The following is a 57,671-nucleotide window of genomic DNA, read 5'->3' on the forward strand; positions in this document are numbered from 1 at the left end:
CATCAGGTCCGCTCGACTTGCATGTATTAGGCACGCCGCCAGCGTTCGTCCTGAGCCAGGATCAAACTCTCCATAAAAGAAGTTCGTTTGACTTGCTCATTACTTTAGCTAGCAAGAACTTGCTAGATTTGACGTAATCCATTTGTTCAGTTTTCAAGGAACTTACCGTCACGTTCTCGCCGTGACAAGTATTCATATTATCAGGTCGTCCTCATCATGTCAAGCGTTATTTCAACTTAATTGTTAAGTTCAGTTCCGCTCAACACTCTGTCTCAGAAGCGACAAGAAATAATGTACCACATGCAATATCAATTTACAACTTGTATTATTTGGAATCTAACAATCCCCTGCTCCTTATGATAAGGACAGGGGTCTGTTAGCCTTGCCATTCTCCTACTCCACAACGTTTCTCTCACTTTTCCAGATAAGCAAGCGATCAATCGGATAGGCGGACGAGATTACGATTGTCTGAGTAGCAGACTCTGCATGAATGTAAAGCATTCCTTCCACATTCACAATTTTCTCGGACATCGGAGAAATAATTTGCTGCTTTAGTTGCGTTTGCATTCCACTATCATTCTCCAATGGAGGAAACATTTTTTTAGCTATAGTTCCGGCAAGCATTCGCTCAAGTTTGTTTTAATGGCAGATGAACGGCGCGTTCACGACCTTTACCGCTTCGGAACACTTCCAATGAGCACGCATCAGAGTCGTGATTCAATCCTTGTCTTCGCAATTGTTGGAGAACGAGAAAATAAGTCTCGTCCATCTCGGCCCGACCAACTTCACCGGCATGATTGTACACTGCGTATTCGCGCGGGGGCAAAGCAATTTCCACCATGCCATGAGGAATCCTCCTGGGACGACTGGTCACTTCCACTCCGGCCACATAGCGGTAAATGCTGCTTCTGCCGAACGTAACGCCAATCCTATTTGTTCTATTTGCAACGTTCGCGATCTCGTCTATTCGGTCGTTGAATGTCTTTCATATACCTCGAATATGGACCTGAGCCATATAGAGCGCAGTGAACGGCGCTTTGAATTCCATCCCAACGACATATGTAGTAGGCTTAATCACTTTTGTCACTTGCTTCGCAGCGATCTTCGTTAGTAAATTATATCCGCCTCGCTTGCCCGTCTCCGAGTACAGAGGCACTCCCATACCGCTCAATTCCTGCAAGTAGCGAAGCATCGTGCGATAGGATACTTGAAATTCTTCGGCCAGCTCAGCTACTGTGAAGTTCTTTTTTCATATACACGCTGCATGACTTCATGCATACGGGATGTTTTAGTCAACTTTTTTCACCTGCCGCCGATTATTCTGACAGTAACTGTCACATTATCATTGTAAAATAAAAGGAGCATGTATACAAAAACCATCTGTCGGGAGGAAATGAACTGATGCAAAAAAATGAAGCTATGCTTGTCACGAAACAAGGTTTTCAGGCTGTCGGGCTAGTATGGTCGGGAACCTTAGCCGATGCTGAAGCAGGAGGGATACGGGCGGTCATTGCCACCATGCAGGAGCGATTACCGGAAATTGAGCATGTCTTGCACCCGGATAAGCTGCTCGGACTGTCTTATATGAACGTCGAGGGCGGGTTTACCCACTATGCCGTCGTCGAAGTCGAGCAAGTAGAGCGTATTCCCGCCGGAATGAGGATCGTCACGCTGCCGACCTTAACTTATGCCAAGTGCGAGCATAAGAAGGGACAACACATTGATACTTCTTACAGCAATATATTTGCCTGGATTGAAGAGCAGGGCTACAAGCTGCATAAAGGCGACGTCGACCATTTCGAGCAATATCCGATGCAGCAGGACCCTTACGATGCTGATCCTGAGTTTTTGATAATGATTCCTGTAGAGACACCGCCGGACGTATAGCGGCTTGCTACGGCTGTCCTGAAACTCAAAGAACAAAGGACTATTTACAATTTATTGGTCGAATGCAGGCACCAGACTCATGGTATGATAAAAAGAGAAGCATCCCCTATTCAGGAGATACTTCTCTTCTTTGCGCATTAAGTTATTCATTCACTGATTTTGCCGTCTATTCTACTCTATTCGCCCAACAGCTTCAACAGCTCCGCTTCGTCCTCGATGATGGTTATGCCGAGAGACTGGGCCTTAGTCAGCTTGCTGCCGGCCTTCTCGCCCGCAATGACGAAGTCGGTCTTCTTCGATACGCTTCCCGTAATTTTCGCACCGCATGCTTCCAGTCTTCGTGCCGCTTCATCTCGGGTTAGTGTCGGCAACGTCCCCGTCAATACAACGGTCTTGCCCGTGAACACGCTGTCCCGCTTCACTTCCGGCTGCTGCTCCGTCTCCGCCTTCACACCAGCCGCTCTCATTCGAGCGATGCTGTCTGCGATAACAGGATCCGCGAAGAAGCCCGCGATGCTCTCGGCCACAATGCCGCCGATATCCGGCAGCTCGATTAGCTCTTCCGGCGAAGCATTCATTACCGCATCCAGATCGCGGTAATGATCCGCCAGCATTCGCGTCGTCGCTTTGCCCGTATTGGGAATACCAAGCGCGAATAAGAATGCCCCCAACTCGCGATGCTTCGATTGCTCAATCGCATCCAGCAGCTTCTGCGCTTTCTTCTCGCCGAAGCGCTCCAGCACGATCAGGTTGTCGAACGTCAGCGCGTACAGATCCGCCGGATCTCTCACTTCGCAGTCTTCATATAATTGTTCCGCCGTCATGACACTGAACGATTCAATATCCATCGCGTCTCTGGAGGCGAAGTGCGTAATGCGTCCGATCATTTGCGGCCGGCAGCCAAGCTTATTGTTGCAGAACAGATGGGCTCCGCGCTGCTCTAGCTCCATGCCGCATGAAGGACACACCGCTGGAAATATAATTTCACGACCCGGCGTGTCTTCCGCTTTGCCCAGAATTTCCGGTATGACGTCATTGGAACGCCGTATGAATACAGTCGTGCCGAGTGCATGCTTCAAGTTTTTTCGCTCGATATCACCAATATTATTCAAAGTACAGTTCTGTACCGTCACGCCGGCAAGCTCGACGGCCTCCACTCGAGCGACCGGCGTAATCTTGCCTGTGCGGCCTACTTCCCATGAGACTGACTCCAGCACTGTCGTCGCTTCCTCCGCCTCGAACTTAAAGGCCACTGCCCAGCGCGGGAACTTGTCTGTATAGCCAAGCGCTTCCCGAGTCCGCATATCCGTCAGCTTCACAACCGCACCGTCAATCAGGAAGTCGAACGTAGCCCGCTTAGCCGCTACGTCCGCCAGCTCACGCTGCACTTCTTCGATCGTATTCACATATCTCACATACGGATTTACTTTGAACTTATTGTCTCGCAGAAACTGCTGCATCTCGCGGTGATCATCGAATATCACGCCATCAGCGAAGCCCACATTGTAGAAGAAGGCATCCAGCTTGCGTTCCGCCGTCGTCTTCGGATTCAGATTTCGGAGCGCCCCTGCTGCAGCATTTCGCGCATTTTTGAGCGGCTCGGCAGCCGTCTCGTTGTACTTCGCAAGCACGGACAAGCCCATAATACCCTCGCCTTGCACCTCGATGATACCATTCTTGAACGGGATCGACAGCGGTACGGAACGAATCGTCCGCACCTGCGGCAATATGCCCTCGCCGACCGTGCCGTTGCCCCGTGTTGCCGCCTGAACAAGCTTCCCGTTCTCGTAAGTCAGATTCAACGTTAAGCCGTCGAACTTAAGCTCAATAACATAGCTCGGCTCCGGCAGGGGCTCTTCATCGGGATGCTTGGCATTATAATCTGCAATTACCCTCTGAACGCGGGCGTGCCAAGCAAGCAAATCTTCGTTGTCCTGCGCTTTGTCGAGACTCCACAACCGGGCTCGATGGCGATGCTGCTCGAAGCCCATGAGCAGCTCGCCGCCGACCCGAAGCGTTGGCGAATCCGGCTGGATCACACCGGTCGACGCTTCCAGCGTTATCAGCTCACCGTACAGCTTGTCGTAATCGGCATCGCTGATGCGGGGCTGGTCCAGCGTGTAATAATAATAATTGTGCTCGTTAATGAGCGTAATTAACTCCTTCATCCGGTCCAACTGATTGTCCACGTGCAGAGCCTCCCTTATCTATCCTCAATACCGCTCCCAAGCGCCTATAGCTTGGTGATCGGCGCAAAGCCTGCAAGCAGCCGCTTGATGCCCGTCGGCGCAGGGAACGCGATCTGTAGCTCTGTGTCGTTACCTATTCCCTTCACGGCGACGACGACGCCCTCACCCCACTTCGCGTGCGACACACGGTCACCGGAAGCGAAGCTTCCGGGCGCAGCGGACGACGACGCTCCCGCGCCTGCCGCCCGGGCGGCATCCATCGGCGTGCTGACACGCACGCCGCTTCCGCCGCCGCTCCCCGCAGGGCCAGGGGAGCGGAAGCTCTGTCGCGGCGCCGGAGCGCTGCCGGCGCCGCGCCCTGTTGCCCGCGGCACCCCGCCGCCGGGCGACACTGCGCTCTTCACGCTCTCTGGAATCTCCTCCAGGAAGCGTGAAGGCATGTTCATCCCGGTGCGGCCGAACAGCGTCCGCATCCGGGCGCAGGTCAAGTACAGCCGCTTCTCCGCACGGGTGATGCCGACATAAGCGAGACGGCGCTCCTCTTCCAGCTCCTCGTTGTCATTCATGGCACGCATATGCGGGAATACCGTCTCCTCCATGCCAATAATGAACACGAGAGGGAACTCAAGCCCCTTCGCGCTGTGCATCGTCATCAGCACGACAGCATCGTCCGATGCCGACGTATCCTCTTCATCCTTGTCCATGGAGTCGATATCGGCGATTAACGCCAGATCCGTCAGGAACGAGACAAGCGAGCGATCCTCGTTGCGCGCCTCGAAGTCCATCGTCACGGACAGGAACTCGTCGATATTCTCGATGCGGGCCTTGGACTCCAGCGTATTCTCCCGCTGCAGCTCCATCCGATACTCCGACATCTCAAGCACCTTCTCCGTCAATTCCGTCACGGTCAGATAATCCACCATGGCGGCCAGCGTCGCAATCATCGTATGGAATTGCTTCAGCTGTCCCCGAGCACGGCTGCTCACATCTACCATGTCCAGATCGCTCAGCACACGATAGATGGAGATGCCGCGACGAGCCGCCTCTTCAGCCAACTTGCCGACGGTCGTATCCCCAATCCCACGCTTCGGCACATTAATAATGCGCGTCAGGCTAATATCGTCGTCGGGGTTAGAGATAAGTCGCAGATACGCCAGCACATCCTTGATCTCCTTGCGATCGTAGAACTTAATTCCGCCTACAATCTGGTACGGAATATCCGACTTGATCAGTATTTCCTCGATGACTCGAGACTGTGCATTCGTCCGGTACAGAATAGCATGATCAGAGTAACGTCGCCCGGTCTGCACATTCTTGCGAATCTCACCTGTCACATAGTAACCTTCATCATGCTCGGAATCTGCGTAGTAGAGGGAGATAGGGTCCCCCGCTCCCTGCTCCGTCCATAGCTTCTTTGGCTTACGCCCCGTATTCAGATCGATAACCGCGTTCGCAGCGTTGAGAATATTAGCCGTCGAACGGTAATTCTGCTCCAGCATAATCGTGCGCGCCTCGGGGTAATCCTTCTCAAAGTTCAAGATATTCGTAATGTCCGCCCCGCGCCAACGGTATATGGACTGGTCGCTGTCCCCAACGACACACAGGTTGTGATGCTTGTCCGCCAGCATGCGAGTCAGCATGTACTGCGCCCGGTTCGTATCCTGATATTCGTCGACATGAATGAAGCGGAACTTGTTCTGATAGAATTCCAGCACCTCCGGCACATCCTTGAACAGCTTAATCGTCTGCATGATCAGATCATCGAAGTCGAGGGAGTTGTTGCTCTTCAGCCGCTTCTGGTACATGGTATACACTTTTGCCACAATCCCCTCGAAATAATCGCCAGCCTTCTCTTCATAGTGCTGTGGGGAGACAAGCTCATTCTTTGCTCCGCTTATCGCGGCTTGCACAGCCTTCGGCTCCACCTTCTTCGTGTCGATGTTCAGTTCCTTCATACAGTTCCGGATGACAGACAATGTATCCGAAGAGTCCAAGATCGAGAAGTTAGACGAATAGCCGATCCGGTCGATATCCTTGCGCAGAATACGTACGCACATGGAATGGAAGGTAGATACCCAGATATCTCTGCCCGAAGGACCTACTAGCGCGCCGACTCTCTCCTGCATTTCTCTAGCCGCTTTATTGGTAAAGGTAATCGCCAGGATGCTCCATGGCGCAACCCGTTTCTTCTCAATTAAATATGCGATGCGGTGCGTCAGCACGCGTGTCTTGCCGCTGCCTGCGCCCGCCATGATGAGCAGCGGTCCGTCGGTCGCCATAACCGCTTCCCGCTGCGGCGGATTCAGCCTTTGCACCGCCTCATCTATATTGATCTGATTAAACATGCTCAAGCTCCTTTGTTCGCCATTTGTTCGCCTATTCCCAGTTTAGACAACGGCATGCCTGCATGTCAATTGAAAACGGCGGAGCATGGCTGCATCGCCGATGCTTAACGCACAAATTGCGCTAACCCGATCGTTTGTCCCTTTCCTCCTCTCCTTATTTTACATTAACTAACATTAGAAAAGGAGGTGAAAGGAAATGGCCAATTTAATCTTGCCCCGTTCCTTATCCGTCGCGGTTGACTATCAGATTTACAACTATTTCATGACCGCTCCACTGCTTGGCATCGTTCTTCCTGCCGCTACCGCTACTGATATCGGTCCCACACAGGAAACGTGGGAAGACGATACCGGAACAACGATTACCGAGTTCGCCGTAGACATCAGCAATCCGCCTGCCGGCACCACCTACGCTTATCAGCTCATCATCGAAGGACAAGTGCAGCAGGAAGGATTGATTACGGATGCAACCAACACCGTGCTGGAGCTAACTTCTGCTTCGGCAGGCACCATTCCGGGATTGGCGCGTGTCGTATTCTCCATCTATCAAGTAGATACCACAACCAGCTACTCTTAACTCCTCTTAGACGAGACAACACCCTCGCAGTCTCTGCAGGGTGTTGTCTCATCCATATATCGCTATAAACTGCGCAATTATTCGTGCGCCGTCAGGAGGGGATTCTTCCGAGATGAATGACAGCTTTCCAGGCTTCAGGACATAGGTGTTCGGTGCTTGCAGCAAACCATCAACGAATACACTGGCAAGCGACAACCTGCTCGGGTCGGGGAGCCTGCTGTTGTAGCCCGGTATGGCGTCACTCATTGCAAACTGCTTTTTGCAGCCGTCGCCAAGTGCATAGTAGTAATACACTTTCGTACGCACCAGCCTTCTGCATCGCTTGCTGCTATACTGTCGCCGTTTCCTTCCCTTGCCTGTTTTCCCTCGTTTGCCCCTCCTGCATGCTGTAATTCCCGCTTCCATCCACTCACTCCCGCTCATGAATGCCTTTTACTCTACTATAATCATGAGGTTGCCGGATGGCGCCGGTCATATATCCCTAACTTTTCGCTACAGCTAGCTGCTATCTACCGTGCCTTTACCGCTCGAACGGTCGATAACGCCGCGTTCAGATCCGTATAGATGACATTTCCCACCACAATAACATGGGCAAACTCGGCGGCTTGAGCGGCTTTCTCCGCACTGTCTATTCCCCCGCCATAGAATAACTGAGCGTCTCGCACATGGCGGGACGCCGCCCGCAGCATATCCATATTGCCGAACGTTCCGCTATATTCGATGTAGACAGCAGGAAGACGCAGCAAGCGGTCAGCCAACTGGATGTGAGCCACAAGCTCGGACTCCGTCAGATCCGCATTGGCTCCGGTCAGCTTGGCAGCCGTCGCATCGCCGTTCAATATGATATACCCTTGCGCAGCCGTCTCCTCCCAGGGGACGAATGTGCCGTATTCCATCAGCCCTTGCAACTGCCTGCCCACAATCCATTCCGAACGCTCCGTATTCAGTACGAGAGGCACAAAGTAGCCGTCGAAGCCCGGCACTGCCCCTTCTAGTGTGGATACCTCGAGCGCACAGTCCACTTCATACCGCCGTATCCGCGCCATTAAGTCGATCGTATTCTCGTAAGTGACGCCGCTGGATCCCCCTACGATTATGCCGTCAGTACCGGACATACAGATCGCTTCGAGCGCTTCGTCGCCAATCGATTTGTCCGGGTCCAGCTTGAATGCGTGTCGCCAATGCGAATGCCAAGTCCCGTTCATGTAATGCTCCTCGCTTCTTCTAATAAAGATTTGCTTTCTCTATGCTAAGCCAGGGCAGGAGGGCTGTCAATTGGCCGGCTGGAAGTGACGTCGCGTTAACGCACTCCAGCTTTCCTCCCCTGCTTTTCCCACTCTGCCTCCTGCATCCACGCTTGCAGCTCAGCAAGAATAGCTGCATTGTACACCTCCTGCCCTCCCTCTAGTTGAAGATGAGCGTCATCATAACTCCACTTCGCCGAAGACACACTGACTTCGAGCCGCGAGCCTGGCAGAGGCACTTCTTCCGTAAATACAAGTCGTGTTGGAAGGAATCGGTACCAGACCGCAGGATGCGGCGGCCGTGGACGCCCGTTCCACTGTTCAATGACCAGTTCGTCCGCAGCTGCTTCGGGACGGTAAGCCAGTCCGTAGCCACCCTCTATTCGGCAGCCCCGACCGTAACGTTCCTCACCGTCTACCTTCACCGACCAGTTCCGCATCTGATAGCCGATCGTTTCTTGAATATCTCTGCCGTTCTCGCCAAGCAGACAGTAGACGACTTCACCGGCAGCACTCCATCCACTGTCAGGACATACCTGTACAGGAAGGTCGCATGGCCTGCTGTACTGCCAGCGCATCAACTCCTCATAGACAGGCACATGGCGCAGACCCTCCTGCTTCGCTAATCGCCCGATCGCATCCGGATAGCCGGTAAGCAGCCGCGTATGGAAGTTGCTAAGGCCTGTCTCCGTCAAGGCAATTACGACACCGGGCAGCTCGCTCCGAATCGTATTGATCATCTTGCCCAATTGACTCAGGAAGCCGTCCATTCTCTTCACCCTGATTGCCTGCCCGGCAAATGCGGAAATATCAGTCGTTATCGGCGTGGCCGCTAGCGGCTTGTCGAACCAGGCAGTACGCGAAGCAGAATCCCAGCGCTCGACACACCGGAACAGCACGTTGCGATTGTCGCCGTAGTAATCGCCTATCACAAGCGTATCTCCAGCCCGAACGTCGGCGAGGTCAGCATCCTTCCCATCGATAGTCACACTTCGATCCGTTACTTGCTCTATGAGAAGATCAGCCGTCTCCAGCAGGTAGCTCCCGTCCGATTGCCGCCTGCAGCTTCTCATCAGCAGCGTCGGCATGTCACGCACCTGCGCCTCCGATAAGCCGATCAACGCTCTCGAGGCCGTGAAGCCGTTGCCCTCTCCCCAATCGTCATTCGTCCCCAAGCCGATAAATACGATGTCCGGATGCCATTCCGTTACCCGCTTCACATGACGCAAGCCTCGGTCCTCATTGAACAGCTTGGCCGTCCATCCCCCGATTCCAGCATTCATGATGTGATGGGCGCTGTCTGACACGGCATTCACGAATAAGCCAGGCTCTCCCTGCATGCCTCCGCGAGAATCAAAGCCCTTGATACGAAACGTAATCTCACGAATGCCTTCTCCGGGTATCATCCATTCCAGCATCGCCCGTTCATCCGACTGGCGGAAATCCAGCCCGCTGCTGATCGGTGCAGGATGAGCGGGATCATGCGCGACGTCCCCTTCGCCGAAGCTGCTCTCCAGCGCGCTGTTCAGTTCTCCGGTCAGCTCGCCGATCGTCGTGCGGGCATACATTATGCTCTCCCCGTGCCGGAAGCTGGCCTCCAGCCTCAATCCCGCCGCCGGCATATCCCGGAACCAGACGAAGTGGCGCACCTCCCACTTCCCGCTGTCCGCATCCCTAACCGACTTGCGCACGATTTTATAATCATGCCCTTCCGGCATGGCCCCCGCATAACCCGCCAGATTAAGCTCTCCCTTCAGAGGCACGCCATCCAGCAGCACTTGATGGTCATAAGTGAACGCGCAGCCAAGATCATACTTGTCCTGCTGCCCGTCGGTTGTATGCACAACCTGCCCGCTTCCGCCAGCAGACTCGTTCCATGTGGAGAACGTATCAAGCCGCTCTCCGTCCACATACAATTCGACCATGGCAGCCCTGTCATTATGGCGCTCCTTCGCAAGGATGAGCACCAGACGGTTGTGCGGCCACTTGAAGGAAACCTCCGCGCCAGCCCCGGACAGCAGACGGCATTGCTCACGGTAACATTTCCGATTGCTAATGACGCGCGTGTCGCCCTGATAGGCCAGCTCATCATGAAATAAAGTGTGTGCCGCGTGTTCCCGCACATATCGATCAGCTGCACCCACAAAGCCATCCGCCAGAAAGCCGTCTCCCCATGTTATGCTGTCCCCTGCAAAGGCGATTCGCAACGGCGGCTTTATCGCCTCTTGATACAATGACGTCACTTCTTCCACCTGCCTATATATAGTAGTCGCGAGAAATCATTTTCACTATTAATAGTTCGGCCCGTGAAAGATCAAACCCTTCTATTCCTTCAGCTTCTGATGCAACTCATCCATCCAGAGCGCGATCTCTTCGCTCGGATTGGCGATCCGTCTCAAATAATAAAGCGCCAGCTGCGAATCTTCACGTTCTCCTCCCCATTCTTGCGGATTGCTATCCTCTACAGCGCCTCTGAACGTTCCCTGCCGGATAAAGCCTTCCTCCGCCATTGTAGCAAGCGCCCTCAGCGCGTAGAAGCTATCGCCTTCCTCATGGTAAGCTTTTATCGCTTCTTCGTAATTGCCCTCCAGCACATACGCATCCCCTCTTAGCATGCCATCCTCGGAGATTCGAAACATTGGAATTGCGGGAGCAGGGTCCAGCATGTAGCCCTCTGAGCTGGATAGGAGCAGCCCATTCCTGTCATATGCCTGAACGGACCAGAGGAATTCGCCGCCGGGATATACGACGCCTAGCAAGCCGGTTGCACCAATGACAACTTCAGCTTTCTCCTGCCCGTAAGACATCCACCTTCCGCCCAATCGGTCTCTTAGCTCACCAATGGAGAATACCGCCTCCGTGTCCCGATGCTGCAGCTTCAGCTCCCTGCTTAGCGGATAAGTCGAAGACGACTTCCCGGTACCAGATCGCGTTAGCGATTCTGTCGTAATCGATAGTTCATAATAATCAGCGTCATCATATGGCTCCCAGCGGAATGACAACTCATCGCCTGTGATGATCTGTCCGTCGATAGGAGTCGTCGCTTTCACTCGGGGAACGAATTGGTAGCTTAGCTCCGCCGACTCGTTTTGCCCCTCCGCAATACGTACCGTCTTCCATTCATTTTCCTTCATATAGTAACCGGATAGTTGATGCGGACGCGCGCCGACGCCCACTTCATATTCGTCAGAAGCGATGTCGTAGAACCGATACTCACCGTTGTGATCAGTGATGGCGATCGGATATCGCCCGAACGGCGGGGAGTGCCACCCCATTGTCTGATCTGCCCGCTGCAGCACGACGAATGCGTCTGCAAGCGGCTCCTCGCCAAGCATGATGCGGCCCGTCAAGACTGGCAGCTCACCGTCCCTCTTATGAAGACTGTCGAGCATAGCCAAGTAATCGCTCACTTCGGCTTCATGCAGAAATGCCCCTTCCGTGTGCCGCTTTATATCTTGAAGCAGCTTCTCTGCCTGTTCCCATTCCCCATCCCAAAAGTAATACTTGGCAAGGTGGAGCTGAACACTGCTCTTATCCACCTCGCTGTCCTCGTAGGTCGCCAGGAGCTCCTCCAGCTTTGCGCGCGCCTTCGCTCGCTGCTCCGGCGTTCCGCCGCTGCCGCTGATACTGTTGCCGGACGGCCGGATAAAAACATACTCCCCCCGTCCGTCTCCACCCACCATGTCGTAAGCTTCCGAAGCATACGCATAGAGGGCCATCCCTGCCTGGCTATGCTGCGGGAACCGCTTGATCAGCATGTCATAATCCCCCTGATTGTACAGGTACCATGGCAAGTGACGATAGCCTGCCCAGCCCGCGATGAATAGCAGTACGGCAAGCGTTGAGAGTACAAGCGTCTTGACCGATACGCGAATCATGACACACTCCCCTTCCTCTTGGTAAGCTCGCTTTCATAGAACGTGTAGCCGCCGATAGTCACAAGCTTATTCCGCTCATTCCCTATTGCATTCTCATCGCGCTTCGATATGCCACCCGTATCGTTCTTATGGATATGCTCCAGCGTCTGGTAAGTGCTGCTCTGCCAATAGACGCCCCACAGTACGGCTCCCGCCAAAACGCCGATAACCAGCAGTGCTGCCGGAACGGGAATGACAATCTGCTTGTTCCAGAAGCTGTTCTTCCTGGTGGCTTTCTTCAAGACCGCGCTCCTCATATTCTGATCAAACGAAAGCCCGCTCTGCTCCAACTCTTCCTCAAGCCTCCTCCGCACTTCCTGCCGTTCTTCCCGTTCCATACTCATCACTCCAGCCTCCTTCTTCCAGCTGCACCTTCAGCGCTTGGCGCGCCCGGTGCAGCCTACTCTTCACATTCGGTTCCGACAGCTGCAGCACGTCCGCAATCTCCTTCACCGACAATTCATCGTAATAATAAAGCACGACAACCTCCCGGTAAGCAAGCTCCAGCTTCCCGATCTCTTGGCGTAGCGACAATTCTCTGATCTGCCGCGGTGATCCCGGCTCCAGTGCGGCTTGACTGTCCGATAAGCCGTTCCCGCTCTCCACTGCTTCATCCGGCTTGCGTTCATCCGTGAAGCTGCGGAACAGCAGACGCTTCCAGGAAGCGCGGCGCATGCGGCCTCGGCATTGGTTGACGGTAATTTGCAACAGCCAGGCACGCAGGGAGCCTTCTCCACGGTATTGGCCAATCCGTTCATACGCCTTGAGGAATACTTCCTGGCTGACATCCTGCGCAAGGTGGCCATCCTTCAACAATAGCGCCGCTGTACGCATCACGGCGTTTCCGTACTGCTTCATCAGCGCTTGCAGGGCGGATTCGCTTCCCTTTTTCAATTCATCCACCATGTGACGTTCCCCATCCACTACGTATCACCTTCTTCTGCTCCCATACCGCCTTATAAGCGCCTCTACTTATATGGATGCCTTCAGCCTCGCAATTGGTTTCACAATCTAGAATATATCTCTTGCCTGCATAACAAAAACCGCCATCCCATACTCTGGAGCCACGTCCATTCATGAGATAGCGGTTCATTGCTACATCTTCGCTTCTTACCTATTCACTCCATTACTTCACTAACTGGCCGCGCGTAACACCCAGCTGATTCGTCGCTTTCAGACTGCGCCATACTTGCGTGCCGCTAATGCGCCCGTCCAGCGCATCCCGGTACAGAGACAGCACTTCTTGCACCTGATCTCCCGACTCTTCCAGAAATTCCACACGGTAATGCGACACGCCCAGCTCGATAAAGTTGCGGATATATTCTGCTCCGGACTGTTCAATCGCATTGTATACCGTGTTGCGGCAGCCCTCGTCCACGCGCACGGGATGCGACATGCCAATCCGATCGCCCAGCGAAGCGCGGTGCTCCTCGCAAGGACGGCCGCAATTCGTATAATCGGTGCCCTCACTCATGAAAGTGCAGTACACGCAATGCTCCGTATGGAACATCGGAAGATGCTGATGAATGACCACTTCCAACTTCGATGTGTCGCTCTTCTCCAGCATATCCACCATCTGCTGAATGTTCAGATCGTACGATGGCGTAATCAGCTCCAGATCCATCTCGGCGAATAGTTTAACAGCTTTATGATTCGCCACGTTAAGGGAAAAATCTCCGATCAGCTTCGGGAAAGGCCGATCCGGATTTTCCGTGCGCGCTCTCAAGTAATAATAGAGCGCGCCTGTATTGCGCACGAGCACCGCATCCGGCTGAAGCTTCAGGATGTTGGCGTGATAGCCGTTCTCCCGCGGCATATGAATACGCGGCGTTGCCAGCGCGATCGGCTTGCCGGCACGACGCGCAGCCTCCACGGCGGCGGGAAACTGCTTGATGAACTCAAAGTCCGCGTATATATAGGACGCATCCGTCGCCAGCGCAGCCTCCACCTGCTCCAGACTGCGGCACAGCGCGGCCAGCTTGGCATCCTTGCCGCTGCTCAGCGGCCTGCGGTTGCCGGCGTTGTCGAACGCATCATCGAACGCGCTGATCTGATGCTTGATATATATCGGAGGCTTCGGCCTCTCGCCTGCCAGCCGCTCCACCGCTTCGCGCCGCATTCGATTCAATTCGCGAATCGGCACGATCAGATCGCCGTCCAGCTCCGCCTCCAGCTGCTCCAGCTGGTAGACCGTTCCGCCCAGCCGCCCCAGCTGCTCCTCCAGTAAAGCCTGATCCATCGGACGCTTCTGAGCCGCCTCCAGCTCCAGTTCGGAGCTTACCTCTACTGTCGTCCCCTTGTCCACATCGGTCCAGAGGGACCGAAGCGGCTCGCCAAGCTTGCCCGTCACCCGCACATGCAGCGGGAATACCCGATACGGCTTCTCCGTCTCGAAGGTGGCGCGAAGGCGCTTGTCCAGCGCAGGATCGTTCGTCTTCCATACCCGATCGCCAATGTGAACCTTGCGCAGATCCACATCATTGCGTCCCGGCACCAGCTCGATCATGATGCCTTCCGGCGCTTCGCCCTCCAGCTTGACGCCTTGGCGGCGAATATCGTACACTCTGCCGCCTTCTTCCTTCTGTGTAGGGTCTCCCGCATCGAATACGATGCCGTCGCCTCGCTTCAGCGGCGCTTCCAGTCTGACCGTCACCGCATCGCGCATGATCCGCTCTACCTTGCCCAGATAGACACCGCGACTCTTCGGGAACGTCCCTTCCACCAGCTGCTTGTTGTTCGTGCCCTGCAAGAAGCCGTGCGTGAAGCCGCGAGAGAAGCTCTGCTGCAGCTCTCGCACTTCTACCTTGGAAGGCCCCGAGGAGTCGCCGTCGAAGTAGCGGTCGATAGCGGCTCTGTACTTGCTTACGACATTAGCGACATACTCCGGCGTCTTCAGCCTTCCTTCTATTTTGAAGGAGGTGACGCCCGCCTCGATCAGCTCCGGCACCAACTCAATCGCCGCCAGATCCTTCGGCGACAGCAGATATGCGACATCGCCCATCGGCTTCGTCTCGCCGTCTACGATCAGGTCGTAAGGCAGACGGCAAGCCTGCGCGCATTCGCCGCGATTAGCGGAACGCCCGCCCCACATCTCCGATGTGAGACATTGTCCGGAATAAGACACGCACAGCGCGCCATGTACGAACACTTCCATCGGCAGCTTCGCTTGTTCTCCGATTGTTTGAATCTGCTTCAGGTTGTTCTCTCTGCCTAATACGACGCGCTCCATATGGAACGGCTTCGTGAATTCTACCGCTTCGGGAGATGTAATCGTCATCTGCGTCGAGCCGTGAATCGGGAAGTCGGGAGATATTTCCCGGATCAGCTTCACAAGCCCCAGATCCTGTACGATGACCGCGTCTACCCCGGCATCTATGCACATTTCAATTAACGTCTGCGCGTCGCGCAGCTCGTCTTCGAATACGAGAATGTTGAAGGTCAGGAACCCCTTCACTCCGTACGTATGGAGGAATGCCATAATTTCCGGTAATTCCTCGCTGCGGAAGTTGTTCGCCCGAGCCCGAGCATTGAATTTCTCTACGCCAAAAAATATCGCATCGGCGCCGTTCGCCACAGCTGCCCGCATACAATCCCAGTCGCCGGCCGGCGCCAGCAATTCTATATCCGATCGTGTGATTTCTGTCTTTTGCATCATTCGCAATTCCTCTCGTTCCCGGCGCCAGCCTCACCTGTACGCGCCTTTTGCTCTACCTAGTTTATCAAAGAGGCGACTGCGATTCCAGCATACATTGCTGCCAACGAGCCGGGTACTCATTCTTTTTGCTCAATACTTATGCAATTTTGTGATCTTGCGATTCCGCCATCTCTTCTTCGGCAGCAATAGTGATATAATAAGCTCGTCTGCATTATCGTTACATCTCAACTATAATTGGGAGGTTTTTTGATTATGAAATTAGGCGTATTCAGTGTTTTGTTCGCACAGAAGTCATTGGAAGAAACGCTCGACTACATTGCGGAGAAGGGACTTCAGGCCATTGAGATCGGAACGGGCGGCTATCCCGGCAACGCTCATTGCGATCCAGATACATTGCTCGCCGACAGCGGCAAGCTGAAAGCGTTCAAGGATGCGGTTGAATCACGCGGCCTGATCATCAGTGCACTAAGCTGCCACGGCAATCCGCTGCATCCGCAGAAGGCGATCTCCGCCGACCACGATGCCGTATTGCGCAAGACGATCGAGCTGGCCAACCGCTTGGAGGTTGGTGTCGTCAACACCTTCTCCGGCTGCCCAGGCGACCATGAGGATGCGAAATATCCCAACTGGCCGGTAGCTCCGTGGCCGAACGACTATCAAGAGATTTTGACTTGGCAATGGGAGCAAAAGGTCATTCCTTATTGGAGCGAGATCGCCAAGCTGTCCACGGACGCCGGCGTGAAGATCGGCCTCGAGCTGCACGGCGGCTTCTCCGTTCATAGCCCGGCCACCATGCTTCGGCTGCGCGAGGCGGCAGGCGATGCCATCGGCGCCAATCTGGACCCGAGCCATATGTGGTGGCAAGGCATCGATCCTGTTCAAGCGGTTCATATTCTCGGTCGCGCCGGCGCTATCCATCACTTCCACGCGAAGGATACGACGGTCGATCCCGTTAACGTGAACCGCCACGGCGTGACGGATATGCAATCCTACGCCTTGATGCTTGATCGCGCGTGGCAGTTCCGCACCGTAGGCTTCGGACATGACATGAAGGTATGGGCGGACATCATTAGCGCGCTTCGTCTCGTCGGCTACGACTACGTCGTCAGCATCGAGCATGAAGACGGCTTGATGTCGGTGGATGAAGGCTTCACCAAAGCAGTGCAGAATCTGCAGCAAGTGCTGATCCGCGAGCCGCTCGGCGAAATGTGGTGGGTGTAAAAATACAAAAAAGCTCCGGCGAATGAAAATCGCCGGAGCTTTTTTTTGCTGATGCGGTTCGCGTTACCAAAACTTCGTGATCATAACGAAGTCGATAAACAGGAACAAAGCGAGCGCTACTGCCGCAAAGCCGATCGCGAAGTAATTTTTCCTCGGACGCGCCGTAATCAGACGAACAAATCCGATTAAAATAATGACGGTAAACGCAAGCATGAACCAGTCGAACGGATCAATTCCGCCAGCTTTGGCTGCTTCTTCAGCTAAAAACATGAAGGGACCTCCTCTTAATCACACGTAGCCTATTATTCATCTATGGTAGCTTGATTACGCATTCAATGCAAGACAGAAGTGGCTATCGTAACAACTTTGTCACCGGTTGTTCACATTTTCATGCTATTACTTTGTCCAACTGTTCCCAATCTTATGAGCCCGATAAGCGGGAGCGAGCTACTAATGCTCCGTTCCGGCCGCAACGCTCTCCCTTCCGGCATACCGCTTCTCCGTCCGCTCGCGATCGCGCTCCAATATCGGCTTCAAATACCGGCCAGTGTAGGAACCTTCCACCTCTGCCACCTGCTCCGGCAATCCCGTCGCGACGATTGTGCCGCCGCCGCTGCCGCCTTCCGGTCCCAAGTCGATCAGATAATCAGCTGTCTTGATCACATCCAGATTATGCTCGATGACCAGTACAGACTCTCCGGAATCCACCAATCGATGCAGCACCGTCAGTAACCTGTCAATATCGTCGACATGCAAGCCTGTCGTAGGCTCATCCAATATATACAACGTCTTGCCAGTGCTGCGCCGATATAGCTCCGAAGCCAGCTTCACACGCTGCGCCTCGCCGCCCGACAGTGTCGTAGCGGATTGCCCCAGCCGCATATAGCCGAGACCGACATCCAGCAAAGTTTTAATTTTGCGGTGAATGCGGGGGATATTCTCGAAGAAGGAGCATCCGTCCTCAATCGTCATCTCCAACACTTCGGCAATATTTTTGCCCTTATACCTTACTTCCAGCGTCTCGCGATTGTAACGCTTGCCCTTGCATATCTCGCATGGCACATATACATCCGGCAGGAAGTGCATCTCGATCTTGATAATGCCGTCGCCGCGACAAGCTTCGCATCGGCCACCCTTCACATTGAAGCTGAATCTGCCCTTCTTGTAGCCTCTTACCTTCGCTTCGTTCGTACTGGCATACAGATCACGGATATCGTCGAAGACGCCGGTATAGGTAGCCGGATTGGAGCGCGGCGTGCGTCCGATCGGAGACTGGTCGATATCGACCACCTTCTCCAGATGCTCCAGCCCGCGCAGCTCGCGGTATTGTCCCGGGCGGGTCTTCGCCTTGTTCAAGTCGCGAGCCAGCGTCTTGTACAGAATCTCATTGACGAATGTAGACTTGCCGGAGCCCGATACGCCTGTTACCGCTGAGAAGACGCCCAGCGGAATCTTCACGTTAATGTTCCGCAGATTATTCTCCTTGGCGCCGCGCACCTCCAGCCATTTGTCGCCTGTCGCACGACGCTGCAACGGCACCTCGATGAACTTCCGTCCTGACAGATATTGCCCCGTTAAGGATGCTTCATCGTTCATCACTTGCTGAGGTGAGCCTTGCGCGATCACTTGACCGCCATGAATGCCTGCCCCAGGTCCTATATCAATAATGTAATCCGCTGCCAGCATCGTATCTTCGTCATGCTCCACGACGATCAGCGTATTGCCCAGATCGCGCATATGCTCCAACGTCTGGATCAGTCGGTCGTTGTCCCGCTGATGAAGGCCGATGCTGGGCTCATCCAGAATGTACAGCACGCCCATCAGACTGGAGCCGATCTGCGTCGCCAGTCGGATACGCTGCGCTTCCCCGCCTGACAAGGTGCCTGCAGCCCGGTTCAGCGTCAGATACTCCAAGCCGACATTGACAAGAAATCCGAGCCGGCTGTTAATCTCCTTCAAGATTAAGTGGGCAATCGTCTCTTCCTTCTTCGTCAGCTGCAAGCCGTCGAAGAAGCGGCTGGCATCTCCTATCGACAACGAAGTCACATAGGCGATATTGCTGGAGCCCACCATGACGGCAAGACTCTCCTTGCGGAGCCGATCTCCCTTGCAGGAAGCGCATGGCTTGGAGCTCATATAACCTTCAATATGCTCTCTCATCATCTCCGACGCCGTATCCCGGTATCGCCTCTCCAAGTTGTTGATGATGCCTTCGAACGGAACGTACGCCTCCTTACGGAGTCCGAAATCATTCTCATAGAGGAAGCGTACTCTCTCACCGCCGGTGCCCTGCAGCAGCTTCTTCATCTGCTCTGGCGACAATTCCGATACAGGAACGTCCTCCGATATGCCGTAATGCTTGCAGACCGCGCTAAGGAATTGCGGGTAGTAATTAGATGTGCTTCCGGCCCAGGCCAGGAACGCTCCTTCTTTAATCGACTTGCTCATATCTGGCACGAGCAAGTCTGGATCGACAATCATGCGCGCGCCAAGCCCGTCACAATCGGGACAGGCGCCATAAGGGCTGTTGAAAGAGAACATGCGGGGAGCCAGCTCTTCCATGCTGAAGCCGCATTCCGGACAAGCCAGATTGGAGCTGAATAGCAACTCCTCCTCCCCCATCACATCGACGAGCACACGACCGTCCGCGAGATTAAGCGCCGTCTCCAGCGAATCCGCGAGCCGCGCATGAATGTCCGGCTTGACGACGAGGCGGTCAACGACCACTTCAATACTGTGCTTCTTATTCTTCTCCAGCTCTATCTTCTCGCTGAGCTCCCGAAGCTCGCCGTTCACACGCACACGCACGAAGCCCTGCTTACCAATGTCCGTCAGCAGCTTCGTATGCTCCCCCTTGCGACCCGACACGACGGGAGCCATAATCTGCAGCTTCGTGCGCTCCGGATACTCCATAATGCGGTCCACCATCTGCTGCACCGTCTGCGACGAGATCTGAATGCCGTGCTGAGGGCAGTGAGGCCTTCCTACTCGGGCGAACAGCAGCCGCAAGTAATCGTATATTTCCGTTACCGTACCGACGGTAGAGCGGGGATTGCGGCTCGTCGTCTTCTGATCGATCGAGATCGCCGGGGACAAGCCGTCGATGGAATCCACATCCGGCTTCTCCATCTGCCCCAGGAACTGCCGCGCATATGCGCTGAGCGACTCAACGTACCTGCGCTGGCCTTCCGCATAGATGGTATCGAACGCCAGGGAAGACTTGCCCGACCCGCTTAGCCCCGTCAGCACGACGAACTTGTCGCGGGGAATAGTTACGTCAATATTTTTCAAATTGTGGGCTCTTGCACCCTTTACTACAATCTTGTCACTACCCAAAGCCTTCTCCTCCTACTTTCACAACTCTGCACGAAGCTCCAACAGCGCGTCACGCAGCTCAGCAGCGCGTTCAAACTGCAAGCTCTTCGCCGCTTCCTTCATCTCTGCCTCCAGCCGCCCGATCAACGTCAGGCGATCCTTCTTCGACATCTTGCCGGTGTCTGAGCCTGCAAGATAATCCGCCTTCTGCTCCGCTACCTTGGTGGCTTCAATAACAGCGTGCACTTGCTTGCGAATCGTCTGAGGCGTAATGCCGTGCTTCTCATTGAATTCGATCTGCATGCCGCGACGGCGCTCTGTCTCCTTGATGGCACGATCCATGGAATCTGTAATACGGTCAGCGTACATAATCACTCTGCCCTGGCTATTGCGTGCAGCCCTGCCAATCGTCTGGATAAGCGAGCGATCAGAGCGCAGGAAGCCCTCCTTGTCCGCATCCAGAATGGCGACGAGCGACACCTCCGGCAAGTCCAATCCTTCTCGCAGCAGATTGATGCCGATGAGCACGTGGAATACGCCAAGACGCAAATCGCGCAATATCGCAAGTCGTTCCAGCGTCTTGATATCGGAATGTAAATACCGAACCTTGATACCGATCTCCTTGAAATAGTCTGTCAAGTCCTCCGCCATCTTCTTCGTCAGCGTCGTAATCAGCACCCGCTCATCCTTGTCGATTCGGTCTCTTATCTCAACAAGCAGATCGTCGATCTGACCCTTCGTGGGGCGAACGTCGATAACAGGGTCCAGCAGACCCGTCGGACGAATAATCTGCTCCACCATGATCGGACAATGCTCCAGCTCATAGGGGCCCGGTGTAGCCGATACATAGACCAACTGCTTCGTCTTTCCTTCGAATTCTTCGAAGCGCAGCGGCCGATTGTCCATCGCCGACGGCAGCCGGAAGCCGTGATTGACGAGCACTTCCTTGCGCGCCTTGTCTCCGTTGAACATCGCGCGGATCTGAGGCAAGGTAACATGCGACTCATCGATAACGACCAGCATATCCTCCGGAAAGTAATCCAGCAGCGTATACGGCGTTGCCCCCCGTTCCCGGAAAGTAAGCGGACCGGAGTAGTTCTCGATGCCGGAGCAGAAGCCCATCTCCGCCATCATCTCCAGATCGTAACGTGTGCGCTGCTCCAGACGCTGCGCTTCCAGCAGCTTGTTCTCTTCGCGCAGCTCCGCCAACCGCTCCTCCAGCTCACGCTCAATATTAACGATGGCCCTCTTCATCGTCTCCTCCTGCGTGACGAAGTGGGAAGCCGGGAAGATCGCAATATGCTCGCGCTCCCCCAGTATCTCTCCGGTCAGAACGTCGATCTCCGAGATACGTTCGATCTCGTCGCCGAACAACTCCACTCTGACCGCTCGCTCATTATTGGAGACGGGGAATATCTCCACAATGTCCCCCCGCACGCGGAACGTCCCTCGTGTGAAGCTGATGTCATTGCGCTGATATTGGATATCCACGAGCTTATGAAGAATATCGTCCCGCGACTTCTCCATCCCCGTTCGCAACGATAGCACCAGGCTGCCGTACTCCATCGGCGAGCCTAAGCCGTATATGCACGATACGCTGGCTACGATAATGACGTCGCGACGCTCGAACAGTGCGCTCGTCGCGGAATGCCGCAGCTTGTCGATCTCATCGTTGATGCTGCTATCCTTCTCGATGAACGTATCTGTGGAAGGGATGTACGCTTCCGGCTGATAATAATCGTAGTAGCTGACGAAGTACTCTACCGCATTGTCCGGGAAGAACGACTTGAATTCGCTGCATAGCTGCGCCGCCAGCGTCTTGTTATGGGCAATGACAAGCGTCGGCCTATTCAGCCTCGCGATCGTATTGGCAATCGTATACGTCTTGCCCGTTCCGGTCGCTCCCAGCAACGTCTGGTGTCGCTTCCCTTCCGTCACGCCTTCAACGAGCTTCTCGATCGCTCCAGGCTGGTCGCCTTGCGGCTTGTACTCCGACTTCAGTTGGAACAGTCTGGCATCACGTTCCATTCCCCTCACTGCATATCCCCCTCCGCTTCGTTGTGCCTGACTTTCAGCATTCCTCTATATAGCTTCAGTATAGTCATTGTTCAGTCCGCTCAAGCACATCCTTATAAATAAGAATGTCTGTTCCCATGAGACTTATTATAACGTTATCCCTCCGGCCATGCAATGGTTGTTCCGTCGTAGAAAATTGAAAAACTGCCAGACAAGTCCATTCCGCTTGCGTGGCAGTTGCTAGAGCATAATCTACATATTTCGGTCTTTCGAATTGCGCTGAGTAGTCGCCAGTTGCTCCGGGTCCGCACCACTCTTCCTATCTCCCCCCGCATTCAACACTGCTCGCTTGTTGGCAGTCCGCTTCCTTCGCAGCAGCTCCAGCAAGGAAGAAGGACCTCTCTCCATATAATAGTCCGCCCGTTCATCCGGCGCAAGAATGACGCCAAGCTGGTGATGCTCTCCTGCATAACGAGCACGTTGAAGGAATTTGAGCTCGCCTTCCAGATTGTATGCCTCCAGCTTGCAGAAAGCAGAATTCTGGACAAGCGCCGCATACAATTGTTCCCTCGTGCTTACTGTCGTTCCGTTCACTTTATGAATAATCTCGCCAGCGGCTAATCCCATCTCATCTGCAGGAGTACCCGGCACGATCCCCAGTATACAAAGGCCGCGCGTGTCATGAACGAACTTGGGCGGCAGCTTCGCCTCTGCGGACGCACTGCGCCAGACGAGCGCCTCATGCAGAACAATGGACAGTAGGGCAGCCAGTGGAAGCAGAGCAGGCAGCCAAAAGGCAGCGAGTGCCGCACTTCCCAGTAGCACACTATACACAAGCAGTCCTCCCGCCGCATGCTTCGCCTTCTGCTGCGGAAGCTGCGCACGCGTCATCTCCGTGAAACCGATGACCAACGGCAGCGCAGCGATCGTCCATCCATGGGACCAGTCAGCGCCGAACAGTGTACCCCATGGCAGAGGCTGTGCAGAATAGCCTGCCGCTTCACCCGCGCTTCCCGACAGCGGAACCAGCAGGAACAGCGGAACCGGCCAGAATCCTTGCAGCATGTATCCGCCCACAAGCTTACCTCTCTTCCCCTCTAGGAACAGCGGACTGGCCAGCTTGTCACCTTGCCATCTTACCAGGAACGCTTCCGCCATATGAAGCAGTGCCACGAGCAAGAGCAGCCCCGCGGCGTCAATGTCCGCCAATGTGGCGAGCATCGAACCTGTCAGCCCGTCTCTCTCCGCCCAATCCGTGAAGCCCAGTGCCCACTGCAGCAGCGTTATGATCCCGGCACTATAGGCGAAGCATAAGTAACGAATGCGAAATAACACCAATACAAGCGCAACCGACCACAGCCATACTACCGCGTAGCTAGTAATCGATGCGCCGATAAATGCGCCCGCTGCCGAGACCGCAACACCTACGGCAAGACCGGCTGCAAGCGCCTTAAACGCAAGCAGCTTCCAATCGCGCAGCTTCACAGCGAATAACTTCCGCTCCATCGTCATTTGACGAGTATATTGCAAAATGATGAAAAGCACGGCAATATAATAAAAGGGCTGCATCAGGAGTCCCGCAACAGCTCTTCCGAACATATTCAGCATCGCAGACGCTATCTCCAATGGAAACACTCCCTTCAGGCATGTCACGCTTGAAAACCATAGGAAAAGAAAACAGAAAAGGTTGGCTTTGCTGAACAAAGCCAACCTTTTATATGTTCGACGCATTTCCGTCATTTCCTGCTTACCGCTTCAATCGCTTTCTGCAGCTGAACGTCATTGTCCTTGTCACGAAGCCAATCGACAACCGCCTTCTCCAACGCCTGCGCAGTATGCTCGTCAATCTCCCCGGTTACCGCCAATTTTCGCTCCGATTGGAACTTCCGTACGGCTTCTTCCGTGTCGGAGCTAAAGTAGCCGTCATCCCGATTGGGCTTGTAGCCAAGTCCCTCCAGCATAATTTGGGCGCTGCGGATCGATTCGTTCAGCTGGTCGCGCTTCAGCGCAGCCTCCCTTGACATTCTCGCCACATTGTATATCTCTGGGGGAGCGACTGTAATATCCGGCTGAACGCCTTTCTCATGGATCCAGTTGCCGTTCGGCGTCAACCATTTGGCAATCGTCATTTTGATCAGACTGCCGTCTCCAAGCGCCTTATTATAGCTTACTTGGACCGTCCCCTTGCCGAACGAACGCTCGCCGACAACCTTCGCTCCAGCTGCTTCCTGCAAGGAGCTGGCCAGTATCTCTGATGCGCTGGCGCTTCCTTTATTGATCAGTACGGCTATCGGATAGGACTTCTTCTCTCCACCTTTGGCCAGCGTGCCGTTGCGTTCTCCATCGCGTCCTTCCACCTGCACAACCGTAGCGTCTTCCTTCATCATCATCTGAGCGATCTCGACGACGACTGGCAATACACCGCCAGGATTGTTGCGCACATCAAGCACGAGTCCGGTCATCCCTTCTCGCTCCAGCCTCTTCAACTCTTCTTTGAATCGCTTGGCCGTATTGAGCGAGAACTGGCGTATCTCGATTACGCCGACGCCATCCTCCTTCAGAGTAGCATATACCGTCTCAATCGCGATATCATCTCGAATGACCGCGATTTGCAACGGTTCGCTGAAGCCGCCCCGCTGTACCTCGAGCTTCACCTTTGTTCCCTTGGGCCCACGGATTTTCATAACGGCTTCCTGCAAGCTAAGCCCTTCCATGCTTTCTCCGTTCACAGACATAAGAATATCTTTGGCGTGCAAGCCCGCTTGCTCCGCAGGAGATCCCTTAATCGGCGATACGATTACGATTCTTCCGTTCTCGATTGTCACTTCGGCGCCGATCCCGGAGAAGGAGCCTTCAATGGATTCCGAGAAGTGCGTCGCCGTCTCCTCCTCCATATAGACGGAGTAAGGATCTTTCAAGGCGCTCATTATCCCTTCCACCGCGCCGTCAATGAGCTCTTCCCGATCCACTTCCTCATAATACTTGGTCTCAATCAGCTCCATGACGGCATTCAGCTTGGCCAGCTCTTGCTTCTTCAATACATATTGTCCGCCGTTGTCAGCTGCTGCTACTACTGATCCGCTTGAGGCCTGCTTCATCTCGCCGTCCCATTGATCCGCCACGGATAATGTAATCAGGACAGATCCCATCATCGTCAATAGCACTATGGCTAGCACTGTACGTCCCTTGAAGTTCACCTTGCCCACCACCTTATCTCATTCCGACTGACACATCCAACACAACACCGCATTAGTATATGACAGTAGACAGACATTTATTAGAAAGTTACCTGTTACCGCTTACCACAAAACCAATGCCGGTTCTCTTGAAGCTTCCTGTAGAACAAGGGCAGCCAACGGTCTGCTGGCTGCCTGAAAATCACTTATTTCAAATACCCGCCCGGATTGACTGGCACTTGATCCTTACGTACTTCAAAGTGGAGATGGGGGCCGGTAGAGTTGCCCGTATTGCCTACCTCCGCAATCTGATCGCCCCGCTTGACGGCATCGCCTTCATCGACCAGCAATCCGCCGTGACGGATGTGTGCATACAACGTCCATAGTCCGTTGCCATGATCAATGATAATGACATTGCCAAAGCCGTCCATGAACTTGGAGACGAGTACGATTCCGTCTTCAGCCGCGTAGATAGGGGTGCCTGACGGCGCTCCGAAGTCCGTACCGTTATGCTGCTTTTTCTTGCCGGTAATGGGATGAATCCGCATGCCAAAGCTGGAGGTGACGCGATAATTACTGCCGATCGGCATGCCCAGCTTGCCTCCGGAGTATGGATTTTGAATGCGGTTTTTCTCTGCGATCAGCTTCGATTTTTTACCTGCGAGATCCAACAGCATCTTTTCTTGTTCCTCGCTGATCTGCTCCAGCTCTTCTAGCGTCTCGCCCAGCTTCATCAAGTTCTCGTTGTAGCTGGCCATCATCACTTCTTTGTCTTTTTCTTTGTTATGAAGATCTGCTTCCTGCAGCTCCAGCTCATAGACAAGCTCTTGCAGTTCGGCGTATTGATTCTCCTGTTCCGCCTTCTTCTCCTCTACTAGCTTCTGGTCGCGTTTATGTTCGTCCAGAATTCTGCGATCGGAGCTCAGTATCGTCTGCAGCGCGTCGAATCGATCCAGGAAGTCTGTGAAGCTCTTCGAACTAAGGAGCACTTCCAGATAAGAGACAGCCCCGTTCGTATACATAATTTTCATGCGCTTTTGCAGCATCGCATCCCGTTCTTCCACTCGAAGAATGGCCTCATCCAGCTCAACAGCGGTCTGATCGATCTCTCCCTGCTTGGCGGCTTTCTTCCCCTCTGTATCTACCTTCTTGGCTACGACAGAATTGATTTCTGCCATCAGCTGCTTGATTTCCTTCTCCAGCTTGTTCGTTCTGGACCGAAGCTCATTCATTTCCTTTTCGGTCAGCTTGATTTGCTGACTCGTATGGGCAGCCTCATGCTCTGCATTTCTTATTTCACTATCTACTTTATTGATATCTTTATTGATTTCCGATAGAGAGGCCGCTTCACTTCCAGCGGGATGAAGCGTGAAGACCGTAAACATAGCGGCAGCTAAGACGATTGCGTTCAGTTTCTTCATGTGACCCTCCTACACCTTCAAGTATTTTCGTACGGAGATGGTACTGCCCCAAATGCCGATCAGTGTGCCGATAATCATAATCAAGCCCGCCGTCAGCGGCCACGCTTCAGATAGCGGAACCATCTGGATGAGCATGAGCGACAAATCCAACTGGGCGTACTGGATCAATTGTCCGTAGCCCACAAGCACTGCGGCGGCCGTTAATGCGGAGCTGATCACCCCGATCAAGGCTCCCTCGATGAAAAACGGCCACCGGATAAACGCGTTCGTCGCGCCTACCAGCTTCATGATGCTAATCTCTCTGCTTCTATTAATAATGGTCATTTTGATCGTGTTCGATATAAGCAGCATCGCGGTTACGCCAAGTCCGATGACGATGACGAACCCGACATTGCGCACTGCATTTGTAATTTTGAACAGCGTCTCCACCGTTCCTTGCCCGTATTTGATCCGGAAGATCGGCGCTGTGCCGTCCGCATCGTTAATCTCCTGAATCCGCTTCGCAACCGTCTCTACCGTCTGCGGGTCGTAGACTTCTACGGTGAAGGATACCGGCAACGGATTGTTCTCTTCGGTGTAGCCCTCCAACCAGTCCTTGTTTTCTTCGCCCATGGAATCGCGGAGCATCTGCAGTCCTTCTTGCTTGGAGACGTAGGTGACTTTACTCACTTCCGTGATGTTGCCGATCTTATTCTGCAGTTCCTGCTCCTTCGCCGCATCCACATTGGATTCCAGATAGACCCGAATCTGCACCCTGCTCTCAATCTGGTCGGCCATATAGTTGACATTCATCGCCATCAGCACGAATATGCCTAATATCAACAGCGAAATGAATATAGAGCTCATGGAGGCGAATGTCATCCAGCCGTTGCGAATCGTACTCTTGGCACCTTCACGTATATGACGGAGGATCGTACTAAGCTTCATAACCGTACTCCCCTCTTGCTTCGTCGCGCACGATATTGCCGTTCTCGATCGCGATGACCCGCTTGCGCATCGAATTGACGATTTCCTTGTTGTGTGTAGCCATGACGATGGTCGTGCCTCGGAAATTGATCTCCTCCAGCAGATTCATGATATCGAGCGAAGTGTCGGGGTCCAGATTCCCTGTCGGCTCATCCGCTACAATAACCGACGGATTATTCACTATTGCCCGGGCAATCGACACGCGCTGCTGCTCACCGCCGGACAGCTGCGACGGCAGACTGCTATGCTTGTGCTTCAATCCGACAAGGTCCAGCACCTCCATCACCCGCTTCTTCATAATGCGGCGCGGCGCTTCAATTACCTCCATCGCGAAAGCGACATTATCATACACCGTGAGCTTCGGCAGAAGACGAAAGTCCTGGAATATGACTCCGATGTTTCTTCGGACGTATGGAATTTTGCGTGCCTTCAGCTTGCCTATATTAAAGCCGTTCACCGAGATTTGCCCCTTCGTAGGCACTTCCTCCCGATATATAAGCTTCATAAACGTTGATTTCCCTGCGCCGGACGGACCGACGAGATAAACGAATTCATTGCGATCTATACAAACTGAAACACCGCGAAGCGCATGCGTTCCGTCTGCGTAAGTCTTCCATATGTCTTGCATCTCGATCACGCGATATCACATCCTGTATGAAGTTGAAGCTGTACGTATGTATAGCCAGTTTTACTATTTCGACAGCGTCTTGCTAATTCCTTCAACAAGAGCATTGTTTCATCTTTTTTCACAATTCTAATGTTTCAGCACTTTGTCGAATTTTCTTCGGCATTCCGCCATTCTCGTCGCTCTGTACGGATTGGAAAGGTAGCGATGCGATCTGCATATATATGTAAAATTGAACACTGAAAGGATGTTGTTATCGGAAATGAAAATATGGCGCATCACGATTATCGCTGTGCTGTCGCTGCTGCTGCTGGCTGCTGCTATCGGCTGGGCGCTGCTGTGGCAGTATGCCAGGCAGGACACTGTGCCTCCGGGCGTACTGGCCGGCCATATCCCCATCGGCGGATTAGAAATTGACGCAGCTATTCAACTCGCCGAAGACTACGAGGACGCCCTAATGGCACGTACAATCGACATACAGGGCACGGGACCAGCAAGCGATCGGTATATAAAGCTGGCATCGGAGCTGGGATACAGAGCGCAATTCCTGGAGCTGAAGGCGGCCTTGTTAAGGCTGAGAGAGGGGGATCTTCTGGAGCGCGCAAAGTATCGCTACCGATTCCCAAGCACATTCGAGTTGTCGCAGTCTTGGAAGCAGGAGTTGTTCGAGAATGCACTGCGCAAGCAGTGGGGCTGGATCGAGGAGAGCGAGCCTGCGAATGCGGCACGCTTCATCACGGAAGAAGATGAAGTACGCTATGAGATTCATCGCAATGCTTTCAGACTGGAGACGGCGGAATTGGTTCGCGCTGTGAGCGGGTGGATGATCGAGAAGGAGCAAGGTGGCGTGGCGCATGTGGAGCGGAAGGTGTTCCGGGCCGAGCTGCCCGTCGCGGTCGTTGAACCGGAGACGACGCTGGAGAAGCTGCAGGATGAAGGCGTCGCTCGCAAAATCATATCCTTCACGACAAGCTTCGCTACAAGCAGCGAAGGAAGGGCGCATAACATTACAGTGACTGCGGAGACGCTGCACGACTGGCATCTGGCTCCTGACGAGATATTCTCCTATAGCGAGCTGATTCACTTGACGGAGGAGCACCATCAATACCAAGAAGCCCCCGTCATCTTGAACGGGCGCCTGGTGCCGGGCATCGGCGGCGGTATCTGCCAGGTATCAAGCACCTTGTATCAGGCGGTGCTGAGAGCAGGACTTGACATCGTCGAGCGTCGCAACCACTCGCTGCCCGTCGCTTACTTACCGCTAGGTCACGACGCCACCTATGCGACGGACGCCATCGACTTCAAATTCCGCAATTCCACGGGCAAGCATCTGATTATCCGCACGGAAGTAAAGGATCGCCAGCTCACCGTCAAGCTGTTCGGCACGATGCCTGAGAATGAACGCTACGAGATCGACTCGAAGACCGTGCGTACGATCGCACCGGAAGTGAAGCAATTCGTTAACGAGACGCTGACTCCCGGGAGCAGGGTTGTGAAGGAACAAGGCAAGCAAGGCTATGTGGTGGATACCTACCGCACGTTGCTCCGGGACGAAGAGGTGATATCTCGTGAGCGCATCTCCCGAGACACGTATCGAGCGCAGTCCGCTATTGTGGAAGTGGGACCAGCTGTAATCAGCACCAACGATTAATGTTTTTATCCGCAGTGTCTGCGACAGGAGCATTGGGATGAGCGAAGCAAGTTGAAGATGCGTAATCAGCTTGGCTGCAAGTTAGTCTTTCATAATCCGTATCTCAAAAAATGAGATAGTCCGCCATTCAGCCCGGCTCTAATTCCGGTAGCTATCTACTAGTGTGTGTTGAAAACGGGGGGGGTACGGGGGGAGAAATGCAATCTCTGCAGTCTAAGTCTTCTACTAATGCTAGCTACTAACCCTGCTACTAAAACTGCTACTAAGTTTTCCACTACACCTTCTACACGACTGCTACTCAGTTTTCTTCGATGCCTGCTACTGCGCCTGCCAATAAGTTTTCTACAATATCTGCTACTAACTGGATTTTCTGTACTTATTGAAGTTGAAATCAAAGCTTACGCTCTCTCTAAATGGAAAACGTACAGTTACATCAGCTCAAAACAGACAATAGCTCATCGGTCGATTTTATAGCATCAAATCCAGTCATTATAAGTATTAGGTGCAATTCACTAAAAATAACGGCATAAAATCCAGTTGAATGTTCATGAGAAAAACACCTAGCGGCCTCCTACTCTCTTGCTGTGAATGCTCCTTTTCGACGCTCCAGTGTAGGATTCCTACACTAAATCTACTTATATTCGCATTTCCATCTCTCCAGTGTTGGCGACATACACTATTTAAGCATGGACGCCTTCCCTCGACGCTCTAGTGTTGGACACATACACTACTTCGACTCAAATCCGCCTCCCAGACGCTACAGCGTAGGCCACATACACTACTTCGAGTCTATCCACTAGCTACGGGTCTTCAACTCGAATTTTATATATTATTTTTACAGAAAAGCCCCTCCACACTTCCGAAGGACGGTGCGATACCATCCCGGAAGCAGTAAGGGGCTTTCTTTCTTTCTTTCTTTCTTGCTTGCTATACTATTAGCTTAGCTTGATTAATGGTTTAACGGCTGCGCTCCATATACTCCGCAATCCAGGACGCCGTCTGCGCCAGCGCCTCATCCGCCCGGCCAATCGCCGCTTCGACTTGCGCCTTGCCCGTGCCGCCGTATACGTTGCGAGCGTTCACGACCTGCTCCGGCTGCAAAATAGCGTAGATGCTATCGTCGAACAGCTTGGAGAACTGTTTGAACTCGTCCAGTGTCAGATCCAGCAAATACTTGTTCTGCTCGATGCAGTACAGCACCGTCTTGCCGATAACCTCATGCGCCTGACGGAAAGGCATGCCCTTGCCGACCAGGAAGTCGGCAATATCAGTCGCATTGGAGAAGTCCTGATTGACGGCCTTGCGCATCTGTTCCTTGTTCACCTTCATCGTCGCAATCATAGGCGCGAACAGCTGCAGGGCGCCCTGCAGCGTCGCTACCGTATCGAACATGCCTTCCTTGTCTTCCTGCATATCCTTGTTGTAGGCAAGCGGAAGGGACTTCAGCACCGTGAGCAGGCCGAACAAGTTGCCGTATACACGCCCCGTCTTGCCGCGCACCAGCTCCGGCACGTCCGGGTTCTTCTTCTGCGGCATAATGCTGCTGCCGGTACAGAAGGCGTCATCGAGCTCCACGAAGTTGAATTCTGTGCTGGACCACATGATCAGCTCTTCGCTGAGACGGGACAGATGCATCATAATGATGGAGGCGTGCGACAGAAACTCCAGGATGAAGTCGCGGTCGCTTACGGCATCCAGGCTATTCTCGTACACCGCATCGAACTTTAACTGCTCCGCCACGAAGTGACGATCGATCGGGAACGTCGTGCCGGCCAGTGCGCCAGCGCCCAGCGGCAGCACATTGATCCGCTTGTAGCTGTCCTGCAGCCGCTCGATGTCCCGGCCGATCATGGACACATAAGCCATCAAGTGATGTGCGAACAGAATCGGCTGCGCGCGCTGCAGATGCGTATAACCCGGCAGAATCGTGTCCGTATTCGCCTTCGCCTGTTCGACCAGCGCGAATTGCAGCTTATGCAGCATGTCTACGAACTCGACGACGCGCTTGCGAAGCCACAGATGCATGTCCGTCGCCACCTGATCATTGCGGCTGCGTCCCGTATGCAGCTTTCCGCCGACAGAGCCGACATCGTCAATAAGCGACTTCTCGATATTCATATGAATATCTTCATCGCCGATCGTGAATTCGATATCGTTGCGCTTGATACGCTGCAGCACGCGGTGCAAACCGTCCTTGATTTTATCAACGTCATCATCGGACAGGATGCCTTGCTTGCCCAGCATCGTCACATGAGCCAGACTGCCCTGAATATCCTCCTCCGCCATCTCCTTGTCGAACATGATGGAAGCCGTATACTCCTCCACCAGCTGATCTGTCTTCTTTGTAAACCGACCGCCCCATAATTTACTCACTGGTCTAGCTCTCCCTTCCGGATGCAAGGGACGGAAGCTTGCCTATGGACATGATGTTATCCCTGCAAGCTTCCGCCTTTATCCGCTCTATATTATTTGTTTTGCTCCACGCCCGACGATACCTTCAGACGCAATGCGTTCAGCGCGATGAAGCCTGCCGCATCGCCTTGATCGTAGGCCTGAGAAGGATCAGCCTCCATTGTCGCAATGTCGGGGTTGTACAGGCTGACCGGGCTCTGTACGCCAGCTCCGATCACATTGCCCTTGTACAGCTTCAAGCGGACGACGCCTGTCACATTCTTCTGCGACTCCGTTACCAGCGCCTGCAACGCCAGACGCTCCGGCGCGAACCAGAAGCCGTTATACACAAGCTGGCTGTACTTCGCGATCAGGGAATCACGCAGATGCATCACCTCGCGGTCCATCGTCAGCGACTCCATCTTGCGATGAGCGGTGAACAGAATCGTGCCGCCCGGCGTCTCGTATACACCTCGGCTCTTCATGCCGACGAAGCGGTTCTCCACCATATCGACACGGCCGATGCCGTGCTTGCCGCCCAGCTCGTTCAGCATCTCCATCGCTTCCAGCGGATTTACCTCTACGCCGTTGATCGCCGTACAATTACCCTGCAGGAACGTCAACTCTACATATTCCGCCTCGTCCGGTGCGCGCTCTGGAGATACACTCAACACATACATGTCTTCATTCTCTTCGGAGCTGGCATCGAACCAAGGATCCTCCAGCATACCGCTCTCGAAGCTGATATGCAGCAGATTGCGGTCCGTAGAATAAGGCTTGGCCGCGGATGCCGTTACCGGAATGCCATGCTTCTCCGCGTAAGCGATCATCTCCGCCCGTCCCGGGAACTGGTCGCGGAACGACTCCAGACGCCAAGGCGCAATGACGCTAATCTCCGGCGCAAGCGCCGCAGCGTTCAGCTCGAAGCGAACCTGGTCGTTGCCTTTGCCTGTCGCGCCATGGGCGATCGCCGTCGCGCCTTCCGCGCGGGCAATCTCCACCATCCGCTTCGCAATCAGCGGCCGGGCGATGGAAGTGCCCAGCAAGTATTGCCCTTCATAGAGCGCGCCTGACTGGAACATGGGATAGATGAAATCTTGTGCGAACTCCGCGCGCAGATCGTCGATATACACTTTGGAAGCGCCGGTAGCCAGCGCCTTTTCTTCCAATCCGTCCAGTTCATCCTTCTGGCCGATATCTGCTGTGAATGCGATAATCTCGGCATCGTATGTTTCCTTTAGCCATTTCAGAATGACCGATGTATCCAGCCCGCCGGAATAGGCGAGAACTATTTTTTGCTTAGCCATGGGCCAACTTCCCTTCTCTATTTTTTATATATAGTGATTGCTTAGGACATTATCGCCGCCATAATCGCTTTCTGCGCATGCAGACGGTTCTCCGCCTGATCGAAAATGATTGAGTGATCGCCGTCGATAACGCCCTCGCTCACTTCTTCGCCGCGATGCGCCGGCAGGCAATGCATGAACAGGTAATCCGCCTTGGCGAGCTTCGTCAGCTCTTCATTCACCTGATAATTGGCGAATGCTGCCTCGCGTTCCTTCTGCTCCTCTTCCTGCCCCATGCTGGCCCACACATCGGTGTAGACAATGTCGGCATCGGCAATCGCTTCCCTCGGATCGCGCACCACTTCCAGACGGGAGCCCGTCTCCGCCGCGTTCGCCATCGTCTGCTTCACGATGTCAGAATCCGGCTCGTAGCCTTCCGGCGACGCGATGGACATGTCCATGCCAAGCTTAGCGGCGCCCATCATCAGAGAGTGAACCATATTGTTGCCGTCACCGATATATGCCATCTTCAGCCCCTCCAGGCGCCCCTTCTTCTCATAGATTGTCTGGAAGTCGGCCAATGCCTGGCAGGGATGGGACAGATCCGTCAGGCCGTTAATGACCGGAATCGTCGCCCCTCTAGCCAGCTCCACTACCTTGCGGTGTGCGAAGGTTCGAATCATGATGCCGTCCAGGTAGCGCGACAGCGTCTGAGCTGTATCCCAGATCGTCTCGCCGCGGCCAATCTGCAGATCGTTGCTGCTGAGGAACAGCCCTTGCCCGCCCAGCTGATACATGCCGACCTCGAACGATACGCGGGTACGGGTGGATGACTTCTCGAAGATCATACCCAGCGTCTTGCCCTTCAACAGATGATGCGTCTCGCCGGCCTTCTGCTTCGCCTTCAGGTCGATCGCCAGATCGATCAGGTATTGCAGCTCTTCTTTCTTGAAATCCACCAGCATGAGGAAGTCGCGTCCCTTCATGCTCTGCGCCAGCTCTTCTTTAATTGTGTGCATGGTATATCTCCCTTCAGTTCGAAGCCTTCAATAACTCCTCTAGTATAGCCACTGCTACATCTATCTCCTCACGCGTCACCAGCAGGTTAGGCAACAGCCTCACCACTTCCGGTCCCGCGGATATGACCAGCAATCCGCGCTTCTGCGCTTCCGTCAGCAAGCCGGCCACCGGCCCGGCGCACTGAATGCCGACGAGAAGGCCAAGCCCTCTTACTTCCTGGACAAAAGGAGCGTCCGCCAGCTTCTCCCGCAGCTGCGACACCAGGTATTCACCCTGCTCCGCCGCCCGCTGGGACAGCCCCTCGCCGACAATCGTCTCCACTGTCGCCTTCACGACCGCCGTAGAGATCGGCGTTCCGCCGAAGGTGGAGCCGTGGCTGCCGGCGCTGAACGCTTCGCGCAGCTCTTCCTTCGCCACCATAGCACCTACCGGGAAGCCGCTTCCTAGTCCCTTCGCCAAAGTGAAGATATCCGGCTCGATGCCGTAATGCTCATGGGCGAACAGCTTGCCTGTTCGTCCCATTCCCGTCTGAATTTCATCTATAATCAGCAGGATGCCGTTCCGCTCGCACAGCGCCTTCACTTGCTGTACATAGGCCGGGTCTACGGGGTTCACGCCGCCTTCCCCCTGCACCAGCTCCATCATAATCGCCGCCGTCTTGTCGCTGACCGCCGCTTCCAGCGCCGCGAAGTCATGCAGCGGCAAGTGCGTGAAGCCCTCCGGCAGCGGCGCGAAGCCTTCCTTCACCTTCGCTTGTCCCGTCGCCGTCAATGTAGCCAGCGTACGGCCATGGAAAGACTGATGGAACGTAATGATCTCATACCGTCCATTGCCCTTCACCAGCTGATGATACCTTCTAGCCAGCTTGATCGCGGCTTCGTTCGCTTCCGCTCCCGAGTTGCAGAAGAACACCGCATCGCCGCAGCTGTTGTCCGTCAGCAGCTTGGCTGCCTCCGCCTGATTCGGGATTTGGAACAGATTAGATACATGCCACAGCTGATCCAGCTGCTGTACAAGCGCTTCCTTCACGCGCTGCGGGGCATGCCCCAGATTCGTTACCGCGATGCCGCTCATGAAATCCAAGTACTTGTTGCCCTTGTCATCCCACAGCCAGCTGCCCTCGCCCTTCACAAGCGCAATGGGATAGCGGGCATACGTAGGCAACAGCGATTCCGTCGCCGATACTGTCTTCATCTCGCTCATGACGCTCCTCCTTCGCTTGCCATAATCCGTGTGCCGACGCCGCCTTCTCGCACCGCGCGCGTAAGCACGCCAGGCTCCTGACCGCTCACGATAACGACCTCTTTCACTTGGCCGTGAATGCACTTCATCGCTGCGCGCACCTTCGGAATCATGCCGCCGTAGATGTCCCCGCTGGCGATCATCTCTTCGATCTCAGCATCCGTTACCGACGGAAGCACCCGCTTCTCGCCGTCAATCTCCTTCATTATGCCCGGCACGTCGGTTACGACGATCATGCGCTCCACGCCCAGATGGCTGGCAACCGCGCCCGCAGCCGTATCGGCGTTAATATTATAGCGCTGACCCGAAGCGTCGATCCCGATCGGAGCAATAACGGGAATGTAATTCATCGCCATAACGCCCTCGATCAGAGAAGCCTTCACATCCGTCACATCGCCCACGAAGCCGATCTCATCTGCGTTCTCTACCGGCGCAGCTGTAATTAATCCGCCGTCCACTCCGGACAAGCCTAGGGCGTCCGCTCCGCTTTGCATAATTTTGCGGACAATCTCTCCGTTGATTGCGCCAGCCAGCACCATCTCCACCACGTCCAGCACTTCGTCGCTTGTGACACGCAGCCCGTTCACGAATTCCGAAGCGATACCCAGCTTCGTCAGCGACTCCGAGATCGCAGGTCCGCCGCCATGCACAATCACCGGCTTTACGCCGTCTTGCTGAAGCTCCTTCAACTCCCGGAAGAATTCGTCCGGCAGCGCCGCCAGCGTGCTTCCGCCGCACTTCATGACAAACCGTTGTTCCATTATCTCTTCAACCTCCACCGTCTTCCCGCTATGTCCGATATGCCGCATTAATGCGGACGTAATCGTAAGTCAAGTCGCAGCCCCACGCCGTCGCCTCGCCGTCAGCCATATGCAGGTCCACGTAGATATGAATCGTATCACCCTTCAAATATTCCAACGCCACCTCTTCGTCGAATACGACCGGTCGCGATTGCGTCAACGTTACAATATCGCCAATGGCGATGTCTACCGTATCGGGATTGATCGGTTCACCCGCACGGCCTGCCGCCGCAATAATGCGTCCCCAATTCGCATCCGCCCCGAACGCTGCCGACTTCACAAGCGACGAACCTACGATCGTCTTGGCAATTGCACTGGCCGACTCGTCGCTCACGGCGCCGCGCACCTTTACCTCCACCAGCTTGGTGGCGCCTTCGCCGTCTCTTGCGATCGCCTTGGCCAGCACCTCGCACACATAGCGCAGTGCCGCCTCGAACGCAGCCCAGTCCTTGTGCTCGCTCGTCAACTCGTCATTGCCCGCCAGACCGCTCGCCATTGCGACGAGCATATCATTCGTGCTGGTGTCGCCATCTACTGTAATCATATTGAAGGTCAGGTCCGTCGCCCGGCGCAGCAGCCCTTGCAGCGCTTCGCCGCCGATACAGGCATCCGTCGTGACGAAGCCGAGCATTGTCGCCATATTGGGATGAATCATGCCGGAGCCCTTGGCAGCGCCTGCCACATGAACGGTACGTCCGTCCAGCTCCAGCTTGACGCATACCATCTTCTGCACCAGATCGGTTGTCAGAATCGCCTGGCAAAAATCATCTGCGCCTTCCGCCGTCGCATTCATGCCGGCAGGAAGCCTGTCGATGCCATCACGCACTTTGTCCATCCGCAGGTTCTCGCCGATTACGCCTGTAGAAGCCACTGCCACTTGATCAGCCGATACGCTGATTGCTTCGGCGAACCGCGCGCGCATCTCATAGGCATCCGCCTCGCCTTGCTTGCCTGTGCAAGCATTGGCATTACCGCTGTTCACCAGCACGGCGCGCAGCATGCCGTCTGCTCCGATGCTCTCCCGGGTCACCTTGAGCGGAGCCGCTTGAAAGACATTCGTCGTATACACGCCTGCCGCTGCTGCCGGCACCTCGCATACGATCGCTCCCAGATCATAGCGCGTCGTTTTTTTCAAGCCGCAATGCAGCCCGCCCGCCCGAAATCCTTGAGGCGTCGTAATGGAGCCGTCGGCCACAAGCTGAAACGGTTGATGAATTTGTTCCTGTCCCATTATGGATCGTTTCCCCTTCGTTATGGATATGCCGGGACGAACTGCAGACCTAGCGTCTCATCCCATCCCATCATGACGTTCATATTCTGAATTGCCTGCCCTGCAGCGCCCTTCACCAGGTTGTCGATCACGGACACAATCGTGACCCGATTCGTCCGTTCATCCACTGCAAATCCGATATCGCAATAGTTAGAGCCCCATACTTCCTTCGTAGCCGGCCATTGTCCCTCCGGACGAATGCGCACGAAGGAGCGCCCCTCATAAAACTGCTTATACAGCCCAATAAAATCGCTCAAGCTGCGGTCGCCCTGAATCGTCGCGTACATCGTGGACATGATGCCGCGCGTCATCGGCACGAGATGCGTGGTGAACGTCGTGACGACCGGTACCCCTGCCGCATCGCCAAGCACCATCTCAATCTCCGGAATATGCTGATGCTTGTTCACCTTGTAAGCTTTGAAATTCTCGTTCAATTCGGAATAATGAGTCCCTAGAGATGCCCCTCTGCCAGCCCCGGAGACACCTGATTTTGCATCTATTATAATAGACGCCGGGTCAATCCAGCCCGCTTTCACTGCGGGCACCAGACCAAGCAGCGTAGCTGTCGGATAGCAGCCTGGATTGGATACGAACGATGCTCCGCGCACGTTGTCGCCGTATATTTCCGCAAGCCCGAATACGGCCTGCTCCAAGTAAGCCTTACCCGCTGCGGGCTTGCCATACCACTGCTCATACAACTGGGGCGACTTCAGCCGGTAATCGCCAGACAAGTCGATCACCTTCAGTCCCGCCTCAAGGTATTGCGGCGCCAGCTTCGACGCCACGCCTGCCGGAGTGGCCAGGAAGACGATATCCGCCTTCTCCTTTATCTTCGCGGGCTCCACATCGTCCAGCAGCTCTTCCCGAATGCCCGCAAGATGCGGATAGCCGTCCGTTATCGGCGTCCCTGCGCTGGAAGAGGAGATGACGGAGGTTACTTCCACCTGTGGATGAGAAGCCAGCAGACGAATTAATTCCACGCCGCCATAGCCTGTCGAACCGACGATTGCAATTCCCGTTTTGTTGCTCATGCGATCCTCTCCTTCTGTCTGATTAGTAGATGAAGCTTTTCTATCTGCCTATTCCTGGACTTCTCTTCTGAATAGAAATACATGCTTATGTATATTCGACCGTGTTCACGCGGTCTTCTTTGCATTTCAGGACACCCGTCCTACAACACCTTATTTTACATCAACAATGAGACGAATGAAATACGAGTTAGCATTGTATTATTATACATTCGTATTTATAATAATACAATGCATAATGCGTGGAGATTTATTCTCTCAGAAAGCACCTTTACAAGGATAACGCCACCTTGCGACGTTCCGCACACCTATTCCGCATTGCAGCCGAGGTCACATCGCCTGCAGCTCACCAATCCCACTCTTTCCTTCCTCTAACCAAGGTCACATTGCCTGCGGCTACCCATTCGCATCCTTTTCTAATGCAAAAAAAAGCCTTCCCGAAGGAAGGCTCAAAACGTATATGTAATTCTAAACGTTCATCCTTACTTCTCAGCAGCAATCTCCAACAGCACATCCCGTTCGCGGCACACGAGAGCGAGTTCATCATTCGGCATCGCATCCGTGATGATTCGTTGCACGCCGGAGAGCGGAGCGAAGGAGATGAGCACGCTCGCTCCAAACTTCGTATGGTCTATGACGACATTGCTCTCCTTCGCTTGACTAATCGCAATCCGCTTGATTTCCGCTTCATAAATGTTGGAATTGCTGAAGCCATGCTCGGCACTGACGCCTGTAGCGCCCAGAAATACCCGGTCGAAAGCCATGCCGGCCAGCATCCCCGCCGCTATAGGACCGACAAGCGAATTGGTCGCCTCCACATGCATGCCGCCCGTCATCAGCACAGGCATGCCCTTGCCGGACAGCTCCATCACCACATTCAGCGCATTCGTCACAACGGTCACATTCCTGTTCGGCTCCAGATAGCGGGCGATCTGCGCCGTGGTCGTGCCTCCGTCGATGAAGATCGATTCCCCGGGCTGAACGAGCGAAGCCGCATGACGGCCGATGCGAGCTTTCTCCTCGATCAACAACCCCGTCCGTTCCTGCAAGGCGATATCCTTCCCCACGAAGATAACTCCACCGAATGTCCGCTTAACAGCGCCGGTATCCTCCAGCCGCTCCAGATCACGGCGAATTGTCATCTCCGTAACACCGTAAGTCTCCTTCAGATCGGACACTCTAAGCTCGCCTTCGCGAGTAATGTGATCCAGCATTTGCTGCTGCCTGTCATTTAATTTCGATGTGTTCCCTTTCATCCCCTGCGGCCTCCGATTATCCTCATTCTGTCTCTTTCCATTATCGCCCGCTCTGAAGCTCAGATCAACTCCGACCAGCATGCAGTCTCCATCTTGCAGGAACTGGCTTCATTCAACGTGGACCATGCCGCTTCAGCCCTTGCTCCTCCAGACAGCCCAGCCCGAATCCTGCCACCTTGACACAGTCTCGCTCTGCCTCGGTAAGCACGATAATTGTATGTCAATGCAATCCCAATCCTTCTTTCTTCATTGCTCTCCCTTGCGTCTCCAGACGCCGCACTGCCGGTCATGGTACCAACCGGGCAGTTGCATAAGGACTTCCCTCTGTTCCCAGCCTGACGCGATTCTTCGCTGCACATCTTCCCAGCCGGGAATGCCGCTGACCGCATCCGGCCGTTCCACATTGCAAGCGCCTACGCCGACGGCAGTCAACAGCGTATCCTCTATGGGCAGTCCTCTTGCCAATCCGGACAGAAAACCCGCTATCGTGCAATCTCCCGCTCCAGTAGTTCCTGAGACATCCACCTTATAGCAAGGAGCAAGCAGTTCCTTGTCCCGCCAAGACTCCAGTTCCTCACCCAGCGGTGCGCTGTGTCCCATGCTCCTTAATCGTTGCAGGCTTGCTGACGTGCGCACATACAACCCATATTCGCCAAGCTTGATCGCCGCTACCGCCACTCCCATGCCAAGCAGCTCCGCAGAGAGGGCACCTAGCATATCGCCATCTGCGAACGGCAGCAGCTCACTCGTCCCATGGCGCTCCGCCAGCTCCCTGTATAGCTCAGGCCTCAGCATATATAATAGCTCCTCGAAGCTGGGCAAGAACACATCGACATTCGGCAGCACGCGCTGCAGAATCGCCATCCAATCGGCCTGCCCCGCCATGGAATCCGGATCGGGACGCGCCATATCCAGGGAAATGGTCAGTCCCGCAGCCTTTGCTCCGGCTAACAATCGCTCCAATTCCACGCCTTGTTCTTCATACATCCGCCGCATCAGCGGCGGATAGCCGAAGTGGAACAGCTTCCCTCCGCCATAAGCGTCCGCCGTCACTTCCTCAGACGAAAACGTATCATTCGCTCCCGTACAGTGCAAGAAGATCCGGTCGACTCCAGGCGGGCTGATGACGATCGAGTAGGAGCTGCACTCGCCAGCGGCGACGATCATGCCTTCCGCCAGATGCTCGCCGTAACTCCGCAGGATGGATAGTATCGCTTGTCCGAAGGGGTCGTCTCCCACCTTGCCCATCAGCTTCACGTTCGAGCCGAGACGGTGCAAGGCCAGGCCAGTATTGGGCACCGCGCCGCCCGTTGACAACTGCGCCGCCCCAACATCGATCAGCTTGCCGGGAACGAGCAGCTCCGCAATCCCTTGCCTCCTCTTCCTGCCGTTCATGGCGGGAATGATATCGAGGCAAATATGGCCGGCTACAATGATGTCGGCGCCATCGAGATGCCGCCTGCTCACCCTTCGTTCCCCCAGTCGATCGCTACTGTACTGCCCGTCTTGTGAGACTCCAGCGCCGCCGTGAACAGGCGGTGGCTTCCCGACGCTTCCTCCGGCAGCGCGCAGCTGAACGGCTGCTGCATGCCTTCCTTGCCGTGTACAATCTCGTCGCAGAATGCTGCCCACATTTGCAGAATGGAGTCGGAGAAGCCGAACTCGAATATTCCCCCCGTAATCGTGCTGTAGGCGGATTGATAAGGCGCATCCACGACATGCCAAGCCTGCTGACCGCCCGGCTCGTAAGGCAAGGACGCCACTTGCTTCGGATTTTTCGTCGAGAATTCCGCGGACAGCTTCGTTCCTTGTATACGGATGAACCATGTGTTGGCATGGCCCGGCGCGATCCGCTTCATCGACAGCACCATTGGGAACTGCTGATCCGCCGTCTTCACATCACAAGCGAGAATAGCATTGTCCCATGTCTCGCATGGCGCCATACCGCCTTGTCCATCAGGACGCTCCTCCATAATCTTGTTCAGCAGCGCGCAGACGCTTGCAGGCTTCCAGCCGAATCGGAGTGGCAGATGCAGCACATGCAGCCCCAGATCCCCCATGCAGCCGTATTCGCCGTTAGTGGCAATGCGCCGCTTCCAATTGATCGGCTTGCCGGGGTCCAGATCGCTGGAATGCCAGAAGCCGGCTTCCACCTCGATAATTCGGCCGAATCGTTCTTCCTCTACCCACTTTATAATTTGCTGGACGCCGGGGAAGAATGGGAACTCCGACGAGCTGCGCACAACGACATGCGGATAGTCGCTTATCGCAGCCGAGATCGCTTCATTCGCCGCCCGATCAATGCCGAAAGGCTTCTCTCCCAGCAGATGCTTGCCCGCTGCGATGATATCGATATAGATCTGCTCATGCAGATTGTGAGGAACCGCGCAATAGATCGCTTCCACGTCATCGTCCGCGAGCAGTTCCCTATAATCGGAATACGCTCTGGCGACACTAGGAACATTGTCTTGGAACCACTGCGCGGCAGTGGGATTGGCATCGCAGACGGCGACGATGCGCGGCTCGAAGTCTACGCCGGTCAGATGGCACCAGCGAGCCGCCGCGCTGGCGAACTCCTTGCCCATCAGCCCGCAGCCGATGACGCCGAACGTTATGATTCGCTTCTCCATTAGCTGCGCTCTCCTTCCAGAATCGCCAGCGCCTCATTCACGCCCGCGCCTTCGTGGACGATTTTCATCAGAGCAGAGGTCATAGCGCCAGGATTAGGGTGTTGAATGACATTGCGCCCGTATACAATTCCGGCCGCGCCTTGATTCATGAGCTCCACCGTACGGTTCACAATCTCCTCGTCGCTTGCCCGCCCGCCGCCGCGTACCAGCACGGGAATACCGGAAGCGACTTCGATGACACGATGATATTCCGTCACATCATCGCACGGATCCGCTTTAATAACGTCCGCTCCGAGCTCTACCGCTTGACGCACGAGCGGCATGATTTTGCGAATGTCTCCATCCACCATATATCCGCCCTTCTCTTCGTTAGGCAGCATCACCAGCGGTTCGACCATCAGCGGCATACCGTACTTCTCGCTCTCCGTCTTCAGTACCGCTACATTGCGCACACATTGATGATGGAGCTCCGGCTGATTCGGCAGCAGCAGCAGGTTCACGCATACAGCTACGGCATCCAGGCGCACCGCTTGCTCAATTGCACGGTCAATTAGCTCGCTGAACAGGAAGTGCGGCAACTTATTGCCATAGATATTGGCCGCATCCGTACGAAGCACAAGCCCCGGCTTCCGCTTGCCTGGAATCTCCTGCAGCAATCTCGCTTGACCCGCGCTGAGCTGCACGCAATCCGGACCTGCCTGCACGACCGCTCCGATCGCGCTCTTCATATCTTCGATACCGCCCAGAAAGGAATACTCGTTGAAGAATCCATGGTCGATAGCCACGTCGAAGCACTTGCCCTGCTCGCTGAACATCCTGTTTAATCTCGGTTTACCAATCATTCTTTTAACCTCTCCTCTGCTTTATTCGAACAATTAATGTTCATTTATAACAAAATGATATACCAAACAAACAAGGTTGTCGAGTATTATTAAAAAGAGCCCCGCCAATCAGATACCATGCTCTGATCAACGAGACTCATTATGGGCGTGCATGCGATTCGTTCGCTTATCGATGATCTTCCAGCCTGAAGCCCTCGCCATGAACCTCGGCCGTATTGCTAATGATCACGAAGGCACTGGGATCAATCGCTCGCACAAGCTGCTTCAGCTTGGGAACTTCATTCTGAGATGCGACGACCATAAGCACCGTCTTGCCCGCCCCGGTATAGCCGCCATGCCCGTCCAGACGCGTCAGACCACGATTCAGATCGTGCAGAATGCCTTCTGCCACCTCCTCAGCGCGCTCGCTAATAATGAACGCAATCTTGGAGAGCTGCAGGCCGTTCTGCATGAAGTCAATCGTCTTGCTTGTCACGAACGTGGCGATCAAGGCGTATAGGGACGTCTCCGGCGTGAACACGAACCCCGCTGCAATGATGACCATCGCATCGAACATCACTATCGCGATACTGTAGGGAAGCCCTGTCAACCGGTGCACCATCTGCGCCGCCAGATCAAGCCCGCCTGTAGAACCGCCGCCGCGGAATACAAGACTGAGACCCAAGCCGATGCCGATGCCGCCATAGATGGCCGCAAGGAGCGGATTCAGCGTGGGATTAGGAACATGAGCCGTTAACAATACGAATAAAGGAAGGAACGTCGATCCAAGCACAGCCTTGGCCCCGAACTTCTTGCCAAGCAGCCACAATGCAAGCAGGAATAGCGGTATATTAACCAGCCATTGCGTTACCGCCGGCGTAATGCCCACCAGCTCCTTCACCAGAATCGACATGCCGGACACGCCGCCTGCCGCTATGCCGTTCGGCACTAGGAACATATTAAAGCTGAGCGCCACAGCCATACATCCGATAATGATCTGAATAAAATTCCACGCCGCTTGCACCCCCGGATTGAGAGGCTTACTCCCTCTTCGTCTCGTTAACCATTGCGTCATTGTTTCCCACTCCTTTGATCTCTCACAAAAAAGAGCTCCACACCCGTTACGGTTGGAACTCTCCCCTTCCGAGGCAGTAAGCCCCGGGCACTCCATAACTTGCCCATATGTCAATTATTCCGATGGTTTGCCGACCTGATGACGCAGATAGCCGTCGATGAACATATCCAGATCACCGTCCATGACCGCACCCACATTGCCCGTCTCTACCGATGTACGATGGTCCTTCACCATGCTGTACGGATGGAACACATAAGAGCGAATCTGGCTTCCCCATGCGATCTCGGACTGTTCGCCGCGAATCTCAGCCAATTCCTTCATCTGCTCCTCAATTCTGCGCTCATACAACTTGGAACGAAGCGTCTTCATCGCCCGATCGCGGTTCGCAATCTGGGATCGCTCCTGCTGGCAGGCCACAATAATGCCTGACGGAATATGCGTAATCCGAATCGCCGACTCCGTCTTGTTGACGTGCTGGCCGCCCGCGCCGCTGGCACGGTACGTATCCACCTTCAGATCCTCCGAACGAATCTCGATCTCGATGGAATCGTCAATCTCCGGTACGACATCGCAGGACGCGAAGGAAGTATGCCTTCGGCCGGCGGAGTCGAAGGGGGAGATGCGCACCAGACGGTGCACCCCTTTCTCCGCTTTCAGGTAGCCATAGGCGTTGTATCCCTTGATCAGCATAGAGACGCTCTTGATGCCCGCTTCGTCGCCAGGCAGGTAATCCAGCAACTCTACCTTGAAGCCTCGCTTCTCCGCCCACCGCGTATACATCCGGTACAGCATCAGACCCCAGTCCTGCGACTCCGTGCCGCCCGCGCCAGGATGCAGCTCCAGGATCGCGTTCAACCGATCATACGGTTGATTGAGCAGCAGCTGCAGCTCGAAATCCTCGATCTTGGCCTGGAGAGCCTCTACGCCTTCCGCAAGCTCGGCTTCCATCGCCTCGTCGGGTTCCTCTTCCGCCAACTCCAGAATCATGGCCAATTCTTCCTGATCGTTGTTCAGTCGGTCATACTGCTCCACCACCGATTTAACGGCATTAAGCTCCGCAATGACGCCTTGCGCACGCTCATTATCGTCCCAGAAGTCGGGAGCGGACATCTTCTCTTCGAAGTTGGCAATTATCTCTTGCTTCAGATCTAAGTCAAAGAGACCCCCTAAGTTCCTGGAGTCGCTTCGCCATCTCGCGAAGGTCTTGCTTCACCGTAATATCGATCATCGCTTTCGCCTCACCTTACTTCATAATTACTTGCCGTGACACTGCTTGTATTTCTTGCCGCTTCCGCACGGACACGGATCGTTGCGGCCTACGCGCTCCTCACGGCGAACCGGGCGCTTCTCTTGCGATTCTCCTCCGCCGCTTGTGGACGTCGTCTGTCCCTTCACGACTTCCTGACGCTGCAGATTGCTCTCGACGCGCGCCTTCATAATATACTTCGACACTTCTTCCTGTATCGTCTCGATCATCGCCTGGAACATCTCGAAGCCTTCGAACTGGTATTCGCGAAGCGGATCCGTACCGCCGTAAGCGCGGAGATGGATACCCTGGCGCAGCTGATCCATCGCATCGATATGATCCATCCACTTGCTGTCTACCGCGCGCAGCACGACGACCTTCTCGAATTCGCGCATCGTCTCCTGTCCCATCTCTTCTTCGCGCTGGTCGTAATATACCACCACTTTGTCATAGATGAACGTGACAATCTCTTCCTTCTCCTTGCCCCACAGATCGTCCTTCGACAGAGAGCCTTCCTCCAGAAGAGAAGAGTGAACATACTCCACGATAGCTTCCAGATCCCAATCCTCCGGAATATCCTCGGAGCAATGCGCCTCCACCGTACGTTCGATGACCGGCTTGATCATGTTCATCACTTCGCTGCGAATGTCGGCCGACTCCAGTATGTCACGGCGCTGCTTGTAGATCACTTCGCGCTGTTGATTCATCACATCGTCATATTGCAAGACGACCTTTCGCGTATCGAAGTTGTTGCCCTCCACGCGCTTCTGAGCCGATTCAATCGCACGGGTAATCATCTTGCTCTCGATCGGTTGATCTTCCTCCAGACCGAGACGATCCATCATCGCCATGATGTTCTCCGCGCCGAAGCGGCGCATCAGCTCATCTTGCAGCGACAGGTAGAACTGCGAGGAACCAGGGTCGCCTTGACGGCCGGCACGGCCGCGCAGCTGATTGTCGATCCGGCGGCTCTCATGGCGCTCTGTACCAATAATATGCAGACCGCCCGTCTCTGCTACAGATTCGCCCAGCAAGATATCCGTACCGCGTCCAGCCATATTCGTCGCGATCGTCACCGAGCTGGCTTGTCCCGCACGGGAGATAATCTCCGCCTCTTCCGCATGGAACTTGGCGTTCAGCACTTTATGCTGCACACCTCTACGCTTCAGCATCGCCGACAGCTTCTCGGAGTTCTCAATGGAGATCGTACCGACCAGTACCGGCTGTTTGTTGCCATGACGCTCCACAATCTCCTCCACGACGGCCTTGAACTTGCCTTCCTCCGTCTTGTAGACCACATCGGGCATATCCTTCCGAATCATGGAACGGTTCGTCGGCACCTGAATCACATCAAGCCCGTAGATACGGCGGAATTCTTCTTCCTCTGTCTTCGCCGTACCCGTCATACCGGCCAGCTTGCGGTACATCCGGAAGTAATTCTGGAATGTAATCGTCGCCAGCGTCATGCTCTCATTCTGAACCTTCAGCTGCTCCTTCGCTTCGATCGCCTGATGCAGCCCATCGCTGTAGCGGCGACCCGACATGAGACGTCCCGTGAATTCGTCGACGATGACAACTTCCTCTTCTTGCACCACATAATCGACGTCACGCTTCATAATGACATGCGCCTTCAGCGCCTGTTGAATATGATGGTTGATCGTCACATTGGCATGATCGAACAAGTTCTCAATGCCGAAGGCACGCTCTGCCTTCTCCACGCCGGCCTCCGTCAGCAGCACGTTGCGCAGCTTGATGTCGACTGTATAGTCCTCTTCTTCCTTCAGACGGACGACGAAGCGGTCAGCTGCATGATACAGCTCCGTAGACTTCGCAGCTTGTCCGGATATAATAAGCGGCGTCCGCGCTTCGTCGATCAGGATGGAGTCCACCTCATCGATGATGGCGAAGTGGAGCGGACGTTGTACCATCTGCTCCTTATATAGCACCATATTATCGCGCAGGTAATCGAATCCGAACTCATTGTTCGTTCCGTACGTAATGTCGCAGGCATAAGCTTCCTGCTTCTCCGCATGAGACAAGCCGTGCAGATTACAGCCGACGGTCATGCCCAGGAAGTTGTAGAGCTTCCCCATTATCTCGCTGTCGCGCTCTGCCAGGTAGTTGTTCACCGTAACCACATGAACGCCTTTACCTGTCAGCGCGTTCAAGTAGACAGGCAATGTCGCCACGAGCGTCTTACCTTCACCTGTCTTCATCTCTGCGATCTTGCCTTCGTGCAGTACCATGCCGCCTAGCAGCTGTACGTCGAAGTGTCGCATGCCCAGCGTCCGCTTCGACGCTTCCCGCACGGTCGCATAGGCTTCTGGCAGCAGCGCGCTCGTCTCCTCGCCCTTCTGAATACGCGCTTTGAATTCATCTGTCTTCGCACGAAGCTCGTCATCTGATAATGCGGCGAACTTGGACTCCATGCCGTTTATTTCTTCAACCGTGCGCATGATCCGCTTCACTTCGCGCTCATTTGCGTCTCCGAATATCTTCTTTACCAATCCGAGCATGGTTTTCCCCTTTCGGTAGTAGGACTGTTTATTTTAAATTGTAACAGTTTGTTCAATCCCTCGCAATCCGGCAGGACTGCGTAAGAAAGCCCGCCTCGGAATGAGACGGGCTGTTATAAGCTTCATGTATGATTGCTGATGTTCTTAGGCTCGCCAGCCATAATATCTTAACCTTGCTCGATTAATCCGTACTTTCCGTCGTTCCGCTTGTAGACAACGTTCACTTCCTTGTTGTCAGCGTTGGCGAATACGAAGAAATTATGTCCGATCATATTCATCTGCAGGATCGCTTCTTCCACATCCATAGGCTTCAGAGTGAATCGCTTCGTACGAACCAGCTCCAGTTCGTCTTCTTCCTCCTCAGCTACGCTGACCGCAGCCGAACCTTCCTCTCTGAACAGGGCCTTCACGCCGCTGCCGCCCTTGAACTTGCGGTTCACCTTCGTCTTGTGCTTGCGGATCTGACGTTCCAGCTTATCCACCACCAGATCGATGGATGCGTACATATCCTCGCTTCTTTCTTCGGCTCTGAGCATAACGCCGACAAGCGGAATCGTAACTTCTACCGTATGCTGTCCCTTCGTAACGGATAGAGTAACATGAATTTCGGAGGTTATCGGAGTTTCGAAATACTTCTCCAATCTGCTAAGCTTCTTCTCGACGTAATCTCTCAGTGCTTCTGTCACCTGGAAGCGTTGGCCTCGAATGTTGCAATTCATGGGGCATTCCTCCTTTACTTGTCCTTATTATAGCATATGCAAGAGCCCAATTCAAAATTGATTTTGGTTTATTCAAAATTTTCTGATAATCATTTTCCGACTGTTCACTTTCTTGTCAAAATCGGTCCCCGGCATACGGCAGCGACTTATTATAGACATAGAAAAACCCCGGAAATCCGGGGTCTGTGTGAGTTAGGCACTGTCAATCAAATCATCTATAATGTGGCTTATAATAGCCGGATGATTACAGTTTGACTACGTTTGCAGCTTGTGGACCGCGTGCGCCTTCAACGATGTCGAATTCAACCGCTTGGCCTTCTTCCAGCGTCTTGAAGCCTTCTGTTTGGATCGCGGAGAAGTGAACAAATACGTCGCCGCCTTGCTCAGTCTCGATAAATCCATAGCCTTTCTCTGCGTTAAACCATTTTACTTTACCTTGCATGTGCAAACATTCCCTTCATCTTCAAATACTGTGTGACCTCATTAGGTCCGGCCCACAATTTGACTATACCACCGCAATTATGGAATTGTCAAACAATTTCTTGAAAACGGATTCATGAGGAGTTCACATTGGATAACCTTCAAATAAAAACCGGATATATCTGGAATGATCTTGCCATTTGCTTACTTTATTAAATAGCACGGAGTCATTGCAAAAGGAAACTTTCTGATTTCAACATCTTGATGTTTAAAATAATCATCAACTGCCTTAGTTTCACCCGGAAACGTTCCATAATCATCCATTATCAATATTCCGCCTTTAACCAATCTTGGATACAAGTGCTCTAATATTGTAATGGAAGGCTCATAAATATCAGTATCAAGATTCAAAACCGATATTTTCAACTCCGGGTGTTGTTTTACATAATCAGGAACTGTCTTTGTAATATCGCCACTCACAAGCTCAATTTGTTTATTAATGCCTTTATGGCTTAACACTTCATATAATTGATCTACAGAGATACTGTCCTCTCCTGCTCCTGCAATGAATTTTTCTCTGAACTGGATATCATCTTGAAAGTTTGTTTCCGGAAACTTACCAAATATATCAAAACCAATTATTTTTTTCGAGAAAGGTGAGGATAGTAGTTCTCTATACATGGCAAACCTCAAAAGAGACGCGCCTTTAAAAACACCACATTCTATAATAGCACCCGGTAGATCATTTGCCATTTTAAACAATTCATAGTGTGCCATCATTTTACTCATTCTTGTAATATCGCAAGAAAGATAAAAATTATTTTCATATTCAAATGATTTAGTAAAGTCTGGAAGTGTTATGATGACACTCAACCTTCTTTCCAACAATTTTCTACTCTTTATAGGATATGATGAGATCACATAATTCCCTAACGCACCCCTGACCGCCTCTTCGTTCACAAATGTACTGTACAAAGCTGCGAACAGTTGGGTGAGCATCATACGGAGAAGCGGAAAGAGCAACCTGCTTCAAACTTTCCAAATCGTTAACGTCATCACCAATATAAGCTGTTTTCTGATAATGATACTCCGGATTATCCATGAAAAACTGTTTTAAAAATGTATCTTTATTTTTTACTCCCATAAAAAGATAATCCACGTTTAACTTCTCAGCTCTTGCTCGTACAACCTCTATATCTTCCGCAGTAAGAAGCATGACCTTAACACCGGTATTCTTGAGAAGTTCAATACCTTTACCGTCTCTCGTATTAAACTTTTTCAATTCATCCCCACTTGTGGAATAATACATTCCCGCATCTGTCAAAACACCATCGACATCAGATATGAGAAGATTGATTTCGGGGATAACCTCTTCTAAGGAAAGAGCATCTTTCAACCTCAATAATTTCAACTTTTCAGCGACTTCCCAATCCGTTATTCCATCCAGCTCAAAATACGTATCTTCCGGCATTTCATACATGGCTACATTGCCAGAGATTCTGCATCTAGTAGTAAGCAATAAGTCTCTACTCGTAATATATATGGCACCGTTCTCGACCAAATAACCGTTCCAATCTTGTCTTCTTGGCCTTTGAGATGGAGTATAATTCAAGGGCAATGCAAAATGATCACTTTCGCCCCAAATGAACCGCTTCTGACGAACTACTGATACCAAGCTATCCGCCTTTGATGCTTTCCATTGAGTTAATGATTGATATATGTCTTGCGATTCAATCAAAGGAGAGGTCGCCTGTAAAAGGACAACATGACTAAAAGAAAAAAGGTTTGCAAATTCTAACATCGCACTTTCAGTTGTTGCAGTATCGCTAGCACTTTCAACGCTACGGTCAATAACCACTACATTTGGGAAGCCAAATTCCTCAACCGTTTTCTTTATTAAACTATCATCTGTCGATACAAATACCTTTTCAATTTCCTCGCATTTTGCGGCCGCTGCGACGGTCCAATAGACTAATGGCTTTCCACAAAAAGGCTTAATATTCTTATGAGGAATACCTTTACTTCCACCTCGTACTGGAATAAAAGCAACCGTTCTTAATGATTTTTCCATTTTAGTTTATCCCTTTGTTCTTTCTCTATGTCTAACATTCCGCTTTCCTTATAAGTAAGAGCTTTTTCTACTGCAGTTAAATTTCTGGCTAACCTTCTCAACCCGTCAGGTTCAAGGCTTGCAGCGTGGTCTGTCCCTTTCCAAGTTCTATTTAGAGTAAAATGTCTTTCAATCGTGGTAGCACCTAAAGTATACGCAGCAACGTCTACGGCAATCCCCAGATGATGGCCAGAAAATCCAATTTCCTTCACAAGATGCCCGTACTGCTGCTTCAATCTGGATATTTCATACAAACAAATATCTTCGAAAGGTACAGGATAGCCCGAAGTACAACTATACAAAACGAGATCTTTTGCTCGTTTATTCTTTACAAAAAACTCTACAATTTGGCTTTCTTCCTCTTTTGTGGTCATACCCAGTGATAGATGAATTTCTCCATCAAACTCACTGCAAAGATACCCAAGCATATCAAAATGTAAATTTAAAGCGGAAGGAATTTTTATAAACTTGGGTTTTAATGTGTTTATATCCATGGCAGAACTAAGGTCCCAAACGGATGTGCTGTACTCGATTTGATACTCATCACACCATTTCTTCAACTGTTTATGCTGTTCCAAGTCCAGCTCCAGATATTCCCTATGCTCTCCATAAGTACTGCCGTAAGATTGATGAGGGTTTGGATGAGGCGCATGGTATTGGTCTTCCGTTAATAATTCTTTGTTATTTCTCTTTTGAAATTTCACAGCATCCACTTTACAGAACACCGCTGCCATCATAATCATTTCTTTAGCAATATCCATATCACCTTTATGATTACAGCCTATCTCCGCAATAACTCTTGGTTTCATGAAGTGTCCTCCTCTAATGTAACTTTTTATGAACAATTTTGTGGCATTAAACAAGCAACTAACGTATCACACATGCCAATACTAGCCAGCTGCTTTTCATAGGCGTGATGAAGATCCGGCGTGTTCATGAAATCCCATATTTGATGACCGCCAGGCAACTCTTTCGAGAGCCAATGCAAGTGATTGGACAAAGGATATCTTTGGACCTGCTTAACGTACTGGACGCGGTATCCTGAATTCAACGCGAGCTTACTTAGTGTCTCTGGAGTAAATAAAAACAAATGGCAACTCCAATATGTAAAGTCGGCAAATGATTCAGATTCATATAATTGTAGTAATGCATCATTAGCACTTGGAACCTCTATAATCAATTTTCCGTTTTTAGTTATGTTCTCCTTCAACCTATTTAAAATGGCACCGGGATCCGACAGATGCTCTAGAACATGAAATAAAGAAATAACATCATATTTTTCTGTAACATCATCTATTGATCGCATAGTTTGTATACCATCAATATCATTCAGGGTTCTGCGAATGGTGTTATCCAGTTCTACACCATGTACAGAAGCGGCAATTTGTTCGGCTAGCTTAAGAAAGCCTCCACCTCCGCAACCAAAGTCCAATATTTTTTTGTTTATTATAGAATCCTTCATCATATTAAAACGCCGTTGATCGTCATTTAAAGAATTATTCCTATATTTTCTTAAATCGATTGCTCCTCCTAGCATAGAAGATTCTTCATAGTACTCATCATTAATATGATTGAATGAGGATAGGAAAACCAATCCACAGTTTTCACACTCCATCACGTTTATATCTGGATTATCGCGGACACCAGTATGTCTTAGAGAGAATTGTTCCCCATCGCATAGGTAACATTTACTTTGCAACATCATTTTTGTTGTCTCCTTTGTCCGCATTTATGTCTAAATTCTTTATTCTATTATTTGTTTCAATGATGATTTCCTTTATTATCGGCGTTTTCAACAACATCGCCTTTAATAAGGGTTTCATTACATTTTGAAGTAGTTCCACTCTTCTCCTTACATCTTTCTCTGTTGAAAATTGGGTGAAGTCTCTTTCAAAATCATAGAGTTCATTTCTACATATTTTGAGATACAGACCTTTAAATGAATGACTATCTAAAACAATCTTCCACTCAGAGTGAATAGAGTGAAATAAGCTCCTTAGATTTTTTTCTTTCATTTTTTTTGATTTTAAAGCTTCATTAATCAAATGATCAATATGAGTCAATCGTTTTTCAATATCATCTATCTCTGGTACAAGGTTTTCAATTTGTTGTGCGACTATAGTTTTTTGTGCTTTCGAATAATCTGTTAGATGGGCCATCCTGCTTAGTAAAGCATCATCATTCACTTGCGTTTCAATTAAAGAAGCAAATACTTCCTGAATGGGCTTAAACGGAGCTCCCTTTATTTTTGCTCCCTTTGAACTACAATTAATAAATGGATAATTAGGGTGCTTATGCAATAGATCCTCTATATCAGATAATGTTAATTTCATCATCTGGTTAGTACGATTCATAGTGCCTTTTACATTTTCAATTTCCAAATCAGCATTCCGGATAACTTCATTCATTTTTTCCTTTGAAAATTGTTTCGCCCCGGAAGCATACATCTGATCGGTTGGATACGATAAATCTTGACCGGCCAAAACAATATCGCGACAGCCCATATAAATAGCCGCTTGAATTGCTATTCCTGTAACAGATAGATTTGACTGGAATACCGGATCGTTATCATTTAATTTTAGAAAATAAGTACTTGTCAAATCATTATTTAAAAACATATGGATCATATTGTTTTTTTGATGGTCGATAACTTGATAGTTAATCATAGGTGCATACAGTAAAGGAATGTTGTTTATTTCAACACCATTGAACATGACATTATTTTCTTCGCCTCCATCAATGGATACGATAAGATGCGGTTTTAATCCATAATGGAGTAATGATTGTATCGTTGATCCCGCTGCAATAATTAGAGCATGTTTCTTCAGCTTTTTAATCCAGTCTATTTCTGCCTCCAAAGAAGGTCCTGCACCGACTATTACAGCCGGAACCCCTTTAAACTCCCCTTTTAATCCCAAGATTGATGGGGTTGAAAGTACACGGGCCATGTTATACATACTATTTTTCACCCATTGAATCCCCGCTGTTTCATTCATTAGTAAGGAGCTTTTATAATTTAAGATAGCGTTACTGGCATCCTGGATAAATTGCTCCTTATTAGTTGTATTTATTTTGTTATACACAGGGATTGCTATAAATTCCGGTTCATCCACTTTATATCGCAAATAACGATAAAACATTCTATCTCTTGGTTCTTTTTGATCGCCTACAACAAACTCAGCGATATTTAGTTGATGAAATAAATCTTCAAACGAAATAACTTCTAATGCAGCTAGAAAGATTTGAATATCTGGTTCATATATATACAAGCTGTGACCAGAATAAGTCTGTGAATAACATTGCACATGATAACCGAAGCCAAAGCCATATACAAAAACGTGTGATTTTTCATCCCCTTTAACAGATAGGCTTTCAACCCATTTCTTCGCTTCATACATAGGGTCAAATTTACTATAGTAATATATTGGATGATCGTTGTTTGTGCTTATATATAAATTTGGCATACTGTTCCTGGTATAAATAACTTGATAGTTTTCTTGATTTCTCATTGTGTCTTCTATTTGGGTATATAGCATCGGATGCTTTTGACGAAAATACTCTTTATTCGCCTTAAAGCGTTGCGACTTTATGCTTTCCTTTTCTCCCAGTTCTGCAGCTAATGTATGAAGCAATGCATTCAATTCATACCTAATATGATCACTTGCTCCCCAGTAATCCTCATTGTCCATGTATTGATTCAAGCTGTAAAATAAGGTTTCAAATTGTTGCATGCTATTATAAATGAGAGTTTGGTTGACGAGTCCCAATTGTTCTGACATTCTGCTATTCAAGAAATTTAATGTCTTATATAAATTATTCATTCCTTCAATTAATTGTCCAAATTCATTCCAAGCATTGTCTATTTTAGAATCCATCAGAACATCAGCCATATAAGAACAACTATCTATTAAATTGGGCAGATAATCTCTCACTTCATCTAGAACCGAGTTGATTTCCTTTAAAACGTTAGACATTTTTATCCCCCTGTAGAGTTACTCGTTCCAGTTGATGAACTCTTTCAATAGCTTCTTCAAGATAACTCAACAACTCTGGAGAATGTTTAATAATCGCATCAAACAATTGACCGAGCACCCGCTCGAATAAACGAGCTTTTTTTTGAATATTTCTTTCCTCACTTAATTGACGCTGGTATCGATCAAATTCAATAATTTTATTTTTGAGCGCATATTGATAAATTGTATTAAGAGGAATACTTTTTACGAGATCTCCCCAATCTTTTTCAATACTGGACATCATTTTCAAACATTTGTTTGGGTTTGTTCTACTTAATTCCATTAACTTTTTTAATCGATTATTCATTCGATGGGTAAGTTTAATACTATTTTGCATTTGCTGCGGTAACGCAAATAATTTCTCTTTCATTTCTGATTGTTTATTGTAATGATATTTTTCATTTTTAAATATATCTTCAATTGTCATACTAACTTTATCCGAACTCATTCTCTTCACTATGTCACCCATAGGTTCATATACAGCATGTTTTATTTTCGCGCCTTTACTTGATGCATTAATAAACTTCACGTCAGGAAATAAAGTAAGCATATTTTCAAAGTTTCTTAAGGTAACCAGCATAGTAGTTGAGATTTTATTGTTTGAGCCTTTGTTATTTTCTATCCATTGATCAGCTTCAGATAAGATGGATAGTTTTTCTTTCTCTGAGAATTGTTTCGCACCTGGCGCATACATACTATCGGATGGATAGGATAAGTCCTGTCCTGTAAAAATAACTTCCTTGGCCCCTAAATATATGGCTATTTGAACAGCTGTTCCACTAACCGAATTAGTCTCTTTAAAAACCGGATCTCCATTCGCTTCAGAATAGCCCATAATATATTTTGATATATAGTCATTTTTCAAATAAGCGTGATAGGTTTTCTCATATTGCAAGTCAACAACCCGATAATCAATTTGAGGGCAATATATGAAAGGAATGTCCTCACGATTAATAGGTTTAAATGCAACGTAATTTTTATCCGAACCGTCTATTGAAACGATAAGATGCGGTTTAATACCAAAATGTTGTAGTGACTGAACCGAAGATCCCGCTGCAATAATAAGACAATGATCCCTTAACTGTTTCAGATATTCAACATCCGCCTCCAATGACGGGCCTGCTCCTACCACAATAGCCGGTATACCGTCTAATCTCTTATTTAAAGTTCGTACTGAAGGGGTTGATAAATTGGCAGCTATGTTGTTCAATATATTCTTTGTATGCTTGATATATCGATAATCCAACGTTTTTTCATTAAGTTTAAATTTAGATGCACAATATTTTAAATGCTGTAATAAAGTGACTTTATGCTCTTTGAAGTATTTTTGGTATTTCGGTAAATCTTGTATGTTGAGCTTACTGCCTGTTTTCACACAAAATCTTTCCAACAATAATTCAACATCATCCAATTCCTTAACACCTAAAGCAAAATCTACTATGTCGATACCTGCTAATGTTTCTTCCCAGTTAACGGCATACATTGAAGCCAAAAATACTTGAGGGTCCGGTTCAACTAAAAATATTTTGATTTTTGGATATTTTAATGCAAACTCTTTTAAATGATATCCAAAACCAACACCGAACAATAAAACGAATTGACTTTCTTTAACATCCTCAACACTGC

46 protein-coding genes and 1 rRNA gene (1 of these 47 running past the window's edge) are annotated in these 57,671 nt (G+C 51.9%); 4 read left to right on the forward strand and 43 right to left on the reverse strand.

Annotation, left to right across the window (positions count from 1 at the left end; translation table 11 throughout):
- From ACFQ2I_RS21145 to ACFQ2I_RS21160, 4 genes are all read right to left on the reverse strand, one after another.
- Nucleotides 1–77, reverse strand: a 16S ribosomal RNA gene (locus ACFQ2I_RS21145); the annotation flags it as partial.
- A gap of 316 nt (nt 78–393) precedes the next feature.
- A complete protein-coding gene (locus ACFQ2I_RS21150) occupies nt 394–567 on the reverse strand; it encodes a hypothetical protein (protein WP_377567816.1) in 174 nt (57 codons plus the stop codon).
- A 61-nt stretch (nt 568–628) separates the two neighbouring features.
- A complete protein-coding gene (locus ACFQ2I_RS21155) occupies nt 629–841 on the reverse strand; it encodes a hypothetical protein (protein ID WP_377567818.1) in 213 nt (70 codons plus the stop codon).
- A 144-nt stretch (nt 842–985) separates the two neighbouring features.
- Nucleotides 986–1,162 (reverse strand): hypothetical protein, encoded by a 177-nt coding sequence (locus ACFQ2I_RS21160; protein WP_377567915.1) that lies wholly within the window; start codon nt 1,160–1,162, stop codon nt 986–988.
- A gap of 239 nt (nt 1,163–1,401) precedes the next feature.
- On the opposite strand from ACFQ2I_RS21160, the gene ACFQ2I_RS21165 reads away from it, so the two are divergent.
- Nucleotides 1,402–1,887 (forward strand): GyrI-like domain-containing protein, encoded by a 486-nt coding sequence (locus tag ACFQ2I_RS21165; protein WP_377567820.1) that lies wholly within the window; start codon nt 1,402–1,404, stop codon nt 1,885–1,887.
- Between the two features lie 176 nt (nt 1,888–2,063).
- On the opposite strand, the gene ligA is transcribed toward ACFQ2I_RS21165, so the two are convergent.
- Both ligA and pcrA read right to left on the reverse strand, forming a co-directional pair.
- Entirely contained in the window at nt 2,064–4,055 is a 1,992-nt protein-coding gene (gene ligA / locus ACFQ2I_RS21170) for an NAD-dependent DNA ligase LigA (RefSeq protein ID WP_377567909.1), read from the reverse strand.
- Between the two features lie 65 nt (nt 4,056–4,120).
- Entirely contained in the window at nt 4,121–6,421 is a 2,301-nt protein-coding gene (pcrA, locus tag ACFQ2I_RS21175; RefSeq protein WP_377567822.1) for a DNA helicase PcrA, read from the reverse strand.
- 196 nt (nt 6,422–6,617) lie between these two features.
- On the opposite strand from pcrA, the gene ACFQ2I_RS21180 reads away from it, so the two are divergent.
- Complete coding sequence (locus tag ACFQ2I_RS21180; protein ID WP_377567824.1) at nt 6,618–6,995, forward strand: hypothetical protein; 378 nt, start codon at nt 6,618–6,620, stop codon at nt 6,993–6,995.
- 48 nt (nt 6,996–7,043) lie between these two features.
- Here the strand turns inward: ACFQ2I_RS21180 and ACFQ2I_RS21185 are convergent, their stop codons facing one another.
- From ACFQ2I_RS21185 to ACFQ2I_RS21215, 7 genes are all read right to left on the reverse strand, one after another.
- A complete protein-coding gene (locus ACFQ2I_RS21185; protein ID WP_377567826.1) occupies nt 7,044–7,418 on the reverse strand; it encodes a DUF4183 domain-containing protein in 375 nt (124 codons plus the stop codon).
- Nucleotides 7,419–7,504: 86 nt separating this feature from the next.
- A complete protein-coding gene (locus tag ACFQ2I_RS21190; RefSeq protein WP_377567828.1) occupies nt 7,505–8,200 on the reverse strand; it encodes a heptaprenylglyceryl phosphate synthase in 696 nt (231 codons plus the stop codon).
- Nucleotides 8,201–8,295: 95 nt separating this feature from the next.
- Nucleotides 8,296–10,482: a hypothetical protein gene (locus ACFQ2I_RS21195; protein WP_377567830.1), complete on the reverse strand. Its 2,187-nt coding sequence runs from the start codon at nt 10,480–10,482 to the stop codon at nt 8,296–8,298.
- Nucleotides 10,483–10,563: 81 nt separating this feature from the next.
- Nucleotides 10,564–12,117 carry a hypothetical protein gene (locus ACFQ2I_RS21200; RefSeq protein ID WP_377567832.1) on the reverse strand — a complete coding sequence of 518 codons (1,554 nt, stop codon included), beginning with the start codon at nt 12,115–12,117 and terminating at the stop codon, nt 10,564–10,566.
- The gene (locus ACFQ2I_RS21205; protein ID WP_377567834.1) at nt 12,114–12,500 is read right to left on the reverse strand and encodes a hypothetical protein; all 387 of its coding nucleotides are present in this window, start codon (nt 12,498–12,500) and stop codon (nt 12,114–12,116) included. The genes ACFQ2I_RS21200 and ACFQ2I_RS21205 overlap by 4 nt, the downstream gene beginning before the upstream one ends.
- Nucleotides 12,454–13,080, reverse strand: a complete 627-nt coding sequence (locus ACFQ2I_RS21210) for an RNA polymerase sigma factor (RefSeq protein ID WP_377567836.1) — start codon at nt 13,078–13,080, stop codon at nt 12,454–12,456. Before ACFQ2I_RS21210 ends, ACFQ2I_RS21205 begins: the two co-directional genes overlap by 47 nt.
- Nucleotides 13,081–13,282: 202 nt before the next feature.
- Nucleotides 13,283–15,808: a DUF3656 domain-containing U32 family peptidase gene (locus ACFQ2I_RS21215; protein ID WP_377567911.1), complete on the reverse strand. Its 2,526-nt coding sequence runs from the start codon at nt 15,806–15,808 to the stop codon at nt 13,283–13,285.
- A gap of 255 nt (nt 15,809–16,063) precedes the next feature.
- Between ACFQ2I_RS21215 and ACFQ2I_RS21220 the strand changes: the two genes are divergently transcribed.
- On the forward strand, nt 16,064–17,032 hold the full coding sequence (locus ACFQ2I_RS21220) for a sugar phosphate isomerase/epimerase family protein (RefSeq protein WP_377567838.1): 969 nt from the start codon (nt 16,064–16,066) through the stop codon (nt 17,030–17,032).
- Between the two features lie 63 nt (nt 17,033–17,095).
- Here ACFQ2I_RS21220 and ACFQ2I_RS21225 read toward each other — a convergent pair whose 3' ends face one another.
- The 8 genes from ACFQ2I_RS21225 to ftsE form a co-directional block, all read right to left on the reverse strand.
- Entirely contained in the window at nt 17,096–17,302 is a 207-nt protein-coding gene (locus ACFQ2I_RS21225) for a hypothetical protein (RefSeq protein ID WP_377567840.1), read from the reverse strand.
- Between the two features lie 180 nt (nt 17,303–17,482).
- Nucleotides 17,483–20,368 carry an excinuclease ABC subunit UvrA gene (uvrA, locus tag ACFQ2I_RS21230; RefSeq protein ID WP_377567842.1) on the reverse strand — a complete coding sequence of 962 codons (2,886 nt, stop codon included), beginning with the start codon at nt 20,366–20,368 and terminating at the stop codon, nt 17,483–17,485.
- 18 nt (nt 20,369–20,386) lie between these two features.
- Complete coding sequence (gene uvrB, locus ACFQ2I_RS21235) at nt 20,387–22,375, reverse strand: excinuclease ABC subunit UvrB (RefSeq protein ID WP_377567913.1); 1,989 nt, start codon at nt 22,373–22,375, stop codon at nt 20,387–20,389.
- A gap of 240 nt (nt 22,376–22,615) precedes the next feature.
- Nucleotides 22,616–23,989, reverse strand: a complete 1,374-nt coding sequence (locus tag ACFQ2I_RS21240) for a PDZ domain-containing protein (protein WP_377567844.1) — start codon at nt 23,987–23,989, stop codon at nt 22,616–22,618.
- A 110-nt stretch (nt 23,990–24,099) separates the two neighbouring features.
- Nucleotides 24,100–25,560 carry a S41 family peptidase gene (locus ACFQ2I_RS21245; protein WP_377567846.1) on the reverse strand — a complete coding sequence of 487 codons (1,461 nt, stop codon included), beginning with the start codon at nt 25,558–25,560 and terminating at the stop codon, nt 24,100–24,102.
- Between the two features lie 185 nt (nt 25,561–25,745).
- Nucleotides 25,746–26,960 carry a murein hydrolase activator EnvC family protein gene (locus ACFQ2I_RS21250; RefSeq protein ID WP_377567848.1) on the reverse strand — a complete coding sequence of 405 codons (1,215 nt, stop codon included), beginning with the start codon at nt 26,958–26,960 and terminating at the stop codon, nt 25,746–25,748.
- 9 nt (nt 26,961–26,969) lie between these two features.
- Nucleotides 26,970–27,887 (reverse strand): permease-like cell division protein FtsX, encoded by a 918-nt coding sequence (gene ftsX / locus ACFQ2I_RS21255; protein ID WP_377567850.1) that lies wholly within the window; start codon nt 27,885–27,887, stop codon nt 26,970–26,972.
- Nucleotides 27,877–28,563, reverse strand: a complete 687-nt coding sequence (gene ftsE / locus ACFQ2I_RS21260) for a cell division ATP-binding protein FtsE (protein WP_377567852.1) — start codon at nt 28,561–28,563, stop codon at nt 27,877–27,879. The genes ftsX and ftsE overlap by 11 nt, the downstream gene beginning before the upstream one ends.
- A gap of 250 nt (nt 28,564–28,813) precedes the next feature.
- Here ftsE and ACFQ2I_RS21265 point away from each other — a divergent pair, with 250 nt between their 5' ends.
- A complete protein-coding gene (locus ACFQ2I_RS21265) occupies nt 28,814–30,202 on the forward strand; it encodes a VanW family protein (protein WP_377567854.1) in 1,389 nt (462 codons plus the stop codon).
- 957 nt (nt 30,203–31,159) lie between these two features.
- Here ACFQ2I_RS21265 and argH read toward each other — a convergent pair.
- The 22 genes from argH to ACFQ2I_RS21375 form a co-directional block, all read right to left on the reverse strand.
- Nucleotides 31,160–32,575, reverse strand: a complete 1,416-nt coding sequence (argH, locus tag ACFQ2I_RS21270) for an argininosuccinate lyase (protein ID WP_377567856.1) — start codon at nt 32,573–32,575, stop codon at nt 31,160–31,162.
- Between the two features lie 92 nt (nt 32,576–32,667).
- Nucleotides 32,668–33,900, reverse strand: coding sequence for an argininosuccinate synthase (locus tag ACFQ2I_RS21275; protein WP_377567858.1), 1,233 nt, complete (start codon nt 33,898–33,900; stop codon nt 32,668–32,670).
- Between the two features lie 41 nt (nt 33,901–33,941).
- Entirely contained in the window at nt 33,942–34,898 is a 957-nt protein-coding gene (gene argF, locus ACFQ2I_RS21280) for an ornithine carbamoyltransferase (RefSeq protein WP_377567860.1), read from the reverse strand.
- 13 nt (nt 34,899–34,911) lie between these two features.
- Nucleotides 34,912–36,102, reverse strand: coding sequence for an acetylornithine transaminase (locus ACFQ2I_RS21285; protein ID WP_377567862.1), 1,191 nt, complete (start codon nt 36,100–36,102; stop codon nt 34,912–34,914).
- Nucleotides 36,099–36,902: an acetylglutamate kinase gene (argB, locus tag ACFQ2I_RS21290; RefSeq protein WP_377567864.1), complete on the reverse strand. Its 804-nt coding sequence runs from the start codon at nt 36,900–36,902 to the stop codon at nt 36,099–36,101. Before argB ends, ACFQ2I_RS21285 begins: the two co-directional genes overlap by 4 nt.
- A 28-nt stretch (nt 36,903–36,930) precedes the next feature.
- Nucleotides 36,931–38,172: a bifunctional ornithine acetyltransferase/N-acetylglutamate synthase gene (gene argJ / locus ACFQ2I_RS21295; RefSeq protein ID WP_377567866.1), complete on the reverse strand. Its 1,242-nt coding sequence runs from the start codon at nt 38,170–38,172 to the stop codon at nt 36,931–36,933.
- Nucleotides 38,173–38,192: 20 nt separating this feature from the next.
- On the reverse strand, nt 38,193–39,242 hold the full coding sequence (argC, locus tag ACFQ2I_RS21300; RefSeq protein WP_377567868.1) for an N-acetyl-gamma-glutamyl-phosphate reductase: 1,050 nt from the start codon (nt 39,240–39,242) through the stop codon (nt 38,193–38,195).
- Between the two features lie 479 nt (nt 39,243–39,721).
- Nucleotides 39,722–40,576 (reverse strand): DeoR/GlpR family DNA-binding transcription regulator, encoded by an 855-nt coding sequence (locus tag ACFQ2I_RS21305; protein ID WP_377567870.1) that lies wholly within the window; start codon nt 40,574–40,576, stop codon nt 39,722–39,724.
- Between the two features lie 165 nt (nt 40,577–40,741).
- On the reverse strand, nt 40,742–41,962 hold the full coding sequence (locus ACFQ2I_RS21310) for a carbohydrate kinase family protein (protein ID WP_377567872.1): 1,221 nt from the start codon (nt 41,960–41,962) through the stop codon (nt 40,742–40,744).
- Nucleotides 41,959–43,125 carry a Gfo/Idh/MocA family protein gene (locus ACFQ2I_RS21315; protein WP_377567874.1) on the reverse strand — a complete coding sequence of 389 codons (1,167 nt, stop codon included), beginning with the start codon at nt 43,123–43,125 and terminating at the stop codon, nt 41,959–41,961. Before ACFQ2I_RS21315 ends, ACFQ2I_RS21310 begins: the two co-directional genes overlap by 4 nt.
- A complete protein-coding gene (locus tag ACFQ2I_RS21320; protein WP_377567876.1) occupies nt 43,125–43,967 on the reverse strand; it encodes a class I fructose-bisphosphate aldolase in 843 nt (280 codons plus the stop codon). Before ACFQ2I_RS21320 ends, ACFQ2I_RS21315 begins: the two co-directional genes overlap by 1 nt.
- A gap of 166 nt (nt 43,968–44,133) precedes the next feature.
- Nucleotides 44,134–45,021: a YitT family protein gene (locus ACFQ2I_RS21325; protein ID WP_377567878.1), complete on the reverse strand. Its 888-nt coding sequence runs from the start codon at nt 45,019–45,021 to the stop codon at nt 44,134–44,136.
- Nucleotides 45,022–45,135: 114 nt separating this feature from the next.
- A protein-coding gene (prfB, locus tag ACFQ2I_RS21330) for a peptide chain release factor 2 (RefSeq protein WP_377567880.1) occupies nt 45,136–46,249 on the reverse strand; the annotation gives its coding sequence in 2 pieces (ribosomal slippage) (nt 45,136–46,176 and nt 46,178–46,249; 1,113 coding nt in all).
- Between the two features lie 26 nt (nt 46,250–46,275).
- Nucleotides 46,276–48,783 (reverse strand): preprotein translocase subunit SecA, encoded by a 2,508-nt coding sequence (gene secA / locus ACFQ2I_RS21335; protein ID WP_377567882.1) that lies wholly within the window; start codon nt 48,781–48,783, stop codon nt 46,276–46,278.
- Between the two features lie 167 nt (nt 48,784–48,950).
- Nucleotides 48,951–49,502 carry a ribosome hibernation-promoting factor, HPF/YfiA family gene (hpf, locus tag ACFQ2I_RS21340; RefSeq protein WP_377567884.1) on the reverse strand — a complete coding sequence of 184 codons (552 nt, stop codon included), beginning with the start codon at nt 49,500–49,502 and terminating at the stop codon, nt 48,951–48,953.
- A 244-nt stretch (nt 49,503–49,746) separates the two neighbouring features.
- Entirely contained in the window at nt 49,747–49,944 is a 198-nt protein-coding gene (locus tag ACFQ2I_RS21345) for a cold shock domain-containing protein (RefSeq protein ID WP_213519776.1), read from the reverse strand.
- Between the two features lie 182 nt (nt 49,945–50,126).
- Nucleotides 50,127–50,807 carry a TylF/MycF/NovP-related O-methyltransferase gene (locus ACFQ2I_RS21350; RefSeq protein WP_377567886.1) on the reverse strand — a complete coding sequence of 227 codons (681 nt, stop codon included), beginning with the start codon at nt 50,805–50,807 and terminating at the stop codon, nt 50,127–50,129.
- Nucleotides 50,808–50,814: 7 nt separating this feature from the next.
- Nucleotides 50,815–51,993 carry a cytidylyltransferase domain-containing protein gene (locus ACFQ2I_RS21355; protein WP_377567888.1) on the reverse strand — a complete coding sequence of 393 codons (1,179 nt, stop codon included), beginning with the start codon at nt 51,991–51,993 and terminating at the stop codon, nt 50,815–50,817.
- Nucleotides 51,978–52,841, reverse strand: a complete 864-nt coding sequence (locus tag ACFQ2I_RS21360; RefSeq protein ID WP_377567890.1) for an N-acetylneuraminate synthase family protein — start codon at nt 52,839–52,841, stop codon at nt 51,978–51,980. Before ACFQ2I_RS21360 ends, ACFQ2I_RS21355 begins: the two co-directional genes overlap by 16 nt.
- Before the next feature lie 26 nt (nt 52,842–52,867).
- Nucleotides 52,868–53,737 (reverse strand): class I SAM-dependent methyltransferase, encoded by an 870-nt coding sequence (locus ACFQ2I_RS21365; protein ID WP_377567892.1) that lies wholly within the window; start codon nt 53,735–53,737, stop codon nt 52,868–52,870.
- Nucleotides 53,721–56,006, reverse strand: coding sequence for a motility associated factor glycosyltransferase family protein (locus tag ACFQ2I_RS21370; RefSeq protein ID WP_377567894.1), 2,286 nt, complete (start codon nt 56,004–56,006; stop codon nt 53,721–53,723). The genes ACFQ2I_RS21365 and ACFQ2I_RS21370 overlap by 17 nt, the downstream gene beginning before the upstream one ends.
- Nucleotides 55,999–57,671: the 3' portion of a motility associated factor glycosyltransferase family protein gene (locus tag ACFQ2I_RS21375; RefSeq protein WP_377567897.1), read on the reverse strand. The gene runs 604 nt beyond the window's last position; 1,673 of the gene's 2,277 nt are visible here — the last part of the coding sequence; its start codon lies beyond the right edge, outside the window; its stop codon occupies nt 55,999–56,001. The genes ACFQ2I_RS21370 and ACFQ2I_RS21375 overlap by 8 nt, the downstream gene beginning before the upstream one ends.

The sequence above is a fragment of the Paenibacillus chungangensis genome (assembly GCF_042675905.1).
GTDB classification, from domain to species: Bacteria; Bacillota; Bacilli; order Paenibacillales; family Paenibacillaceae; genus Pristimantibacillus; species Pristimantibacillus chungangensis.

Coding starts and splice junctions, on each gene's coding strand:
- ACFQ2I_RS21150 (WP_377567816.1), bottom strand. CDS start 567: ATGCAAACGCAACTAAAGCAGCAAATTATTTCTCCGATGTCCGAGAAA.
- ACFQ2I_RS21155 (WP_377567818.1), bottom strand. CDS start 841: ATGGTGGAAATTGCTTTGCCCCCGCGCGAATACGCAGTGTACAATCAT.
- ACFQ2I_RS21160 (WP_377567915.1), bottom strand. CDS start 1,162: ATGGGAGTGCCTCTGTACTCGGAGACGGGCAAGCGAGGCGGATATAAT.
- ACFQ2I_RS21165 (WP_377567820.1), top strand. CDS start 1,402: ATGCAAAAAAATGAAGCTATGCTTGTCACGAAACAAGGTTTTCAGGCT.
- ligA (WP_377567909.1), bottom strand. CDS start 4,055: ATGAAGGAGTTAATTACGCTCATTAACGAGCACAATTATTATTATTAC.
- pcrA (WP_377567822.1), bottom strand. CDS start 6,421: ATGTTTAATCAGATCAATATAGATGAGGCGGTGCAAAGGCTGAATCCG.
- ACFQ2I_RS21180 (WP_377567824.1), top strand. CDS start 6,618: ATGGCCAATTTAATCTTGCCCCGTTCCTTATCCGTCGCGGTTGACTAT.
- ACFQ2I_RS21185 (WP_377567826.1), bottom strand. CDS start 7,418: ATGAGCGGGAGTGAGTGGATGGAAGCGGGAATTACAGCATGCAGGAGG.
- ACFQ2I_RS21190 (WP_377567828.1), bottom strand. CDS start 8,200: ATGAACGGGACTTGGCATTCGCATTGGCGACACGCATTCAAGCTGGAC.
- ACFQ2I_RS21200 (WP_377567832.1), bottom strand. CDS start 12,117: ATGATTCGCGTATCGGTCAAGACGCTTGTACTCTCAACGCTTGCCGTA.
- ACFQ2I_RS21205 (WP_377567834.1), bottom strand. CDS start 12,500: ATGAGTATGGAACGGGAAGAACGGCAGGAAGTGCGGAGGAGGCTTGAG.
- ACFQ2I_RS21215 (WP_377567911.1), bottom strand. CDS start 15,808: ATGCAAAAGACAGAAATCACACGATCGGATATAGAATTGCTGGCGCCG.
- ACFQ2I_RS21220 (WP_377567838.1), top strand. CDS start 16,064: ATGAAATTAGGCGTATTCAGTGTTTTGTTCGCACAGAAGTCATTGGAA.
- ACFQ2I_RS21225 (WP_377567840.1), bottom strand. CDS start 17,302: ATGTTTTTAGCTGAAGAAGCAGCCAAAGCTGGCGGAATTGATCCGTTC.
- uvrB (WP_377567913.1), bottom strand. CDS start 22,375: ATGGAACGTGATGCCAGACTGTTCCAACTGAAGTCGGAGTACAAGCCG.
- ACFQ2I_RS21250 (WP_377567848.1), bottom strand. CDS start 26,960: ATGAAGAAACTGAACGCAATCGTCTTAGCTGCCGCTATGTTTACGGTC.
- ftsX (WP_377567850.1), bottom strand. CDS start 27,887: ATGAAGCTTAGTACGATCCTCCGTCATATACGTGAAGGTGCCAAGAGT.
- ACFQ2I_RS21265 (WP_377567854.1), top strand. CDS start 28,814: ATGAAAATATGGCGCATCACGATTATCGCTGTGCTGTCGCTGCTGCTG.
- ACFQ2I_RS21275 (WP_377567858.1), bottom strand. CDS start 33,900: ATGGCTAAGCAAAAAATAGTTCTCGCCTATTCCGGCGGGCTGGATACA.
- argF (WP_377567860.1), bottom strand. CDS start 34,898: ATGCACACAATTAAAGAAGAGCTGGCGCAGAGCATGAAGGGACGCGAC.
- ACFQ2I_RS21285 (WP_377567862.1), bottom strand. CDS start 36,102: ATGAGCGAGATGAAGACAGTATCGGCGACGGAATCGCTGTTGCCTACG.
- argB (WP_377567864.1), bottom strand. CDS start 36,902: ATGGAACAACGGTTTGTCATGAAGTGCGGCGGAAGCACGCTGGCGGCG.
- argJ (WP_377567866.1), bottom strand. CDS start 38,172: ATGGGACAGGAACAAATTCATCAACCGTTTCAGCTTGTGGCCGACGGC.
- argC (WP_377567868.1), bottom strand. CDS start 39,242: ATGAGCAACAAAACGGGAATTGCAATCGTCGGTTCGACAGGCTATGGC.
- ACFQ2I_RS21305 (WP_377567870.1), bottom strand. CDS start 40,576: ATGCTGGTCGGAGTTGATCTGAGCTTCAGAGCGGGCGATAATGGAAAG.
- ACFQ2I_RS21315 (WP_377567874.1), bottom strand. CDS start 43,125: ATGGAGAAGCGAATCATAACGTTCGGCGTCATCGGCTGCGGGCTGATG.
- ACFQ2I_RS21320 (WP_377567876.1), bottom strand. CDS start 43,967: ATGATTGGTAAACCGAGATTAAACAGGATGTTCAGCGAGCAGGGCAAG.
- ACFQ2I_RS21325 (WP_377567878.1), bottom strand. CDS start 45,021: ATGACGCAATGGTTAACGAGACGAAGAGGGAGTAAGCCTCTCAATCCG.
- secA (WP_377567882.1), bottom strand. CDS start 48,783: ATGCTCGGATTGGTAAAGAAGATATTCGGAGACGCAAATGAGCGCGAA.
- hpf (WP_377567884.1), bottom strand. CDS start 49,502: ATGAATTGCAACATTCGAGGCCAACGCTTCCAGGTGACAGAAGCACTG.
- ACFQ2I_RS21345 (WP_213519776.1), bottom strand. CDS start 49,944: ATGCAAGGTAAAGTAAAATGGTTTAACGCAGAGAAAGGCTATGGATTT.
- ACFQ2I_RS21355 (WP_377567888.1), bottom strand. CDS start 51,993: ATGGAAAAATCATTAAGAACGGTTGCTTTTATTCCAGTACGAGGTGGA.
- ACFQ2I_RS21360 (WP_377567890.1), bottom strand. CDS start 52,841: ATGAAACCAAGAGTTATTGCGGAGATAGGCTGTAATCATAAAGGTGAT.
- ACFQ2I_RS21365 (WP_377567892.1), bottom strand. CDS start 53,737: ATGATGTTGCAAAGTAAATGTTACCTATGCGATGGGGAACAATTCTCT.
- ACFQ2I_RS21370 (WP_377567894.1), bottom strand. CDS start 56,006: ATGTCTAACGTTTTAAAGGAAATCAACTCGGTTCTAGATGAAGTGAGA.